At 72.0% G+C, this 57,671-nt stretch carries 47 protein-coding genes and 3 rRNA genes (2 of these 50 running past the window's edge); 30 read left to right on the top strand and 20 right to left on the bottom strand.

The window, feature by feature from the left end; translation table 11 throughout:
* Positions 1-25, bottom strand: the 5' portion of a protein-coding gene (locus tag OG286_RS07700) for a phosphotransferase (RefSeq protein ID WP_396324861.1). 1,190 nt of this gene lie to the left of the window's left edge; the window shows 25 of its 1,215 coding nt (coding positions 1-25); the start codon lies at positions 23-25; the stop codon falls past the left edge of the window.
* Between the two features lie 469 nt (positions 26-494).
* Between OG286_RS07700 and OG286_RS07695 the strand changes: the two genes are divergently transcribed.
* Positions 495-1,979, top strand: a complete 1,485-nt coding sequence (locus OG286_RS07695) for a hypothetical protein (RefSeq protein WP_396324862.1) — start codon at positions 495-497, stop codon at positions 1,977-1,979.
* A gap of 166 nt (positions 1,980-2,145) precedes the next feature.
* On the opposite strand, the gene OG286_RS07690 is transcribed toward OG286_RS07695, so the two are convergent.
* Positions 2,146-2,682 (bottom strand): hypothetical protein, encoded by a 537-nt coding sequence (locus tag OG286_RS07690; protein WP_396324863.1) that lies wholly within the window; start codon positions 2,680-2,682, stop codon positions 2,146-2,148.
* A gap of 287 nt (positions 2,683-2,969) precedes the next feature.
* On the opposite strand from OG286_RS07690, the gene OG286_RS07685 reads away from it, so the two are divergent.
* A complete protein-coding gene (locus tag OG286_RS07685) occupies positions 2,970-4,484 on the top strand; it encodes a HEAT repeat domain-containing protein (RefSeq protein ID WP_396324864.1) in 1,515 nt (504 codons plus the stop codon).
* Between the two features lie 299 nt (positions 4,485-4,783).
* Here OG286_RS07685 and OG286_RS07680 read toward each other — a convergent pair whose 3' ends face one another.
* Together OG286_RS07680 and OG286_RS07675 are read right to left on the bottom strand one after the other, a co-directional pair.
* Complete coding sequence (locus OG286_RS07680) at positions 4,784-5,626, bottom strand: undecaprenyl-diphosphate phosphatase (protein ID WP_396324897.1); 843 nt, start codon at positions 5,624-5,626, stop codon at positions 4,784-4,786.
* A gap of 250 nt (positions 5,627-5,876) precedes the next feature.
* Entirely contained in the window at positions 5,877-6,572 is a 696-nt protein-coding gene (locus tag OG286_RS07675) for a class I SAM-dependent methyltransferase (protein ID WP_396324865.1), read from the bottom strand.
* 134 nt (positions 6,573-6,706) lie between these two features.
* Between OG286_RS07675 and OG286_RS07670 the strand changes: the two genes are divergently transcribed.
* Positions 6,707-7,303 (top strand): DUF4396 domain-containing protein, encoded by a 597-nt coding sequence (locus OG286_RS07670; protein WP_396324866.1) that lies wholly within the window; start codon positions 6,707-6,709, stop codon positions 7,301-7,303.
* 96 nt (positions 7,304-7,399) lie between these two features.
* Here OG286_RS07670 and OG286_RS07665 read toward each other — a convergent pair whose 3' ends face one another.
* A complete protein-coding gene (locus OG286_RS07665) occupies positions 7,400-7,957 on the bottom strand; it encodes a PadR family transcriptional regulator (protein ID WP_396324867.1) in 558 nt (185 codons plus the stop codon).
* Between the two features lie 236 nt (positions 7,958-8,193).
* Here OG286_RS07665 and OG286_RS07660 point away from each other — a divergent pair, with 236 nt between their 5' ends.
* Positions 8,194-8,973, top strand: coding sequence for an alpha/beta fold hydrolase (locus OG286_RS07660; protein WP_396324868.1), 780 nt, complete (start codon positions 8,194-8,196; stop codon positions 8,971-8,973).
* 156 nt (positions 8,974-9,129) lie between these two features.
* A complete protein-coding gene (locus tag OG286_RS07655; protein ID WP_396324869.1) occupies positions 9,130-9,303 on the top strand; it encodes a hypothetical protein in 174 nt (57 codons plus the stop codon).
* 151 nt (positions 9,304-9,454) lie between these two features.
* On the opposite strand, the gene OG286_RS07650 is transcribed toward OG286_RS07655, so the two are convergent.
* From OG286_RS07650 to OG286_RS07630, 5 genes are all read right to left on the bottom strand, one after another.
* Positions 9,455-10,336: a biotin-dependent carboxyltransferase family protein gene (locus OG286_RS07650; protein WP_396324870.1), complete on the bottom strand. Its 882-nt coding sequence runs from the start codon at positions 10,334-10,336 to the stop codon at positions 9,455-9,457.
* Complete coding sequence (gene pxpB, locus OG286_RS07645) at positions 10,329-11,036, bottom strand: 5-oxoprolinase subunit PxpB (RefSeq protein ID WP_396324871.1); 708 nt, start codon at positions 11,034-11,036, stop codon at positions 10,329-10,331. Before pxpB ends, OG286_RS07650 begins: the two co-directional genes overlap by 8 nt.
* A 116-nt stretch (positions 11,037-11,152) precedes the next feature.
* Complete coding sequence (locus OG286_RS07640; protein ID WP_396324872.1) at positions 11,153-11,929, bottom strand: LamB/YcsF family protein; 777 nt, start codon at positions 11,927-11,929, stop codon at positions 11,153-11,155.
* 123 nt (positions 11,930-12,052) lie between these two features.
* The gene (locus OG286_RS07635) at positions 12,053-12,589 is read right to left on the bottom strand and encodes a hypothetical protein (protein WP_396324873.1); all 537 of its coding nucleotides are present in this window, start codon (positions 12,587-12,589) and stop codon (positions 12,053-12,055) included.
* A gap of 219 nt (positions 12,590-12,808) precedes the next feature.
* Positions 12,809-13,843, bottom strand: a complete 1,035-nt coding sequence (locus OG286_RS07630) for an IPT/TIG domain-containing protein (RefSeq protein ID WP_396324874.1) — start codon at positions 13,841-13,843, stop codon at positions 12,809-12,811.
* A gap of 163 nt (positions 13,844-14,006) precedes the next feature.
* Here OG286_RS07630 and OG286_RS07625 point away from each other — a divergent pair, with 163 nt between their 5' ends.
* Genes OG286_RS07625 through OG286_RS07605 form a run of 5 tightly spaced genes read left to right on the top strand, consistent with a single transcriptional unit; the run spans position 14,007 to position 21,993 of the window.
* Positions 14,007-15,557 carry a hypothetical protein gene (locus OG286_RS07625; RefSeq protein WP_396324898.1) on the top strand — a complete coding sequence of 517 codons (1,551 nt, stop codon included), beginning with the start codon at positions 14,007-14,009 and terminating at the stop codon, positions 15,555-15,557.
* Positions 15,554-15,694, top strand: a complete 141-nt coding sequence (locus OG286_RS07620) for a hypothetical protein (RefSeq protein WP_396324875.1) — start codon at positions 15,554-15,556, stop codon at positions 15,692-15,694. The genes OG286_RS07625 and OG286_RS07620 overlap by 4 nt, the downstream gene beginning before the upstream one ends.
* Entirely contained in the window at positions 15,691-16,566 is an 876-nt protein-coding gene (locus OG286_RS07615; RefSeq protein ID WP_396324876.1) for a hypothetical protein, read from the top strand. Before OG286_RS07620 ends, OG286_RS07615 begins: the two co-directional genes overlap by 4 nt.
* A 59-nt stretch (positions 16,567-16,625) precedes the next feature.
* Positions 16,626-21,185, top strand: a complete 4,560-nt coding sequence (locus OG286_RS07610; protein ID WP_405364914.1) for a hypothetical protein — start codon at positions 16,626-16,628, stop codon at positions 21,183-21,185.
* 46 nt (positions 21,186-21,231) lie between these two features.
* Positions 21,232-21,993, top strand: a complete 762-nt coding sequence (locus tag OG286_RS07605) for a metallophosphoesterase (protein ID WP_396324878.1) — start codon at positions 21,232-21,234, stop codon at positions 21,991-21,993.
* Between the two features lie 123 nt (positions 21,994-22,116).
* Here OG286_RS07605 and OG286_RS07600 read toward each other — a convergent pair whose 3' ends face one another.
* Both OG286_RS07600 and OG286_RS07595 read right to left on the bottom strand, forming a co-directional pair.
* Positions 22,117-22,569, bottom strand: coding sequence for a hypothetical protein (locus tag OG286_RS07600; protein ID WP_405364912.1), 453 nt, complete (start codon positions 22,567-22,569; stop codon positions 22,117-22,119).
* Between the two features lie 122 nt (positions 22,570-22,691).
* Positions 22,692-23,432: a FadR/GntR family transcriptional regulator gene (locus OG286_RS07595; RefSeq protein WP_396324880.1), complete on the bottom strand. Its 741-nt coding sequence runs from the start codon at positions 23,430-23,432 to the stop codon at positions 22,692-22,694.
* A gap of 217 nt (positions 23,433-23,649) precedes the next feature.
* On the opposite strand from OG286_RS07595, the gene OG286_RS07590 reads away from it, so the two are divergent.
* Positions 23,650-24,216, top strand: coding sequence for a gluconokinase (locus tag OG286_RS07590; protein ID WP_396324881.1), 567 nt, complete (start codon positions 23,650-23,652; stop codon positions 24,214-24,216).
* Positions 24,213-25,604, top strand: a complete 1,392-nt coding sequence (locus OG286_RS07585) for a GntP family permease (RefSeq protein WP_396324882.1) — start codon at positions 24,213-24,215, stop codon at positions 25,602-25,604. Before OG286_RS07590 ends, OG286_RS07585 begins: the two co-directional genes overlap by 4 nt.
* A 157-nt stretch (positions 25,605-25,761) precedes the next feature.
* Here the strand turns inward: OG286_RS07585 and OG286_RS07580 are convergent, their stop codons facing one another.
* The gene (locus tag OG286_RS07580) at positions 25,762-26,382 is read right to left on the bottom strand and encodes a TetR/AcrR family transcriptional regulator (protein WP_405362597.1); all 621 of its coding nucleotides are present in this window, start codon (positions 26,380-26,382) and stop codon (positions 25,762-25,764) included.
* Positions 26,383-26,464: 82 nt separating this feature from the next.
* Between OG286_RS07580 and OG286_RS07575 the strand changes: the two genes are divergently transcribed.
* Positions 26,465-27,685 carry an amidohydrolase family protein gene (locus OG286_RS07575; RefSeq protein ID WP_396324884.1) on the top strand — a complete coding sequence of 407 codons (1,221 nt, stop codon included), beginning with the start codon at positions 26,465-26,467 and terminating at the stop codon, positions 27,683-27,685.
* A gap of 188 nt (positions 27,686-27,873) precedes the next feature.
* On the opposite strand, the gene OG286_RS07570 is transcribed toward OG286_RS07575, so the two are convergent.
* The 5 genes from OG286_RS07570 to mmuM all read right to left on the bottom strand — a co-directional run bounded on the left by OG286_RS07570 (position 27,874) and on the right by mmuM (position 34,107).
* Positions 27,874-29,469, bottom strand: a complete 1,596-nt coding sequence (locus OG286_RS07570; protein WP_396324885.1) for an FAD-dependent oxidoreductase — start codon at positions 29,467-29,469, stop codon at positions 27,874-27,876.
* A 152-nt stretch (positions 29,470-29,621) separates the two neighbouring features.
* Positions 29,622-31,148 carry a glycerol kinase GlpK gene (gene glpK, locus OG286_RS07565; RefSeq protein ID WP_396324886.1) on the bottom strand — a complete coding sequence of 509 codons (1,527 nt, stop codon included), beginning with the start codon at positions 31,146-31,148 and terminating at the stop codon, positions 29,622-29,624.
* A gap of 107 nt (positions 31,149-31,255) precedes the next feature.
* The gene (locus OG286_RS07560; RefSeq protein ID WP_396324887.1) at positions 31,256-31,975 is read right to left on the bottom strand and encodes an MIP/aquaporin family protein; all 720 of its coding nucleotides are present in this window, start codon (positions 31,973-31,975) and stop codon (positions 31,256-31,258) included.
* Positions 31,976-32,300: 325 nt separating this feature from the next.
* Entirely contained in the window at positions 32,301-33,065 is a 765-nt protein-coding gene (locus OG286_RS07555; RefSeq protein WP_396324888.1) for an IclR family transcriptional regulator, read from the bottom strand.
* Positions 33,066-33,168: 103 nt separating this feature from the next.
* Entirely contained in the window at positions 33,169-34,107 is a 939-nt protein-coding gene (gene mmuM, locus OG286_RS07550) for a homocysteine S-methyltransferase (protein WP_405364910.1), read from the bottom strand.
* Positions 34,108-34,276: 169 nt separating this feature from the next.
* Here mmuM and OG286_RS07545 point away from each other — a divergent pair, with 169 nt between their 5' ends.
* The 3 genes from OG286_RS07545 (at position 34,277) to OG286_RS07535 (ending at position 38,106) form a co-directional block, all read left to right on the top strand.
* On the top strand, positions 34,277-35,248 hold the full coding sequence (locus OG286_RS07545) for an NUDIX hydrolase (protein WP_396324890.1): 972 nt from the start codon (positions 34,277-34,279) through the stop codon (positions 35,246-35,248).
* Between the two features lie 136 nt (positions 35,249-35,384).
* Entirely contained in the window at positions 35,385-35,933 is a 549-nt protein-coding gene (locus OG286_RS07540; protein WP_396324891.1) for an NUDIX domain-containing protein, read from the top strand.
* A 154-nt stretch (positions 35,934-36,087) separates the two neighbouring features.
* Positions 36,088-38,106, top strand: a complete 2,019-nt coding sequence (locus OG286_RS07535; RefSeq protein ID WP_396324892.1) for an acetoacetate--CoA ligase — start codon at positions 36,088-36,090, stop codon at positions 38,104-38,106.
* Positions 38,107-38,198: 92 nt separating this feature from the next.
* Here OG286_RS07535 and ptsP read toward each other — a convergent pair whose 3' ends face one another.
* Together ptsP and OG286_RS07525 are read right to left on the bottom strand one after the other, a co-directional pair.
* The gene (gene ptsP / locus OG286_RS07530) at positions 38,199-39,869 is read right to left on the bottom strand and encodes a phosphoenolpyruvate--protein phosphotransferase (protein WP_396324893.1); all 1,671 of its coding nucleotides are present in this window, start codon (positions 39,867-39,869) and stop codon (positions 38,199-38,201) included.
* A 293-nt stretch (positions 39,870-40,162) separates the two neighbouring features.
* The gene (locus tag OG286_RS07525) at positions 40,163-40,612 is read right to left on the bottom strand and encodes a PTS glucose transporter subunit IIA (protein WP_396324894.1); all 450 of its coding nucleotides are present in this window, start codon (positions 40,610-40,612) and stop codon (positions 40,163-40,165) included.
* A 672-nt stretch (positions 40,613-41,284) separates the two neighbouring features.
* On the opposite strand from OG286_RS07525, the gene OG286_RS07520 reads away from it, so the two are divergent.
* The 14 genes from OG286_RS07520 to OG286_RS07455 form a co-directional block, all read left to right on the top strand.
* Positions 41,285-42,808: ribosomal RNA gene (locus OG286_RS07520) — 16S ribosomal RNA — on the top strand.
* A 281-nt stretch (positions 42,809-43,089) separates the two neighbouring features.
* Positions 43,090-46,211 (top strand): 23S ribosomal RNA (locus OG286_RS07515).
* A gap of 85 nt (positions 46,212-46,296) precedes the next feature.
* Positions 46,297-46,413 (top strand): 5S ribosomal RNA (gene rrf, locus OG286_RS07510).
* Together the 16S, 23S and 5S rRNA genes form the textbook arrangement of a ribosomal RNA operon.
* A gap of 97 nt (positions 46,414-46,510) precedes the next feature.
* Positions 46,511-47,119 (top strand): CDP-diacylglycerol--glycerol-3-phosphate 3-phosphatidyltransferase, encoded by a 609-nt coding sequence (gene pgsA / locus OG286_RS07505; RefSeq protein WP_396322593.1) that lies wholly within the window; start codon positions 46,511-46,513, stop codon positions 47,117-47,119.
* Positions 47,120-47,242: 123 nt separating this feature from the next.
* Positions 47,243-49,738 carry a sugar phosphate nucleotidyltransferase gene (locus OG286_RS07500; RefSeq protein ID WP_396322592.1) on the top strand — a complete coding sequence of 832 codons (2,496 nt, stop codon included), beginning with the start codon at positions 47,243-47,245 and terminating at the stop codon, positions 49,736-49,738.
* A 211-nt stretch (positions 49,739-49,949) separates the two neighbouring features.
* Positions 49,950-51,047, top strand: a complete 1,098-nt coding sequence (locus tag OG286_RS07495) for a DUF881 domain-containing protein (RefSeq protein WP_405362603.1) — start codon at positions 49,950-49,952, stop codon at positions 51,045-51,047.
* Positions 51,044-51,376 (top strand): small basic family protein, encoded by a 333-nt coding sequence (locus tag OG286_RS07490; protein WP_030062488.1) that lies wholly within the window; start codon positions 51,044-51,046, stop codon positions 51,374-51,376. Before OG286_RS07495 ends, OG286_RS07490 begins: the two co-directional genes overlap by 4 nt.
* Positions 51,360-52,592, top strand: coding sequence for a DUF4573 domain-containing protein (locus OG286_RS07485; protein WP_405363864.1), 1,233 nt, complete (start codon positions 51,360-51,362; stop codon positions 52,590-52,592). The genes OG286_RS07490 and OG286_RS07485 overlap by 17 nt, the downstream gene beginning before the upstream one ends.
* 214 nt (positions 52,593-52,806) lie before the next feature.
* Entirely contained in the window at positions 52,807-53,691 is an 885-nt protein-coding gene (locus OG286_RS07480; protein ID WP_396322590.1) for an FHA domain-containing protein, read from the top strand.
* A 104-nt stretch (positions 53,692-53,795) separates the two neighbouring features.
* Positions 53,796-54,566: a MerR family transcriptional regulator gene (locus tag OG286_RS07475; protein WP_396322603.1), complete on the top strand. Its 771-nt coding sequence runs from the start codon at positions 53,796-53,798 to the stop codon at positions 54,564-54,566.
* Positions 54,567-54,640: 74 nt separating this feature from the next.
* Positions 54,641-55,117: a bifunctional nuclease family protein gene (locus tag OG286_RS07470; protein ID WP_360185161.1), complete on the top strand. Its 477-nt coding sequence runs from the start codon at positions 54,641-54,643 to the stop codon at positions 55,115-55,117.
* A 254-nt stretch (positions 55,118-55,371) separates the two neighbouring features.
* Positions 55,372-56,031: a MerR family transcriptional regulator gene (locus OG286_RS07465; RefSeq protein ID WP_396322589.1), complete on the top strand. Its 660-nt coding sequence runs from the start codon at positions 55,372-55,374 to the stop codon at positions 56,029-56,031.
* Between the two features lie 108 nt (positions 56,032-56,139).
* Complete coding sequence (locus tag OG286_RS07460; RefSeq protein ID WP_396322588.1) at positions 56,140-56,871, top strand: vancomycin high temperature exclusion protein; 732 nt, start codon at positions 56,140-56,142, stop codon at positions 56,869-56,871.
* Between the two features lie 101 nt (positions 56,872-56,972).
* Positions 56,973-57,671: the 5' end (the start) of a DNA polymerase IV gene (locus tag OG286_RS07455; protein WP_396322587.1), read on the top strand. Its footprint extends 699 nt past the window's final position; 699 of the gene's 1,398 nt are visible here — the first part of the coding sequence; it begins with the start codon at positions 56,973-56,975; the stop codon falls past the right edge of the window.

Raw genomic sequence — 57,671 nt, 5'->3', positions numbered from 1 at the left:
AGGGGGAGGTCGCTGAGGAGTACATGGGGTGAGGGTGGTCCCTTCCTGTCCGTCGGCGGGTACGCCCCGCGGTGCGGGGAGGGCCGGTGCCGCGTGCTTCCTGGCGTGACGGCGGCCCTGGTGCGGTGGGTGGAGCGCGGGCGCCGGGCACGGACGCGGGGGCCGAAGCCCCTTGCTGCGGCGGTGGTCCGGCCGCCCGCACCCTGGGGAATGCGGTCGGCCGGTACTGCCGTGGCCGTGCCCGGCGCCCCCGCGCCACCCGGCCGCGCCACCCCCTCGGGTGAGGACCGGGGACGCCCCCTGACACGGGCGGGGAGTCCCCGGTCCGGCCTGGGGCGCCGCCCGACCCGAGGGGCGAGGTGGCGCACCTCTACATCACACCCGGATGGCACTGGTTGGTAATGTGGCGGACCCTGGCGAAGCCTGGCGAATGCTCGCCTGGCACATGACGGAGCCTCTAGCCTCGAACCAGCCGAGGAACCTGGGGGCTTCACGTGAGCAGGGGACCCAACACCCGACTCGCCGATCTGTTCGTCCTGACCGGATGGTCGAAGGGCGAGCTGGCACGGCTGGTCAACCGGCGTGGTGCCGCGATGGGACAGCAGCAGCTGTCCACCGACACCTCACGGGTCCGGCGGTGGATCGAGCAGGGGGAGATCCCGCGCGATCCGGTGCCGAGGGTGCTGGCAACCGTGTTCACGGAGCGGCTCGGCCGTGTCGTCACCACTGAGGACCTCGGTCTGGAACGACACCGGCCCACCAGGACCGGAGCGGCGCAGCCCGCAGCACATCCATGGGAGCCGGATCGTACGGCCGCGGTCCTCACCGAGTTCACGGGAATGGACCTCATGCTGAACCGACGTGGATTGGTGGGCGCGGGTGCCGCGCTCACGGCCGGGGCGGTCGTCGCCGACTCCCTGAAAGGCTGGCTGGGCGGGGACGCGGTCGCGTACGCGGCCTCCGTGCCCGGCCCGCGACCGGTGGTCACCGGGCAGGGCGGTGGCCGTCCGGTGGTGGACGTGTACGACGCGGGCCCGGTCGGGCTCGACGAGGTGGAGGCGCTGGAGCGCTCGGTGCAGGTGTTCCGCGCCTGGGACGCCGCGCGCGGCGGAGGCCTCCAGCGCAAGGCGGTGGTGGGTCAGCTCAACGAGGTGGGCGGTCTGTTGACGAGCCGCCACAACCCTGCGGTGGAGCAGCGGTTGTGGCTGGTCGCCGCCAACCTGGCGGTGCTGGCGGGCTGGATGTCGCACGACGTCGGCCTGGAGCCGACCGCGCAGAAGTACTTCGTGATCGCCGCCGAGGCGGCCAAGGAGGCCGGCGACCGCCCGAGGGCCGGCGAGGCGATCTCGCGCGCCGCCCGTCAGATGGTCCACCTCGGCCGGGCCGACGACGCGCTCGACCTGATGTCGGCCGCGAAGGCCGGCGGCGGCCGGGCGCTGCCGAGAACGCGCGCGATGCTCAACACCGTGGAGGCCTGGGCGCACGCCTCGATCGGGCACTCCCAGGACACCTGGCGGCTGCTGGGCGAGGCCGAGGACCTCTTCGCCGAGGACGTCCCCGAGCCGCCGCCGTCCTGGATGCAGGTCTTCGACGAGGCCGAGCTGCGCGGCATGCAGGCGCTGGTGCTGCGCACCCTCGCGGAGCACGACCCGTCGGCGGCCCCGCAGGCCAGGAAGCAGGCCGAGCGGGTGATCAAGCTCCGCGAGGGCACCGGGCAGCTGCGCTCGGCGCTCTTCGACCGGATCACCCTCGCCTCGGTGCACTGGCTCACCGGCGAGCCGGACGCGGCGGAGCTCCAGGCCAAGATGGCGATGAACCTGATCGGCCAGAACTCGTCCCACCGCACCTGGGACCGGCTGCGCGAGATGTACCGGCTGACCGCCCGCTACCGGGGGGTGCCGGTGGTGGACGAGCTCCGTGCGGAGCTGGGGCGGGAGTTGCGGCAGGCGGACGCCAAGAACCGGCCGAAGCTCGCCTGAGCCCGGGGGTCGTCGACTTCGGTCCGACCGTGATCCGGTCTCGGCGCGGGGCAGGCCGGCACCGGCGGCGTTCGTGCGGGACCTCGCGTGCGCGAGCTCGTGCGCGACCTTGCGCAGGACCTCGCGTGGGACCTTGCGCGGAACCTCGTGCGCGACGGGAGGAGGCTCAGGCCCGGTCGGCCGGGCGGATCAGCAGGCGCAGCGCGGTGACGGTGCCGTCGGTGCCGAGCACGGGCTCGCCCGTGCACTCGATCGCGCCGTGTCCGCCGAAGGGGTGGCGTACCTGAAGGGTGCCGTAGGCGTGGCGTCCGTGCACCAGGGTTTCGGTCATCATGCGGCGCAGTTGTGGCCGGTCCGCCTCGTCGAGGCGGTCGGGCAGCCGGTCGAGGCTGAGCGGGCCGTGCCCGGGGTCGCACCCGAGCAGCCGGAACACCTCGGCGGACCACCGGACGTCGTCGGTGAGCAGATCCCACTCGGCCGAGCCGACTCCGGGGTCGGACGGCGCCTGCGCCGTGCCGTCCACTCTGCCGTCCACCGCGTCGTCGGCCGCCCCGGCTCCGGACCGGGTGCCCGTTCCGCTGCCGGCCCGGTGGCCCGTGGAACCGTCCGCTCCGCTCCGGCCGGCGCCGTCCGCCGGGCTGCCCGCCGGCCCGTCCGCCGCGGCGGTGCCCGGCGGACGGCCGGCGGTTCTGGGCATGCTCATGGCGGTTCCATCGGTCGGAGGAGGCGGCCTTGAGGGGCCTGTCCGGGTGGTGAAAAGACTGTTGCACAGCGGCCTGACCCCCGTGGGGGATTTGGGCAGATCCCCGGCAAAATTCCTCCGGCATATGCCAACCGGACAGTAGGGTCGGTCGCCCTGTGTGCGGCGGGGTGCCCGAGGCGGTAACCTTCGGTGATTCCGGCGCCCGGGCGCCCACCGCAGTACCGACCAGTGACCCCGGCGACGGAAATCCCGTTGCCACTACGACCGCCGCAACGGATGCTGACCTCATGTTCGAGCCAGTGATAGCACCCAGTGCCAGCCTCCTCGGCCTCCTTCAGCGAGGTCGCGGTGACGGGCAGCTCCATGCGCTGGCCGCCGACCGCACCGAAGCCATCGCCGCGCTGGAGGAGTGCGTCACCAGGGACCCGCGAGCCGACTGGCAGGTCGAGAACCGCTCCCTCTACTACGCACGCCTCTACATGGAGCTGGAGGCGCCCCTCGGCGGCATCGAGGACCACCTCCACGACCCGGAGGACCTCCTCGACGACGACGAGGGCCGCACGGGCCTCGCGCTCTCCGTCCTCGGCCACCTCGCCGCCTACGGCCGGCGCGACGCGCTGCTGATGCTGCGCGAGTACGCCGCCACCGGCACCAACTGGGCCTGGGCCCTGGACGAGCTGGCCCTGCGGGACGACGACCGCGGCCTTCTGCTGCTCGGCACCGCCGTGCTGGACCGCTTCCCGCCGGGCCCCGAGGGCGATGCCGAGCTTCGCGACTTCATCCGCGCCGCGTACGAGCCCCGGCCCTGGCGGCTCTGGGCGGCCTACCACCCGCGGGTCGCCGCGGCGAGCGAGCAGTCCCCCTTCGACCTCTGGCAACGCCAGCTGAACCGCAGCGGCGTCACCCCCGGCTGGTCCACCGCGGACGTGCTGGCCTGGGCCGACCAGGGCGAGCTGGGCGGCCTGAGCGCCGGCGCCTTCGCCGGCCAGCCCGACCGTCCCGAGCCCGCCCGCGACGCCGGTGACCCGGCCGGCCCCGACGCCGTGGACCGGCGCGCGGCCGCTGCCGCGCGCTGCCTGGCCGCGGTGGTGCGCCCCGAGGACCGCCCCGCGGTGCTGGAGGCGGCCCGCAGCGGCCTGCCCGGCGCCCGCCGGGCAGCCCTCCGGTACCTGGTCGACCGGCGCGATCCGGCCGCGGCCGGCCTGATCGAGGCCGCCGCCGCCGACGTGGACGACCGGATGGTGCGCGCCGCCCTGGAACTGCTCGGCCGGATGCGCGGCCCCGAGGTGCTGGCGCACGCCCGCCGCTGGGCCGACCCGGCCACCGGCGGCGCCGACAGCGCCCTCGGCGAGGCCGCCGTCCAGCTGCTCGCCGACGCCGGCGAGCCCTGCGACGCACCCCTGGTGGTCGCCGGGCTGCGTCGCTGGATCTCGGTGCGCGGCGTGACCGGCACCGGCACCGGCCTCGGGACGCTGGTCGACGGTGCGGGGCGGCTTGCCGCGGCCGAAGCCGTCCCCGTCCTGCGCCACATCTACGGCGAGGCCGCCTCGTCCGAACTGCGCGGCCGCGCCGCCCGGGCGCTCGCCGCGACCGACGTGCACTTCCCCGAGGGGCCGGCCGTCGAGTGCCTATGGGACTGCGAGGAGTCCACCCGGGAGCTCGCCGCGAGGCACGTCGCCACCACCGGCGACGCCCGCGTGCTGGAGCGCCTGCGCCGCCTCGCCGCCGACCCGGCCGAGGAGGCCGAGGTCCACGCCGCCGTGCGGGGCCGGCTGACCGCCGCCCGCGAGCGAAGCCGCTAGGCGCGGGGGGCTGTCTGACGAGCGCGGCCGTGAGCCGCTTCCGGGACGACGAAACGGGCCGGGGCACCTGGTGAGGTGTCCCGGCCCGCTGCTGTCGGTGGAGCGGTGGAACCGCGGTGGAACCGCGTTCTACTCGGGAAGGCCACTGCTCCGGAGAGGCACGGCTTCCGCAGCCGCTGCTCTCGGATCCGCTGCTTCGCGGACCGGAGGCTTCTGGAACGGCTGCTCCGGACCAGCTGCTTCTGGACCAGCTGCTTCTGGAACGGCTGCTTCTGGACCGGATGCCTCTGGGACGCCGCCTACTTCACGACGCCGGCGTCGGGCGCCAGGGTGCCGACGCTCACCAGCGCGATGATCAGAATGCCGAGCGCCACCCGGTACACCACGAACGGCATGAAGCTGTTGTGCGAGATGTACTTCAGGAACCAGGCGATCGCCGCGTATCCGACGACGAAGGCGATCAGGGTGGCCAGGACGGTCGGGCCCCAGGCCGGGGCCGGGCCCTCGCCGATCTTGAACAGCTCCAGCAGGCCGGAGGCGAGCACCGCCGGGATGGCCAGCAGGAACGAGTACCGGGCGGCCGCCTCGCGGCTGTAGCCGAGCAGCAGGCCAGCGCTGATGGTGCCACCCGAGCGCGAGACGCCGGGGATGAGCGCCAGCGCCTGCGCCATGCCGTAGACGGCGGCGTGCGGCAGGGTCAGGTCGGTGATCGGCTTGGCGTGCCGGACCGCTCGGGTGCGGTCGGCCACCGCCAGGATCAGGCCGAAGACGATCAGCGTGGTGCCGATGATCCGCAGGTCGCGGAGGTTGGTCTCGATGGTGTCCTGGAACAGCTTGCCCAGGATGCCGATCGGCAGAGTGCCGATGATCACGAACCAGCCCATCCGGGCGTCCTGGTGCGAGCGCAGCGCGGGCCGGAACAGCGAGAGCGTCCAGGTCTTCACGATCGAGGCGATGTCGCGCCGGAAGTAGATCAGCACGGCGGACTCGGTGCCGAGCTGGGTCACGGCGGTGAACGCCGCGCCCGGGTCGTCCCAGCCCAGCAGGGCCGAGAAGACCCGCAGGTGAGCGCTGGAGGAGATCGGCAGGAACTCGGTGAGCCCTTGGATCAGGCCGAGGACGGCTCCGTGGAACCATTCGATCACCGGACACCCGCCCGGGGTATCCGTCGCTCGATGCGCATCAGCGGTCCTTGTTGGTCGTCGGTGCGGGAGCATGCCCGACAGCATGCCCGGGGCACATGCCGGCGGCATGCGAACGGCCGGTCCCGCCCGACGCTCGGGGCGCGCGAGGGCCCGGCGCGCGCCTGATGGTACGCGGTGAAGGTGACGGGTTTCCGTTCACCCCTGCCCCGGTCCCGCTCCACCGGCGCGGCCGGTGTTCGAGCCCTGTTCAGGCGGTGTCCGGCCGTGCCCTGACCCAGGTCCGGTCGTCGGTCAGGTAGCGGTCCACGGTCAGGCCGGCGTCGGCCAGCGCCTGCTCGAACTCGGCGGTGCCGAGGGGGCGGGAGAGGAAGGTCTGGGTCCAGCGCGCGTCCGGGAACTCGTACTCGGCGACCACCGAGTTCGCCCCCTCGCCGACCGGCGTGGACGAGGCGATCCGGACCAGCCCGTCCCGGCCCAGCGGGCGTTCGCGCGGCACGTCGCGGTGCCAGTCCTCGCCCTCCCGCTGGATCAGGATGCAGCCGTCCGCGGCTACGTGCCGCCGGCAGGTGGCGAGCAGCCGGCGCCGGACCTCCGGGTCGCCCGCGTGCACCAGGAAGGAGGCCAGCATGACGACGTCGAAATGCTCGCCGAGGTCCAGCCCTTCGATCGGGCTGCGGACCGTCCGGGCCCCGCGCACCCGGGCCAGCATCTCGGCGGACTCGTCCACGGCCGTCACCGTGAAGCCCCGTTCGAGCAGCGGGTGCGTCACCCGGCCCACGCCGCAGCCCAGTTCGAGGATGCGCGCGCCGGCCGGTACCGCCTGTTCGATCACCTCCGGCTCGCCGTGCACCGGCAGCCGTGTGTACAGCTCGACGGCGCAGCCGTCCGGTGTGATCGCGCCCGGTCCCGTGCCGTCGTAGCCCCTGCGTCGCTCATCGGTCATCGTCCCATCGGAACACGGGCCCGCGGGGGTGGGGAAGAGGGCGTCGGAGAGATGGTTTGCGGCATACCCCCAGGGGGTATATGTTCATCACCGACGGAGCGAGGAACGAAGCGCCAGGGCAAGCGGAGGACGACATGGCACACCCCGCACAGCACGAGCAGCACGCCGGACACGGGTACCACGAGCAGCACGGCCACCCGGCCGGGCACGAGAGGCGCGACCTGCACGCCGGTCACGCCGGTCACGTGGGCCACGCCGGTCGCGCGGGTCACGGCGCCGGGCACGGTGGCGGGGCGAGCTGGCGGACCGCCGCGCAGGCGACCCTGCACTGCCTCACCGGCTGCGCCATCGGCGAGATCCTCGGCATGGTGCTCGGCACCGCCTTCGGCCTGCACAACGGCGCGACCGTGGTGCTCTCGGTGCTGCTGGCCTTCGCCTTCGGCTACGCCCTCACCATGCGCGGCGTGCTCAAGGCGGGCCTGGACGTCCGGGCCGCGGTGAAGGTGGCGCTGGCGGCCGACACCGTGTCGATCCTGGTCATGGAGCTGATCGACAACACCGTGATGGTCACCGTCCCGGGGGCGATGGACGCGGGCCTCGGCGACCTCCTGTTCTGGATCGCGCTGGCGGGCTCGCTCGCCCTCGCCTTCGCCCTGACCGTGCCGGTCAACAAGTGGATGATCGGGCGAGGCCGCGGCCATGCGGTCGTCCACGCCCACCACCAGCACTGAGCGCCCGTCCCGAAGGCGCCGGGGACTCGCCTGCGGCCCGCACCGACCCGCTCGACGGTCGGTGCGGGCCGCGGCGTTTTCGCGGTGCGTCGGGGGCTACTGCCCGGTGCGTCCGGGCTGCTGCCCGTTGCGCTCCAGCTCCACGAGGGTGTCGTGCAGCCAGGTCAGCTCGGCCTCGGTGGTGGCGCGGGCGATCAGCAGCATCCCGCGGCGGAACGGGTCCGTCGCCTCCTCGGCGCCCACCGGGTGTGCCCCGTCGTAGAAGAAGCTGGCCGGCTCGCTCAGGAAGGCCAGGCGGCGGCGGAGTACGGCGGCCTGGGCGGCCGGCTCGCCGTCGAGGTGGCGGAGGAAGGCCAGCACGGTGAACCAGCGGTTCTCGTCGCTGATGTCCAGCTCGTCCGGAGTGCGCAGCCGGTCGAGCAGTGCGGTCCGCCCGGCCTCGGTGAGGTGGAGGGTGTGGCGCGGGGCGGCCGCCGTCCCCGGCTCGGTCTCGCGCACCAGCAGGCCCCCGGACTCCAGTCGCTTGATCGCCGGGTAGAGCGTGCCGTCACTGATAGGCCGGACGTGCCCGGTGAGCGCTGCGAGGTGGTGGCGCAGCTCGTAGCCGTGCAGGGGCCGGTCGTGGAGGAACCCGAGGATCGCGAGCTTCAGCATGGGACCACTCTCTCAGAGGGTCGTTCCCGGGCTCGGAGGGTCGTTGTCGGGTTCAGGGGGTCGTTCCCGGGTTCACGGCGTCGGCCCGGGCGTCCGGAGAGTCGTTTCCGGGTCCGGGCGGTCGTCGGCCGGCGCCCGTTCGCTATATCGCTACCGCTATACCTCGATCGCGAGGTATGGTTCCTGTGGCTGGACAGCGAACGTTGCGATACCCCGACCCGAGGAGGAGAACGACCGTGCATCACGCAACCGTCACCCCGAACGGCGACCGGATCCGCTGGGTGGAGCTGCCGGGCGCCGAACCGGCCCGGCTCTACCTGCATGGTCTCGGCGCCAGCTCGCCCGTCTACTTCGCCGCAGCTGCGGCCCACCCGCTGATCGCCGGGCGCCGCTCGCTCCTGCTCGACCTGCTGGGCTTCGGCATCAGCGACCGGCCCGCCGATTTCTCCTACACGCTGGAGGCTCACGCCGACGCGGTGGCGGCGGCGCTGGACGCGGCCGGGCTGGCCGAGGTCGAGGTGGTCGGGCACAGCATGGGCGGCGCGGTGGCGATCGTGCTCGCCCACCGGCATCCACGGCTGGTGGCCAACCTCCTCCTGGTCGACTCCAACCTCGACCCGATCACGCCCACCCGCCGCCCGGGCAGCAGTGGGATCGCCACGTTCACCGAGGAGGAGTTCCTGGCCGGCGGCCGGGAGGAGGTCGGCCGGTGGGTCGGCCCGCTCTGGTGGTCCACCATGCGGCTGGCCGGCCCCGAGGCCCTCCACCGCAGTGCCGTGAACCTCGCCCGAGGCACCGTTCCGACCATGCGGGAGCTCTTGCTCGACCTGGACGTCCCGCGCACCTTCCTCCACCCGCAGGCCGACGGTGCACCGGAGGGCGCGGACCGGCTGCGCGAGGCGGGCGTGGAGGTGGTGGCCGTTCCGGACTGCGGGCACAACATCATGCTCGACAATCCGGAGGGCTTCGCCGACGCCGCCGCCGTGGCCCTGGCACGTCGCGCCGTGGTGGCATGACACGCTGATGAGGCAGGTCGTGTCATGGTGGCCTGCCCTGCCTCAGCGGCACGACGTGCCACCTCGGCGCGGTGCGCCGCACACTGGCCTGACAGGCGTCCGCCCGTACGACACGCGCCTGCCCCGTCCGCCCCGCCGCCCCAGGAGCCGCCCGCCATGCCGGCCACCTTCGAACCACCGGTCCGCGTCCCGGACGCGCTGACCGCCTCCCTCGCCGAGTGCCTCGGCGACCGGGGCCGCGACTGGGCCGCCTGTCTCCCCGCGCTCGCCGCCGAGCTGTTGGAGAGGTGGTCGCTGCGCCCGGAGGCCCTGGTGGGGCGGTCCCGCTGACTGCTGCGCCCCGACTGCTGCGCCCGACCCGGACTGCTACGCCCGACTGCTCCACCCCGACCGCGTCGCCCTGACGGGTCGTCGCCGGCCACGGGTGCGCGCAGCGCCGGGCCCTTCCTCGCGCGGCTCACCATGCTGCCGGGGGAACGCCCTACCGCCCCCGCAGCAGCACGAACCTGACCGGCGTCCCCGGGCGGGCCTGGGCGGCTGCCGCGAGGTCGGCGCGCGGGACGACGCCGAGGACGGGATAGCCGCCGGTGGTGGGGTGGTCGGCGAGGAAGACCACAGGCAGCCCGTCCGGGGGGATCTGGACGGCGCCCAGCACCATGCCCTCGCTCGGCAGTTCGCCGCCGTGCGCCCGGCTGACCGACGGGCCCGCCGTCCGCAGGGCGATCCGGTTGCTGGCCGGGGCCACCCGGTAGCGCTCGCGGGCCAGCCAGGCCACCGACTGCGGTTCGAACCAGTCGGCGCGCGGCCCGAGCCGCAGCCGCAGCACCAGTTCGGCCGGGGGCGCGGGCAGCGGCACGAGGCCGGGGGCAGGCCGGTACGGCGGGGGCGGCCCGACCGGCAGCCGGTCGCCGGCGGCCAGCGGGGCCGGGCCGAGGCCGGAGAGCAGATCGGCCGAGCGACTGCCGAGCACGGGCGGGACGGCGAGCCCGCCCGCCACCGCCAGGTAGCCGCGCACGCCGTGGGTGGCGGCACCGACCTCGATCAGCCCGCCGGCCGGCACGGCGACGGGCGCGCCCCACGCGGCGGGCCGCCCGTCCACCCGGACCGGGGAGGGCGCACCGGTGACGGCCACGACCACCGGCCGGTCCGCGCGCAGCGCGACCCCGCCGAGGGTGGTCTCCAGGGCGGCCGCGCCGGGCTCGTTGCCGACCAGCCGGTTGGCCGCACGCAGCGCCGGCTCGTCCAGCGCACCCGCCCGGGGCACACCGAGGTGGGCGACACCCCGGCGCCCGAGGTCCTGCACGGTGGTCAGCGGGCCGGGCCGGACGACCTCCAGCTCGGCCCCGGGCTCCCGCTCAGCCACGGTCACCCCGCGTCGCCGCCGCCCCGTCCTCCGTGCCTCCGTTCGCCGCGGCCCCGTCCGCCGTGGACCGTGCCGCCGTGAACCGGACCCGCACACCCGGTGCGAGCAGCGCGGCCGGTTCGCGGGCGGCGTCCCAGAGCGGCAGGCCGGTGCGGCCGAGGAGCTGCCAGCCACCGGGGGAGGAGCGCGGGTAGACGCCGGTGTAGGGGCCCGCCAGGGCGACCGAGCCGGCCGGGACGGCGCTGCGCGGGGTGGCACGCCGAGGCACCGCGTACTGCTCCGGCAGGCCGGTGAGGTAGCCGAAGCCGGGGGCGAAGCCGCAGAAGGCGACCACGTACTCGGGCTCGGTGTGGATCCGTACGGCCGCCTCGGGGGAGACCCCCCAGAGCGCGGCCACCTCGGCGAGGTCGGCGCCGTCGTACACGGTCGGCACCTCCAGCAGCGGGCCGGGCGTGGCGTCCGCCGCCGTCGGGCGGGCCGGCCGCAGCAGGGCGGTGAGTGCGGGGATGTCGGTGACGCCGTCCAGCAGGACGGTCCGGGCGGCGGGGACGATCTCCTCGACGGCGGGCAGCTCGCCTGCGGCCTGCCGCTCGCGCAGCCAGGCGTACAGGGCGCCCACCTCGGCCGTCCCGGCGACCTCGACCAGCAGCGCGTGCTCCCCGGCCGGCCGGAGCTCCGGCTCGCGGCCCCCCGCCGCCATGACGCCTGAGCCCTCGGCGCCCGGACCGACCGCCCCGGCGCCCGAGCCCGCCGCCCCGACACCCGGACCCGTTGGGCCCGCACCGTCCCCCCGGCCCTCGCCGCCCCCCGCCGCCGTCACGCGAAGGCCTCCACCCGCACGCCCGCCGAGGCGAGCGCGCCCCGGATGCGCCAGGCGAGCTGGGCGGCGCCGGGCGTGTCGCCGTGGACGCAGAGCGACCGCGCCTCGACCGCGATCGGCTCGCCGCCGACGGCCTCCACCGTGCCGTCCCGGGCGATGCCGACCGCGCGGGTGATCACCGTCTCGGGGTCGTGCACCACGGCGTCCGGCTCGCGGCGCGGTACCAGGGTGCCGGCCCAGGTGTACGCGCGGTCGGCGAACGCCTCGGTGACCACCGGGAGCCCGACGCCCTCGGCGACCGCCAGGAAGCGGGAGCCCGGCAGGCCGAGCACGGGCAGCGGGCCGTCGCAGACCGCCCCGGCCCGCAGGACGCCCGCGACCACCGCCTCGGCCTGCTCGGAGTCGCCCACCACCCGGTTGTAGAGGGCGCCGTGCGGTTTGACGTACGAGACCCGGGAGCCGGCCGCGCGGGCGAAGACCTGGAGGGCGCCGATCTGGTAGGCGATCTCGTCGGCCAGCTCTTCCGGCGGGACATCCATCGCGCGCCGGCCGAAGCCGGCGAGGTCGCGGTAGGAGACCTGGGCACCGATCCGGACGCCGCGCTCGGCGGCCAGCGCGCAGACCCGGCGCATGGTCGACGGATCCCCGGCGTGGAAGCCGCAGGCGACGTTGGCGCTGGTCACCACGGAGAGCAGTGCCTCGTCGTCGGTCAGCGTCCACCGCCCGAACCCCTCACCGAGGTCCGCATTGAGATCGATCACCGCATCGGTCACGCCCGTCCGCCTCCCACAGCTGTTGAGCCAGATGGTAGGGCCTGCGTGTGAAGCCCGGTGCCGTCCACCCGGGCAGCGGCCCGCCCACCGGCGGCCCGCTGCCCGGGCGTTCCCCCGGACGGATCACCCGGTGGCGGCGGTGCCGCGGGCAACGGCGTCGGCGGCCCGTTCCAGAGGCCGCAGTGCGCGCAGCACGATCAGCAGCGGGACGACGCCGACGACGCCGAACGACATGTCGATGAATCGCCAGTACAGCGGGATGCCCCGGAGCGGACCGCAGATCAGGGCCAACGGGATGATGCCCGCACAGGCGAGGACGGCCCAGCGGATCACCCAGATGTTGCGGACCGGGTCCTTGAGCGGCCCCCGGAAGGCGGCGGCGATCACCAGGTGTGCGAAGGCGAGCCAGTCGGTGCCGTAGGCGAGGAAGGCGTAGCGGGCGTTGGTCTCGGCGAGGCCGTCGCGGACCCGTTCGAGCCACTCGACCAGGGCCGGCAGGTGGTCGGTGACGGGGGCGGCCGGGCCGGTGGCGAATCCGGCCAGCCACCTGGTCTCGGTCTCCAGCGGGAAGGCGGTCAGGCCGCTCAGCACCAGGCAGACCACGAAGGTCCACAGCCACCGGCGTACCCGCCGCAGGATCGCCTCGGAATCAGTGCCCATCGTGCCAACCTCCATGCCGAAGGACAGGTGGGGCCTTGTCCCACCTGCGCAGCACGACTCTAGACCCACGAATTGAACGCGTTCAACTTTCGGCTGCGGGTGCGCCTGGGTCGAGCCCGTGGTCCGCCCCGGGGCACACCCGGCACCCGCCCGTGGTCCGCCCGGAAACGCCGGTGGCCGGACGCGAACCCCGCGCCCGGCCACTGCCTGCGAAACCCGCTACGCGGTGTACGTGAACCGGTCCGCCGCGCCGATCGCGCTCGTCCCGCCGGCCGTGGTCACGGTGACGTCGACCACGCCCGCCCCCGCCGGGGCGGTCGCCGAGCAGAGCGACACGCCGCAGGAGTAACGGGTGGCCGGGACACCGCCGAAGCGCACGGTGCCCTGGGCCAGGTTGCTGCCCTGGACGTAGATCTGGGTGCCGCCGGTGGCCGGGCCGGAGCCGGTGGTCAGGCCGGTGACCGCCGGGGCGGGCGGCGCCGGGGGAGCCGCGCCGGTGTAGTCGAACGGGGTGGGGGCGGCCGCGGAACCCCCCGGGGTGACCACGGTGACCGGCGTGCTGCCCGCGCCGCCGGGGGTGGTCACGGTGCAGGTGGTGCTGGTGCAGCCGCCGGCCGCGACCGAGTCGCCGAACAGCACGAAGCCGTTGTCGAGGTCGGTGCCGGTCAGCGTGACGGCGGTGCCGCCCGTGCCCGCGCCGGACGAGGTGTCGATACCGGTCACCGCGGGCGCCGCCTGGGTGGCCGGGGCCTGCGGGCCGCTGCCGAGCACATAGGTCGAGACGTTGTCGGACGGGTCCGCGTCGTTCCGGTTGGCGGCCGTCACCTTGATCGTCCCGGCGGGCCTGGTGCCGTGGGACTGCACGAAGACCTTCATGAACTCGCTGCGCCCCGGAGCCCGGTTGCCGGTGAAGTAGGCGTCCAGGCGGCGGGCGTCGGGCGAGATCGTCTCGGTGAAGGTGTAGTCCTGGAACGAGGTGATCGTCGCGCCGCTCGTGGTCAGACCGGGCGGCAGTTCGACGGTGAGGTGGGTGACGCCGGTGAGGTCGGTGGTGCCGGAGGACTTCCAGGTCACCGAGAAGTTGGTGTTGTCGACCGGGAAGATCGGGTAGTTCCCGGCCTGGGTGACACTGACGTTCGGGCCGGTGACCGCCGTCCGGGCGGGGGTCGCGGCGGCGGAGACAGCGGCGCCCGCGGCGAGGGCGGTCGCGGCCAGTGCGGCGGCCAGGCCGCCTCGAACCAGTCTGGTGATCATAGGACGCATGATGGCCGGGCCGGGCGCGCCGCGAAGCCGTTTTCTCGAAATCCAGTTCTAGCGGCGCGCGTTCGGCTCGGCCCCGGCCCGGCCCCGGCCCGCCCGTAAGGTCCGTTTCGGTCGAAGTCGGTGCCTGCCTCTAATCTTGTCCACCGTGACCGCCATCGCTGACCCGCCCACCGAGCACGGGCTCCGGCCGCCCGCCGGGCCCGCCACCGCCGCCGTGCGGCCCGCGCCCGGCCCCGCAGCCGACGAGGGCCTCGCCCGCCGGCTCAAGGCGCTGGCCTGCACCGCCCCGCTCCACGACCTGGACAACCGCAAGGGGATGCTGGCCGGCGAGTACGGCGGCTACGCGATGGCCGAGGTCGGCCTCGCCGCGATCGACCTGGTCACCCTGCACATGGACTTCGACACCGGGGCCGACCGCGACATAGTGCTCGCCCGGCTGCTGCCCCGCGTCGCCGCCCAGGCCACCGGCCGGCCCACCGCCGAGCACGAGCGGGTCGCCCGCTGGGTGCTGGAGTCGCTGATCAACGTCGGCAGCGTCGACCGCGGCTTCCGCGCCGTGTACGGCACCTTCGGAGCGGACGGCTCGTACGTCCGCCGCGACTACGACTTCAAGCTGATCGAGGAGGTGCCCGGCCCCGACGGCGGCGTCTACCTGCGCACCACCGACGAGGCGGTCAACGTCCTGGTCGGCGCACTCGACACCGACGTCACCTCGGCCCAGATCGCCGCCGAGGTCAAGCTGGAGGTGCTGATCCGCCGGGGCCGCCTGGCGGACGCCCAGCTCGCCGCCGAGCAGGCCCGCTACCGGACCGTCCAGTACGCCGAGACGCTTCGCCGCGCCCTCGACGCCACCCGGCGCAACGTGCGTGCCGTCGACTGGATGCAGGCCATCCCCGACCTCATCGACGAGGCGCTCGACCACATCGCCGACCGCTACCGGCACGAGAACGCGATTCTCACCAACATCCGCAAGGCCCGGGACGAGGCCGAGCCCCACACTCCCGAGGGGGCGGAGCACAAGCGCCGCGCCGCCGAGCTGCTCGACATCGTCAAGGACTGCATCCGCCGCCACACGAAACTGCAGACCCGTCTGCTGGAGGCCGGCCCGCTGTTCCGCGCCGAGCAGGACCGCCAGGCCTTCGCCACGCCCGGCGCCCGCAGCGGCATCGACCTCTACGGGCAGCTGCTCGCGCCCGTGCTGCGGCTGCCGGTGGAGCAGGCCGTCCGGCCCACCGGCGCCTTCTTCGCCCGCGGCACCGGCCTGCGCACGCCCGTCTCGGTCCGCGTCGCCGACCTGGTGGACCTGCTGCTCACCCCGCCGGTCGAGCGCGAGCACCTGGGCGCCGAGCTGCCCGACCCGGACCTCGTCGCCACCCCCGATGACAGCCGGTTCTCCGAGGCGCAGCTGGAGTCCGCGCTGGAGCTGCTCGACCTGCCCGCCGACGCCCCCCGCCGGCTGTCCGGCCTGCTCGCCGACGCCCGCAAGCAGGACCCTGAGCTTCCGTACCTGGTCGCCCTGCTGGCCGTCCACGCGGCCAGCCCGCCGGTCGGCACCGCCTACCGGCAGGGCGAGGAGCGGCTGCTCTTCGCGGTCGACGACGGCACCCGGCTGCACGACCCGGAGTTCGGCGGCGCCGACCTCATCGTCGGCAGCGCCCTGCTGGACGCGGCCGGCATGGCGGCCGACCGCAAGGACGCCAGTTGACGCACCGCCAGACCGTCGGGACCGTACAGGCCATCCGGGCCATCCGGACCGCCCGGACCGCTCGAACCGCCCGGACCACGCAGACCACGCAGACCACCCGCACCGGTGGCAACACCCCCGAGGAGCACCGCCCGTGACGACCCACCACGACACGTCCTGGGTGCCCGAGACCGAGCCGGCCGCCCCCGCCGCGATCACCCCGGCCGATGTCGCCGACGCGGCCCGGCTGGTCTCCTTCGGTCTCCAGGCCAAGCTGCTCCCCGCCCGTGACGCCGAGTACGCCGAGCTGGTCCGCCGCCACCGCGAGGACCCGCCGTTCGCCCGCCTCGCCGACGCGGTCGCCACCGGCATGGGCCTGGTCGTGCTGGAGGTCTCGCCGCGCGCCGGCATGGCCGTGGCCGCCGCCGAGGACTCCGTCTTCGCCGTCCGGATGGGCGACTACTCGCGCCGCGCCGCCTCCGAGTCCACCGACCGCTTCCTGCACGGTCTGGCCCACCTGGCCGTCGCCGCGATGGCCTTCCCCCGCCCCGAGGACCTCGCTGACGACGGCTACCTCGGCCGGATCACGGTCAACGGCGTCGACTCCTTCGTCCGCCAGGCCTGCCGCCGGCTGGAGGAGCAGGCCGAGGCCGACGGCGCCAACACCGACCCGCAGAGCGACGCCCCCGGCCTGGAGGCCGCCTGGCGGGTCTGGGCCCGGCGCACCGCCACCGGCGCCACCAAGGACGCCCGCCGGCTCTCCGGCTCGACCATCGGCATCGTCGCCAAGGCCGTGATGTTCCTGGTCGACTCGGGCTTCCTGCAGAAGACCTCGGACGACGCCGGCGGCACCTACCGCACCACCGCCCGCTACCAGCTCCAGGTGCGCGACCTGGCCGGCAGCGCCGCCATGGCCGAGCTGCTCGACCTCGGCGTCGTCCCCGTCTCCGACGGCACCGCCAGCCTGCTCCCGCCGGACACCGCCGACGAGCTGGTCGCCGACGCGGGCCTGCCGTTCCACTCCCTCTGACCGAACCTCCCCGCACCGCCCGTCTCCTCCCGCACCGCCCATCTGGAGAACCGCCGCACATGTACGAGCTCAACCGGGTCCGCCTCTACTCGATCGGGCCGGCCGGCGCCCGGTACGCCGACACGGTGCTCGACCTGCGCGGCGTCGGCGAGCCCGTCGCCGACCCGGCCCCGCAGCAGATCGGCCTCTTCGGCGAGGAGGCCGAGGGCCCGGTGCGCCGGCCCGCCCCGGCCGGCGTGCTGTTCCTGGAGAACGGCGGCGGCAAGTCCGTCCTGCTCAAGCTGATCTTCTCGGTGATGCTCCCCGGCCACCGCAACACCCTCGGCGGCGCCAGCTCCGGCGTGCTGCGCAAGTTCCTGCTCGCCGACGACTGCGGCCACGTCGCCCTGGAGTGGCAGCACACCGTCACCGGCGAGCTGATCGTGGTCGGCAAGGTCAGCGAGTGGCGCGGCCGCCAGGTCTCCTCCGACCCGCGCAAGTTCGCCGAGACCTGGTACTCCTTCCGACCCGGCCCCGGCCTCACCCTGGACTCGCTGCCCGTCGCCGAGCGGGTCAGCCTGGCCGGCGACCAGAAGGCCCGCGGCCGCCGCCGCACCATGAAGGGCTTCCGCGACGCCCTCACCGAGGCCGGCAAGGCCCACCCGCACCTCGACCTGGTCTTCGAGGACGGCCACGACCGCTGGACGGAGCACCTCGGCGACCTCGGCCTCGACCCCGAACTCTTCCGCTACCAGCGCGAGATGAACGCCGACGAGGGCGAGGCGGCGGGCCTCTTCGCGGTCAAGCACGACAGCGACTTCACCGACCTGCTGCTGCGCGCCGTCACCGACACCCGCGACACCGACGGCCTCGCCGACCTCGTGCACGGCTTCGCCGCCAAGCTCGGCCGCCGCGCCGAACTCACCGCCGAACGCGACTTCACCGCCGGCTCGCTCGACCTGCTGGAGCGGATCGCCGAGGCCACCACCGCCCGCGAGACCGTCCGCGAGGCCCACCGCACCGCCGAGCGCCGCACCCGCCGACTCGCCCACGCCCTCACCTCCCGGGCCGCCGCCGAACGCGACCGCGCCCAGGACCTCGCCATCGAGGTCGCCGCCGCGGCGAGCGCGGTCACCGCCGCCGAGGCCGACCGCACCCGGCACACCCTGATCACCGCCGAACTCACCCACCGGCACGCCACCCTGGGCCTGGCCGCCGCCACCACGGAGGCCGCCGCGCTGCGCCGCGAGCTGACCGAGGCCCGCACCCTGCACGCCGCCTGGCAGGCCGCCGAGGCCGTGCTGCGCCAGCGCGCCGCCGCCGACCGGGTGGCCCGGGTCGCCGCCGCCATCCGCGAGGCCGAGCTGGACGCCGCCCCCGCGCTGGCCGCCCGCGCCCGCGCCGCCACCGCCCTGGCCCGCGCCCTCGAAGCCGCCGCCGCGGCCGCCGAGGACCGCGCCGACACCGAGGAGCAGCGGGCGGGCGAGCTGCAGGCCGACGGCTCCAAGGCCCAGAGCGACGCCACCGAGGCCGCCACCGCCGCCCAGAAGGCCCGCAGCGAGGCCGACCACCTGCGCCAGCGCCTCGCCGAGGTCGAGCAGGAGACCGCCGCCGCCGTCGAGGCCGGCTTCATCGACGCCGACGGCGACGTCGACCCGGCCCGCGCGGCCCTGCACGCCGCCGACGTGGAGAAGGCCGCCGGCGCCGCGCTCGCCCAGGCCCGCACGGCCGCCGAGTCCGCCGCCGCCCGGCTGCGGGAGGCCGCCGCCGCCACCGGCCGCGCCGAACTCGCCGCCGAACGCGCCGGCGACGCCCGCAAGGCCGCCGCCCAGGCCCTCGCCACCGAGCAGCGCACCGCCGCCCTGCTCGCCACCGAGCCGCGCCTCGCCGACCTGCTCTCCCTGACCCCCTACCAGGACGGCGCGGAGGAGGAGGCCGGCTTCCTCACCCCGGCCGTGCTGGACCGCTCCGCCGAGGCGCTGCGCGAGCAGCTCGACGAGGCCATCGCCACCGCCGAACGCACCCTGTTCGACCTGCGCACCGCCGCCGCCGACGACTCCCGCATCCTCGCCGCGCTCGGCGACGGCGGCCTGCTGCCGCCCGGCCCGGACGTCCTCGCCACCGTCGAGTACCTTGCCGAGCACGGCATCCCCGCCCTGCCCGGCTGGCGCTACCTCGCCCAGTCCGTCGACCCGGCGGACCACGAGGCGATCCTCGCCGCCCGGCCCGAACTGGTCGATGGCGTGGTCATCACCGACACCGACTCGCTGGAGCGGGCCCGTGAGGCGCTCCAGGCCGCCGCCCTGCTGCCGCGCTCCACCGTGGCCGTCGGCGCCGCCGCCTCGCTGATCGCCCCGATCACCGACGAACCCGCGTTCTTTCTCGTGCCGCCGAACCCGGCCATGCACGACGAGTCCGCCGCCGACGACGAGCGCCGCGAACTGCGCACCCGCGCCACCGCCCGCGAGGAGCACATCCGCGAACTCGCCGCCCGGCTCGGCGGCGACCGCGCCCTCGCCGCCCGCCTCGCCTCCTGGCACGCCAGCTGCCCGCCCGGCACCCTTGCCGAGCTCGCCGCCACCGCCGAGGCCGCCCGCGAGCACGCCGAGCAGGCCGCCGCCGCCCTCGGCACCCTGCGCGCCGACCACGACGAGGCCGAGACCGACCACGCCGCAGCCGCCTTCGCCCACGAGGAGCACCGCGAGGCCGCCCAGCGCGCCCGCCGCCGCGCCGACGCCCTCTCCGGCCTCGCCTTCCGGCTGCGCGAACGCGCCGGCTGGACGCGCTCCCTGCGCGAACTCGCCGAGGACGCCACCGAGTGCGACCGCCGCCAGGCCCAGTGCGCCGAGCGCGCCCGCACCTGCGACGAGGACCGCCGGGCCGCCCAGCGCGCCGCCGACGACGCCCGCCGCACCGCACGGACCCTGCGCGCCGAACGCGCCGAGATCCCCGCCGCCGAGCAGGACGACGAGCCCGACACCGGCACCCCCGCCGCCCTGCCCGCCCTGCGCGAGGCCTACCGCGCCGCCTCCCAGCTCTACGAGAAGGTCGGCGTCGGCGCCGACCTGCGTGCCGAACAGGCCCGTGCCGAGGGCGACGAGGCCGCCGCCGCGACCGAACTCGACCGCCTCACCAACAAGGTCCGCACCCGCGCCGAGGAGCTGCTCGGCAGCCCCGACGGCGCCGACGGCCCCGCCCGCCAGGCCGCCGCCGCCCGCGCCGAGGAGCTGGTCGCCACCATCGAGGCCCGCTCCGCCGCTGCCAGCGAGCAGCTCGGCCGGCTGCGCGGCGAGGCCGAGCGCTCCGCCCCCGCCGACGGCGAGGCCCACACCGAGCTGCCCGAGGACCTCGTCCCCGCCGACCCCGAGCACGCCCAGGTCCTGCTGCGCACCGCCACCAGCCGGCTCGCCGAGCGCCGCGAGACGGTCGAGACCGCCCGCACCGCGCACGCCGACCTGCAGCGCACCTTCGACGCCGCCCAGGCCGCCGCCGCCGACTTCGACGAGCACGCCGGCCAGCTCCGCGACGGCCTGCGCGAGCACCAGGACGACGACGGCCGGCCGGCCGAGCCCTACCTCGGCGCACTCGCCGACGCCCGCACCGCCGCCGCCGAGGCCCGCCGAGCCCTGCGCACCGCCGCCGGCGAGCTCTCCTCCGCCGAACTCGCCGTCCGCGACGCCTCCGACGCGCTCGTCCGGCACGCCAACGCCGTCCGCTACGAGGCCGTCCGCACCCCCGCCCGCCAGCAGATCCGCGAACTGCCCGCCTCGGCCCTGCCCGACCACGCCGCCGCCTGGGCCACCGCTTTCGCCCCCCGGCTGCGCGTGCTCACCGACGAACTCGCCCAGCTGGAGCGCAACCGCGGCTCGATCGTCGACCGCCTGCGCGGCCTGGTGGAGTCCTCGCTCACCACCCTGCGCGCCGCCCAGCGGCTCTCCCGCCTGCCCGAGGGCCTGGGGGAGTGGTCCGGCCAGGAGTTCCTCCGGATCCGCTTCGAGGACCCGGACCACGCCACCCTGGTCGAACGCCTCGGAGAGGTCATCGACGAGGCCACCCGCGCCGCCGTCAAGAAGAACAGCGACCTGCGCCGCGACGGCATGTCCCTGCTGCTGCGCGGCGTCGCCGCCGCGATCGGCCCGCGCGGCGTCTCCGTCGAGATCCTCAAGCCGGACGCCGTGCTGCGCGCCGAGCGGGTCGGCGTCGGCCAGATGTCCGACGTCTTCTCCGGCGGCCAGCTGCTCACCGCCGCCATCGCGCTCTACTGCACGATGGCCGCGCTGCGCGCCAACGACCGCGGCCAGTCCCAGCTGCGGCACGCCGGCACGCTCTTCCTGGACAATCCGATCGGCCGCGCCAACGCCACCTACCTGCTGGAGCTCCAGCGGGCCGTGGCCGACGCCCTCGGTGTCCAGCTGATCTACACCACCGGCCTCTTCGACACCACCGCGCTGGCCGAGTTCCCGCTGGTCATCCGGTTGCGCAACGACGCGGACCTGCGGGCCGGGCTCAAGTACATCTCCGTGGAGGAGCACCTGCGCCCGGGCCTGCCGGCCGCGCCGGACCCGGACGGCCCGGCCATCCACGGCGAGATCACCGCCACCCGGATGTTCAAGCGCCCCGCGGAGGCCCCGATCGCGTGACAGGTTGTCAGGTGACGCCGTCCGGTGGTCGTACTAGCGTGTCCGCATGTTGACGATCGCTCACTTCAGTGACATCCACATCGGCCAGGACCAGGACGTCGACGCCGGCGCCCGCGCGTACCGGCGGGCCGAGCAGGTGATGGCCCACCTCAACGCCCTTCCCGGCCCGCTGGACGCCGTGCTGGTCACCGGCGACCTCGCCGACCACGGCCTGCCAGGGGAGTACGAGCGGGTCGCCAAGGTGCTGAGCTCCCGTCACCAGGTGTTCACCTGCCCCGGCAACCACGACCGGCGCGCGCCGTACCGCGAGGTGCTGCTCGGCGAGGTGCCCGCCGAGGGGCCGGTCAACCGGCGGCACGAGCTGCCCGGTGCCGACCTCCTGATGATCGACTCCTCCGTCCCCGGCCGCGACGACGGCCTCCTGGACGACGAGACGCTGGCCTGGCTGGACGCCCGGCTCGCCGACGGCCGCCCGGAGCTGCCCGCGCTGGTGGCCTTCCACCACCCGCCGGCCGACCTCCAGCTGTCGTACGTGGACCCGATCCGCCAGTTCGGCGAGGAGCGCCTCGCCGAGGTGCTCGCCCGCCACCCCCGCGTGGCCGCCCTGCTCTGCGGCCACGCCCACACCGGCGCGGCCACCACCTTCGCCGGGCTGCCCGTCCTGGTCGCGCCCGGCGTCGTCTCCACCGTCACGCTGGCCTGCGAGGGCGAGGCCGACGTCACCTTCGACCAGCCGCCGATGCTCGTCTTCCACGTTCTGGACGACACCGGCCGGCTCACGTCGCACTACCGGGCCGTCCCGGCCTGACCGTCTGCGAGAGCCGCGGCGGGCGCCGTCCTGTTCGGCCCGCGAACCGCTCCGCCACCCGTACCGGCCGCTGCGCGCCGTCCGCGAGCCGGGCGCCGCGTACGACCGGCCAGAGCCGTACGGCTACGCGGTGGGCACCCGCGGCTGACGCGGCGGGCCGCCCGGCGGCGGACCACCCGGTGCCGGACGCCCGCCCGGCGTGGCTCCGTAGGGCGTGCCCGCGCCCGGGCTGCCTCCGTAGGCCGTGCTGCCGTGGGCCGGTGGGCCGGCCGGGCGGGGGAGCGGCCGGGGGCCGGAGGGGGCCCGGCTCCCCGCCATCGGCGACGCCGAGTTCGAACCGCGCATCCGCTGCGCGGCGACCTGGCGCGAGATCAGGATCTCCAGCAGGCACCACGCCGAGCCGAAGACCCCGAGCCCCATCGCCATCAGCGCGGGCGTCATCAGCCAACTGCCCGCGTACGAGGCCAGCGTGGCGATCAAGAGGCCGACCAGGGTGAACGCCAGGCAGAGCACCGCCCGGACGGCGGCGACCCGTACCTCGTCGGGCAGACGGCGGCGACGGCGTGCGACGGACATCGGGCGACCCCCAGCGCGGTCGACGGTGGCAGGCGTGCGGGACGGGCGCACGAAACGCGCCCCCCGGGGAAGACTCTGCCCTGCCGTACCCGGACTATGCGCCCGAATTCACCGAACTGCTGTCAAATCGTGTGATCTGTACCGGAAAGCCCCGGCTCAGCCGCGGGTCGGTCCAGCTGCTGGTTGAGCTCCTCCAGAGCGCCCGCCACGATCGTCCGCATCGCCTGCTCCGCATGCCCGGCATCCCCCGCGCAGATCGCCTCCGCGACCTCGCGGTGCAGCCGGATCGCGTACGACTCCGGCTGATGGGGCATCAGATCGTACTCGGTCCGGCCGGTCAGCACCGCCCCGACGGTCTCCCCGAGGTGGGCGAACATCTCGTTCCCGGACGCCCGCAGCACGGTGGCGTGGAAGGCGATGTCGTGCCGGAGGAAGGTCTCCAGATCGGCGGCGCGCGCCGTCATCGTCAACTCAACCGCCAGTGCGCTGAGTCGGCGCCGGTCGTCGTCGCTGGCGTGCTGTGCGGCCAGGGCAGCCGCGGCCGGCTCCACCGCGACCCGCAGTGAGCCGAGCGAACGCAGCTGCGCCGGCCGGTCGCTGCCCGCCAGCCGCCAGCGGATCACCAGCGGATCGAAGACGTCCCAGTCGGACTTCGGCTGGACGGTGATGCCGACCCGGCGCCGGGACGCCACCAGGCGCATCCCCTCCAGGATCCGCACCGCCTCGCGGACCACCGTCCGCGACACCCCGAACCGCTCCTCCAGCTCCTCGCTGCGCAGCACCGCGCCCTCGGGAATCTCCCCGGACGCGATGGCCGGTCCGAGCTCGGCAAGCAGTCGGCCGGGCAGCCCCTGGATCTCCATCCGCCCAGCCTAGACGTCACCCGCCGCCGCGTGCCGCGCGGCCCTCGTCCCCGCCGCCCGATGCCCGCCGCCCGATGCCCGCCGCCCGCGGAGCCCGTCGCCGTCGGAGTCCCTTCCATCCCCCGTCATCAAAAGTATGACGATTTGGTTTCCACTACTTGAATACGTCATATCTTTGGAGCGATAGTGGCGGCCTGGCAACGAAGGAGCACCACCCATGGCTCTCAGCGTCGAGAACCACGACACCCTCGCGCCCACCACCCCCGGCCCCCTCACGGTCGTGGTGATGGGCGTCTCCGGTGTCGGCAAGACCACCCTGGCCCGCCTCCTGGCCGTCCGCCTCCGCCTCCCCTACGCCGAGGCGGACGACTTCCACCCGCCCGCCAACATCGCCAAGATGTCGGCCGGCATCCCGCTGGACGACGAGGACCGCGCCCCCTGGCTGCGCGCCCTCGGCGGCTGGCTCGGGGAGCGGACCGAGGCCGGCACCGGCGGCGTGGTCACGTGCTCGGCGCTGAAGCACCGCTACCGCGACACCCTGCGCGCGGCCTGCCCGGGCGCCTTCTTCCTGCACCTCAGCGGCGGTCACGAGCTGGTCGAGGACCGGCTCGCCCACCGCAGCGGCCACTTCATGCCGCCGTCGCTGCTCGACTCGCAGTACGCCGCCCTGGAACCCCTCGGGGCGGACGAGCGCGGCGCCGTCCTGGACGTCGGCCCGTCCCCAGAAGAACTCGTCGAGATGGCCGTGGCTCTGCTGCGGCCCGTCAATGGAGACCTCGCGTGACCCCCACCCTCGTGCTCGCGGCCGCCCCACCGGCCCTGCCGCACACCGGCAGCGACTCCCAGCTGCTGATCGCGGTGCTGCTCAGCATCGGCGCCATCGTGCTGCTGATCACCAGACTGAAGCTGCACCCGTTTCTCGCCCTGACCCTCGGTTCGGGCCTGCTGGCCGCCGTCGCGGGCGCTCCGTTCGACAAGCTGCTGTCCAGCTTCTCGACGGGCTTCGGCGCCACGGTCGCCGGCGTCGGCCTGCTGATCGGCCTGGGCGCGATGCTCGGCAAGCTGCTCGCCGACTCCGGCGGGGCGAACATCATCGCGGACACCGTGCTGTCCCGCTCGGGTCCCAGGATGCTTCCGTGGGCGATGGCGCTGATCGCGGCCGTCCTCGGCCTGCCGCTGTTCTTCGAGGTCGGCGTCGTCCTGCTGATCCCGATCGTGCTGCTGGTCGCCCGCCGGGGCAACGTCCCGCTGATGCGGATCGGGATACCCGCGCTGGCCGGCCTCTCGGTGCTGCACGGGCTCGTCCCGCCGCACCCGGGCCCGCTGGTGGCCGTCGACGCGCTGAAGGCCGACCTCGGAGTCACCCTGGCGCTCGGCCTGCTGATCGCCGTCCCGACCCTGATCATCGCCGGGCCGCTGTTCGCCCGCGTCGCCGAGAGGTGGGTCGGCCCGCTGGAGATCCCGCAGGCCACCGCCCCGGCGGAGACGGAGAAGCCCGAGCGGACCCCGTCCTTCAGCGCGGTGCTGGCGACCATCCTGCTGCCGGTCGTGCTGATGCTCGGCAAGGCGCTGGCCGACGTCGTGATCGACGACCCGAAGGCGATGGTCCAGCGGGTGTTCGACTTCGTCGGCTCCCCGCTGATCGCCCTGCTGGCCGCGACCCTGCTGGGCATGCTGACCCTCGGCCGGGCCGCGGGCTTCTCCAAGCAGCGGATCTCCGACACCGTCGGCAGGTCGCTCGGCCCGATCGCCGGCATCGTCTTCATCGTCGGTGCGGGCGGCGGCTTCAAGCAGACCCTGATCGACGTCGGCGTGGGCAACGCGGTCAGCGAGTGGTCGGGCAAGTGGCACATCTCGGCGCTGCTGCTCGGCTGGCTGATCGCCGTCCTGATCCGGCTGGCGACCGGATCGGCCACCGTCGCCACCATCACCGCCGCGGGCATCGTGGCCCCGCTGGCCGCCGACATGTCGTCGACCCACGCGGCCCTGCTGGTGCTGGCGATCGGCGCCGGGTCGCTGTTCTTCTCGCACGTCAACGACGCCGGCTTCTGGCTGGTGAAGGAGTACTTCGGGATGAGCGTCGGCCAGACCGTGAAGTCCTGGTCGATGATGGAGACGGTGATCTCGGTGGTCGCCATCGCCCTGATCATGCCGCTCAGCCTGATCATCTGACGCCGGCTCCACCACGCCGGCTCCACCGCACCGAGCTGTCGACCGCGCCGGCTCCACGGCACCGAGCTCTCCACCGCGCGAGCGCGACCGCACGCCGAAGGGCGGCACCCGTACGCAACGGGTGCCGCCCTTCGGCGTGTTCGCCGCCGCGGAGGGCTCAGTCGAGCAGCCCGCCCAGCACCGCCGCCGACGCCGCCAGCAGCTCCTCCGCCGCCGGGCCGCCGGCCGCCGTCCGGGCCAGCAGGCCCTCCCGGGCGGCCAGGATCACCGCGGCGGCCTGCCCAGCCGTCGTGCCCGGCGGCACCAGCCCGGGCAGCGCCCGCTCCAGTACGGCCGCCAGCGCCGCGGACACCGCCCGGTCGTGCTCCGCGACCCGCTCGGCCAGCCCGGGTGTCCGGGCGGCCAGCAGCCGGAACTCCAGGAAGAGCAGGATCCAGCCGGTCTCGGCCGGCTCGACCCGCAGCAGTGCCTCGACCAGCCGCCGTGCCCGTTCCTGCGGCGCCAGCGCCCCGGCGGCCGCCGCCAGCCGCTCCAGCTCGTCGATCCGGCCCGCCGCCTGCTCGTCGAAGAGGGCCAGCAGCAGGTCCTCCTTGCCCGCGAAGTTCGAGTAGAAGGCGCCGCGGGTGTAGCCGGCGGCGGCGCAGATGTCCTCGATGCTCGTCCGCCCGTACCCGGCGGAGAGGAACAGTTCACCGGCGGCCGCGAGGATCCGCGCCCGGGTGTGGACGCGCCGCCGCGGGGGTCTGGGGGCATCGGGTTCGACCGTGGGTGGGTTCACAGGATCACGATACATGGTGTATTCAATACAGGTCGTATTGAAATCTTCGCCCCGAACTCTGCCCGCCAGGAGAACCGCCGTCATGAGCCGACTGCTGATCACCCATGCCCACCTGCTCCACCCCGAGACCGGGACCCGTACCGACACCGGCTGGATCGAGATCGCCGACGGCCGGATCGCCGCCACCGGCACCGGCCGCCCGCCCGTGCCCGGCAACGGCGTCCGGGTGATCGACGCCCAGGGCGCCACCGCACTGCCCGGCCTGATCGACGCCCACGTCCACCTGCTGGTCACCACCCTCGACCTGGGGTCGGTCGCGAACTGGACCCCGGGCTACCTCACCGTGCGGGCCCTGGCCGAGGCCGGGCGGATGCTGCGCCGCGGCTTCACCACCGTCCGGGACGTCGGCGGCGCCGACCACGGCATGGCCCGCGCGCTGGACGAGGGCCTGGCGCTCGGCCCCCGGCTGGTCCACGGCGGCAAGGCGCTCTCCCAGACCGGCGGCCACGGTGACCTGCGCCCGCTCGGCGAGGACACGCTGCCCTGCTGCGAGTCCCGCCCGAACTTCGCCCGGATCGCCGACGGTGTGGACGCCGTCCGCGCCGCCGCCCGCGACGAGTTCCGCAAGGGCGCCGCCCACCTCAAGGTGCTGCTCTCCGGTGGTGTCGCCTCGCCGCACGACGAGATAGCCGCCGTCCAGTACAGCGAGGAGGAGATCCGCGCCGCCGTCGAGGAGGCGGAGAACCACAACCGCTACGTCACCGTGCACGCCTACCACCCGCGCGCCGTCGACCGGGCGCTGCGGGCCGGCGTGCGCTGCGTCGAGCACGGCAACCTGATCGACGACGAGACGCTCGCGCTGCTGGTGGAGAAGGACGCCTTCCTGGTGCCGACCCTGATCGCGTACGAGCAGACGGCGAAGCTCGGAGCCCGGTCCGGCCTGCCCGAGTCCTCGCAGCGCAAGCTGGCCGAGGTGCGCGACGCCGGGCTGGCGGCGCTGGAGCGCGCCCACCGCGCGGGCGCCAACCTGGTCTACGGCAGCGACCTGCTCGGGCCGCTGCACCCGGCGCAGCTGGAGGAGTTCCGGCTCCGCGCCGAGGTGCAGCCGGCCGCCGACGTGATCCGTTCGGCCACCAGCACGGCGGCGCGGCTGCTCGGGATGGAGGGGCAGATCGGCACCCTCGCGCCGGGCGCGCACGCCGACCTGCTGCTCGTCGACGGCGATCCGCTGGCCGACCTCGGGGTGCTGACGGCCCCGGAGCGCCACCTGAAGCACGTGGTCAAGGCCGGCGCGGTGGTCTGACCCCCGGCACCGGCCACCGAACACCGGACCGCACCCCTGGCACCGGCAACCGAACGCCGAACACCGACTGCGCTCCCGGACCGCCGGCACGACGGAGGGCGGGCGCCCCCAGCCCTGGGGTGCCCGCCCTCCGAGTCGGTCGCAGAGCCCTGCGCTGCTATGCGCGGCCCTGCGTCACCTGGTCCCGCCTACTTCGTGCCGCGCTTCGCGAGGAAGGCCTCGACCTCGTCGCGGATCTCCGGGGTGTCCAGGCCGCGCACGGTCATGGTGGTGCGGCGGCGCAGCACGTCGTCCGCGGTGTACGCCCACTCGCTGTCGGCGGCGTAGGCGACCTGCGCCCAGACGTCCGGCCCGTCCTCGTGGATCGGCCGGCCCAGCTCCGGGTTCTCGTCGATCATGCGGGCGATCTCGAAGGAGAGCGTGCCGTAGTGGCTGGCCAGGTGCTTGGCGACCAGCGGCTCCATCCGGTTGCCGGGCTCGCGGTCGATCAGCAGACGGTGCGCGACGGCGTTCGGCGCGCCCACGCCGGGCAGCGGCACGGTCGGGGCGATCGGCGACATGTCCTCGCCGAGGCTGGTGCCGGGCACGTGGGCGAGCTTCTCCAGCACGGTGCGGCCGATGTGCCGGTAGGTGGTCCACTTGCCGCCGGCGACGGACAGCATGCCGCCCCGGCCTTCGGTGACGACGGTCTCGCGCTTGGCGGCGGCGGTGTCGCCGGGGCCGCCGGGCAGCACCCGCAGGCCGGCGAACGCGTAGGTGATCAGGTCGCGGTCGATGTGCTCGTCGCGGATGGCGTGTGCGGCCTCGCCCATGATCTGGTCGATGTCCGCCTCGGTGGCCCGGACGTCCTGCGGGTCGCCGGTGTACTCCTCGTCGGTGGTGCCGAGCAGGACGTGGTCCTCCCACGGGATGGCGAAGGAGACGCGGTACTTGTCGATCGGGATGGTCAGGGCCGCACGCCACGGGGAGCGCCGCTTGACGACGACGTGCGCGCCCTTCGACAGCCGGATGGACGGGGCCGCGCCGGCGTCCTCCATCTTGCGCAGGTGGTCGACCCAGGGGCCGGTGGCGTTGAGCACCAGGCGGGCGTCGACGCCGAACTCGGTGCCGTCCAGGCGGTCCTTCAGGTCGGCGCCGGTGACCCGGCCGCCGGTGAAGCGCAGGCCGGTCACCTCGGCGTGGTTGAGCACCACGGCGCCGGCGTCGACGGCGGCGCGCACCGTCATCACGGCGACGCGCGAGTCGTTCATCTGGTGGTCGCCGTAGACGGCCACCGAGCGCAGGCCCTCGGTGCGCAGCGCGGGCACCTGCTGGGCGGCGTGCGCGGCGGTGGAGACCCGGCCCATGCCGTCGCGGAAGGCGGAGAGCGCCGAGTAGAGGAAGACGCCGGCACCGAGCTTGGGCGCGCTGTGCGGGCCGCCCTTGTAGACCGGCACGAAGAAGGTCAGCGGGTTGACCAGGTGCGGGGCGACGTCGGTGGCGAGCGCGCGGCGCTCCTTGTGGTTCTCGGCGACCAGCTTGACGGCGCCGGTCTGCAGGTAGCGCAGACCGCCGTGGACCAGCTTGGAGGAGGCGCTGGAGGTGGCACCGGCGAAGTCGCCGGCGTCGACCATGGCGACCTTGAGGCCCGCCTGGGAGGCGGTCCAGGCGACGGCCGTGCCGAGAATGCCGCCGCCGATCACCAGCAGGTCGTAGGTGGCCTTGCCCAGCAGCTCGCGGGTCTCGGCGCGGGAGGCGGTGCGGCCGGCGGTGCGCTCGGCGCCCAGGGTCGGGATGGTAGCCATGGTGTGTGTACGGCGGCGCGGGTCGGGCGGCGCCGTTACTCCTCTCGGTGTGCGGTGCGGCCCCTGCTGAGAGGCCGGTCGGCCCGGTGCGGCGGGCCGGTGAAACGGGGGCAAGCCGGCCGGGGCCGCGGGGCCCCGACCGGCTTGGCGGGTCAGCTCTGCTCGTCCTCCTCCACCCAGCCCATGGTGCGCTCGACGGCCTTGAGCCACTTCTTGTACTCGCGCTCCCGGGTGGCCTCGTCCATGCGCGGGGTCCACTCGGCGGCGCGGTGCCAGTTGGCCCGCAGGGTGTCCAGGTCGCTCCAGAACCCGACGGCCAGGCCGGCCGCGTAGGCGGCGCCCAGCGCGGTGGTCTCGGCCACGTACGGGCGCTCGACCGGTGCGTCGAGCACGTCGGCGATGTTCTGCATGAGCAGGTTGTTGCTGGTCATGCCGCCGTCGACCTTCAGGGCGGTCAGCTTGACCTTGGAGTCCTTCTCCATGGCGTCGACGACCTCGCGCGTCTGCCAGGCGGTGGCCTCCAGCACGGCCCGGGCCAGGTGGCCCTTGGTGACGTACCGGGTGAGGCCGGCGATCACACCGCGGGCGTCGGAGCGCCAGTACGGGGCGAACAGGCCGGAGAAGGCCGGGACGAAGTAGGCGCCGCCGTTGTCCTCGACGGTGTTGGCGAGGGTTTCGATCTCGGCGGCGGTGGAGATGATGCCGAGCTGGTCACGCAGCCACTGGACCAGCGAGCCGGTGACGGCGATCGACCCCTCCAGGGCGTAGACCGGCTTCTGGTCGCCGATCCGGTAGCCGACGGTGGTCAGCAGGCCGTGGTAGGAGTTGACGATGTCCTCGCCGGTGTTCAGCAGCAGGAAGGTGCCGGTGCCGTACGTGGACTTGGCCTCGCCCTTGTCGAAGCAGGTCTGGCCGAACAGCGCGGCCTGCTGGTCGCCCAGCGCGGAGGCGACGGGCACGCCCTCGAGGTCGCCGACGGCGTGGCCGTAGACCTCGGCGGAGGAGCGGATCTCCGGCAGGACGGCCAGCGGCACGCCCATGGACTCGGCGATCTTCTCGTCCCAGGCCAGGGTCTGCAGGTTCATCAGCATGGTGCGGCTGGCGTTGGTGACGTCGGTGACGTGCTTGCCGCCGTTGGCACCGCCGGTGAGGTTCCAGATCACCCAGGTGTCCATGGTGCCGAACAGGATGTCGCCGGCCTCGGCACGCGCACGCAGGCCCTCGACGTTGTCCAGCAGCCAGCGGATCTTCGGGCCTGCGAAGTAGCTGGCCAGCGGGAGGCCGGTCTCGCGGCGGAAGCGGTCCTGGCCGACGTTGCGGCCCAGCTCGCGGCAGAGCGCCTCGGTGCGGGTGTCCTGCCAGACCAGCGCGTTGTGCACCGGCTCGCCGGTGTGCCTGTCCCACAGGACGGTGGTCTCGCGCTGGTTGGTGATGCCGATCGCGCGGATGTCGTCCCTGGTCAGGCCTGCCTTCTCCAGCGCGCCGCGGACGACCGACTGGACGCGGGTCCAGATCTCGGCGGCGTCGTGCTCGACGTAGCCGGGCTGGGGGAAGATCTGCCGGTGCTCCTGCTGGTCGACGGCGACGATCCGTCCGTCCGCACCGAAGATGATGCAGCGGCTGGAGGTCGTGCCCTGGTCGATCGCGGCGATGTAGTTGCCCGTGCCAGTGGAGGTCATGAGGGTCCTCGGCTCAAGAATGGGGGTTCGGGTGGTGGGTCTGACTGTCCGGTCAGTCCCCGTGCTCGGGTGGCGCGAAGCCTGGCGGCGGATATCCGGCCGTGGCTTTAGAAGATGGCGTTGTACAGGCCACCGGCCAGCAGACCGCCGACGACCGGGCCGGCCACCGGGATCCAGGCGTAGGACCAGTCCGAGGTGCCCTTGTTGGGGATCGGCAGCAGCGCGTGCACGATGCGCGGGCCGAGGTCACGGACCGGGTTGATTGCGTAGCCGGTCGGGCCGCCGAGCGAGAGGCCGATGCCGACGACGGTGAAGGCGACGATCAGGATGCCGAGGCCCGAGTCGGCGAGGCCCGTGTTGACGCCCTGGGTGAGGATGCCGAAGCAGAGCACGAAGGTGCCGATGATCTCGGTGAGCAGGTTCTGGACGGGGTTCCGGATCTCGGGACCGGTCGCGAAGATGCCCAGGGTCGGCTCCTTGTTCTCCTGGAACTGGCCGAGGTAGGTGGCCCAGACGAGAACGGCGCCGATCATCGCGCCGAGCAGCTGCGAGCCGAGGTAGACGGGGACGTCGCTCCATTCGCCGGACTTGACGGCGAGGGCCAGGGTCACGGCCGGGTTGAGGTGCGCGCCGGACTTGGGGGCCGACATGTAGGCGGCGATCATCACGGCGAAGCCCCAGCCGAAGGTGATCGCCAGCCAGCCGGCGTTGATGGCCTTCGACTTCTTGAGAGTCACAGCGGCACAGACGCCGCCGCCGAGAAGTATCAGGGCGGCGGTGCCGAGGGTTTCGCCGACGAAGATGTCGCCGGTGGAGAACGCGGACACAAAGACTCCCTTGTCCATATGGCCCGGAGGTGCGGGGGGTGGGGGCAGGTGGCCGAGCGATCACTGTGCGGGTGAGCGCTTTGTGGGAGAGGTTCGCTCGGCCATCGTTCGACAATGTCGACCGTCATGCGGAAGCTTCCTCCCCGGGCCGCCTTCACGTCAAGGCCGGGTTACGCAGCTGTGACCCTTCACTCCTGGTGACCGATCGGTTAGCGCCACATGCGGACAAAACGCTAAGGCGCGGACAGGCGTCGCGCCTGTCCGCGCCTCAGCGTGAACGTCGGATCTCCGGCACCGACCCGCCGGACCGCCCCCTACGGCGGCGTCAGAACCGCCCGGCCCCCAGGTCCCGCGAGATCGCCCGGGCGGCGCTGCGCACGGAAGCGACCAGCGAGGGCTTGACGAAGCCGTCCTCGCAGACCCGTTCCACCGCGCCGCTGATGCAGACCGCGCCCACCGGGTTGCGCCGCCGGTCCTGGATCAGCGCGCCGATCGAGGCCACGCCGTCCCAGGTCTCCTCGACGGAGTCCGCCCAGCCGCGCTCGCGGATCAGCGCCGCCTCCGCATCCACGTCGGCCGCCTCGGTCAGGGTCCGCGGGGTGTACCCCTCGAACGGCCCGTCGCCCAGCTCGCCGCGGGCCACCGGGTCGTACGCCAGCAGCACCTTGCCCAGCGCGGTGGAGTGCAGCGGCTGCATCGAGCCGACCTCCAGCACTTGCCGGGTGTCGTCCGGCCGGAAGACGTGGTGCACGATCAGGACGCCCTGCTGGTGGAGCACCCCGAGATAGACGGTCTCGCCGGACGCCCTGGCCAGGTCGTCCGCCCAGACCAGGGCCCGGGCGCGCAGCTCGTGGACGTCCAGGTAGCTCTGGCCCAGCCGCAACAGCTCCGCGCCCAACTGGTACTTGCCGCTCTCCGGGTCCTGCTCCACGAACCCCTCCTGCTGGAGGGTCCGCAGGATGCCGTGCGCGGTGCCCTTGGCCAGGTCCAGCGCCGTCGCGACCTCGGACAGGCCCAGGCGGCGCTCGCCGCCGGCCAGCAGGCGCATGATCGCGGCGGCCCGGGAGAGCGACTGGATCGGGCCGGGCATTCGGTACCTCCGGGCTGACAGGCGGTCGACAATGTCGACCGCAGTGGTAACGGGATGAGTCTGCCAGGCCGCCCCCGTCCGTGCACCTTCCCCCTCGGTAATCTCAGCGCCGGCCGCGCGTCACCTCGGCGGCCAGTGCGGAGATCTCGGACGGGCCGACCCGGCAGCAGCCGCCCACCAGCCGGGCGCCGGCGGCCAGCCAGCCGCCCACCCGGTCGGCACGGAACGTCGGACCGCCGCGCCAGTCCCGGGCCCCGGCGTCCCAGGACTCACCACTGTTCGGGTAGACCACCGCCGGCTTGCCGGTCACCCGTGCGGCCAGCGCCACCGCCCGGTCCGCGTCCTGCGGTGTGCAGCAGTTCACCCCCACCGCCACCACCTCGTCGGCCTCCGCGGCCAGGGCGAACGCCTCCGCCAGAGGCTGCCCGGCCCTGGTCCGCCCGCCCGCCACGCTGTACGACAGCCAGGCCGGCACCCCCAGCCCGCGCACCGCGCACAGCAGCGCCCGCGCCTCGTCCGCGTCCGGCACCGTCTCCAGCGCCAGCACGTCCGGCCCGGCCGCCGCCAGCACCTCCAGCCGCGGCCGGTGGAACGCCTCCAGCTCGCCCACCGTCAGCCCGTACCGCCCCCGGTACTCCGACCCGTCCGCCAGTACCGCCCCGTACGGGCCCACCGACGCCGCCACCCAGAGCGGCCGGCCCGCCCCCTCCGGCAGTTCCGCCGCCCGCCGTGCCGCCTCCCGCGCCAGCTCCACGCTGCGCGCCAGCAGCCCCGCCGCCTCCGCCCGGCCCAGCCCGCGCCGCGCGAAACCCTCGAAACTCGCCTGGTAGCTCGCGGTGATCGCGACCTCCGCCCCCGCCGCGAAGTACGCCCGGTGCGCGGCCACCACGGCCTCCGGAGCGTCCGCCAGCAGCCGCGCCGACCACAGCGCGTCCGACAGGTCGTGCCCGGCCGCCGCCAACTGGTTCGACATCCCGCCGTCCAGCACCAGCGGACCGGCGGCCACCGCCGCGGCGAAGTCCGGCGGGGGAGTGGCGGGCATGACGGCCTCCAAGACCTGTTCTCGGGCAAAGCTCCTGGCCACAGCCTAGAAGACGGCCCGTACGGGCCTCCCGGAAATCCGTTTGCCGCAGAGTCAACGGGTCGCTACGTTGTGCTCATCCCGAGAACGACGACGCCGTACCGGGCGCCACACCGGAAAGGAGCCGGCCATGGCCGTGGAGCAGCCCCCCGTCACCGCCGGCATGGACGAGCGCGCGTGGCTCGCCGCCTACGACCCACGCGCCTACACCCCGGTGGCCGTCACCGTCGACGTCGTCGCACTGACGCTGCGCCACGGCAGCCTCCACGTCCTGCTGGTCGAGCGCGCGGGCCCGCCGTACCAGGGCTCCTGGGCGCTGCCCGGCGGCTTCCTGCGGGCCGGCGAGGAGGGCCTCGACGAGGCCGCCGCCCGCGAGCTCGCCGAGGAGACCGGCCTGCACGGCAGCTCCGACGCCGAAGCCGCCCTCAGCCGCATCCACCTCGAACAGCTCGGTACCTACGGCGCCCCCGACCGGGACCCACGCATGCACGTCGTCTCGGTCGCCTACCTGGCCTTCGCCCCCGACCTGCCGGATCCTCAGGCCGGCTCGGACGCGGCGACGGCCGCCTGGCACCCCGTCACCGCCCTCGACCTCCGGCCGCCCACCGGCCGGTCACCAGCCGCCGGCGGGCCCGTCGACACCCACGGGGGTGGCGTCGACGGGCCCGCCGGCCCCTCCGCCGAGGCCGCGCAGCCCCACACCGCGCAGCCCCACACCGCGCAGCCCCACACCGAGGAGCCCGACGACGGCCGGCCCGCCCCCATCGCGCTGGCCTTCGACCACGCCCGCATCCTCGCCGACGGCCTGGACCGGGCCCGCGCCAAGATCGAGTACAGCCCGCTGGCCACCGCCTTTCTCCGGCACGACTTCACCATCCCCGAGCTGCGCGCCGTCTACGAGGCCGTCTGGGACGAGAAGCTCCACCCCGGCAACTTCCACCGCAAGGTCCTCTCCGTCCCCGGTTTCGTCGAGAGCACCGGCACCACCACCGAGCGCGGCGGCGCCCGCGGCGGCCCCCGCGCCCGCAACTACTGCGCCGGCGACGCCCAACTCCTCCACCCGGCCCTCCTCCGCCCCACCCGCGAGGACGAGATCCGCTGACCGGCGCCACCGGTCCCGTTCCCTGTGCCCTCCGACAGGCCCCAGTACCGGCCCGCCGGCGCACACCGCCCGGGACGATCCGACCAAGATCGGCGGAGCGCTGCCGCCGGCCACCCGGCGGCACTACCATCCGGCCATGACCACTCAAGAGGTGAGCAGGACGAGCAACCGGCCCAACTCCCACTGCCACTGGTGCGGCACGCCCTACCCGCCCGGCACCGAGGCCTGGCCCCGCACTTGCTCGGGCTGCTCCGAGATCAGCTACCGCAACCCGCTGCCCGTCGTCGTCACCCTCCTCCCGGTCACCCAGGAGAGCGCCGAGCCCAGCCTCGTCGTCATCCGCCGCACCATCGAGCCCGGCTACGGCGAACTCGCCCTGCCCGGCGGCTACATCGACTACGGCGAGAGCTGGCAGCAGGCCTGCGTCCGCGAACTCCGCGAGGAGACCGGCATCCTGGCCGACGCCGCCGATGTCACGCTGGTCGCCACCGACTCCGACACCAACGGCGGCTTCCTCTGCCTCTTCGGCCTGCTCCCCGCCCGCCCGCTGGCCGAACTCCCTCCCTCCAAGCCCACCGACGAGACCGACGGCTGGCAGCTCGCCACCCCGGAGACCCCACTCGTCTTCGCCTTCCACACCCGGGTCTCCCGAGCCTGGTTCAACGGCGAGTTCCCGCCGCGCTGACCGGCCACCGGCACCGGGCTGACCAGGCCCGCACCCCCGGGGCAGACCCTGGCGCACCGGGCGATCACATGGCAGGGTCTGCACCGACAGCCCCAACCGGACGGGCCCTGCCACAAGCACCCCCGTCCCATCCACCGGCCGGGAGACCACCACCGTGAGCACCCCACCCCAGGACCAGCCGCTCTGGCGCCCCACCCCCGCTCGCGCCGCCGCCACCACGCTCGTGGCCTTCCAGGCCTGGGCCGCCGAACACCACGGCGCCCCGGCCGCACCGCTCGCCCCCGCCGGCGACGACCAGCAGGCCGCCCGGCGCTACGCCGACCTGCACGCCTGGTCCACCGAAGACCTCGACCGCTTCTGGACCGCCGTCACCCAGTGGTTCGACGTCCGCTTCACCCAGGCCCCCGACGCCATCCTCGCCGACCCGGCCATGCCCGGTGCCCGCTGGTTCCCCGGCGCCCGCCTCAACTACGCCGAGCACGCCCTGCGCGCCGCCGAGGACCGGGCCAACGCCGACAAGCCGGCCATCCTCCACCTCGACGAGACCACCGACCACCCGGTCGCGCTCACCTGGGGCGAGCTCCGCCGCCAGGTCGGCTCCCTCGCCGCCGCCCTGCGCGCCCGCGGCATCGGCCCCGGCGACCGCGTCAGCGCCTACCTGCCCAACATCCCCCAGGCCGCCGTCGCCCTCCTCGCCACCGCCGCCGTCGGCGCCGTCTGGACCAGCTGTGCCCCCGACTTCGGTGCCCGAAGCGTCCTAGACCGCCTCCAGCAGATCGAACCCGCCGTCCTCTTCGCCGTCGACGGCTACCACTACGGCGGCAAGGACCACGACCGCACCGAGGTCGTCGCCGAACTCCGCCGAGAGCTCCCCACCCTGCACACCGTCGTCCACATCCCCCTGCTCGGCGGCCCCGCCCCCGAGGGCGCCCTGCACTGGGACGCCCTGGTGGCCGACGAGGTCGAGCCGGTCTTCGAACCCCTCCCCTTCGAGCACCCGCTCTGGGTCCTCTACTCCTCCGGCACCACCGGCCTGCCCAAGGCCATCGTCCAGAGCCAGGGCGGCATCCTGCTGGAACACCTCAAGCAGGCAGGCCTCCACCTCGACCTCGGCCCCGACGACCGCTTCCTCTGGTACACCTCCACCGGCTGGATGATGTGGAACTTCCTCCTCGCCGGCCTCCTCACCGGGTCAACGATCGTCACCTACGACGGCAGCCCCGGCCACCCCGACACCGGCGCCCTCTGGTCGGTCGCCGCCCGCACCGGTGCCACCGTCCTCGGCACCTCCGCGGCCTACGTCATCGCCAGCCGCAAGGCCGACCTCCACCCCGGCCGCGACCTCGACCTCTCCGCCGTCCGCTGCATCGGCACCACGGGCTCCCCGCTCCCGCCCGACGGCTTCCGCTGGATCTACGACGAGGTGAAGGACGACGTCTGGCTCGCCTCCGTCAGCGGCGGCACCGACGTCTGCTCCTGCTTCGTCGGCGGCGTCCCCACCCTCCCCGTCCACCTCGGCGAGATCCAGGCCCCCTGCCTCGGCGCCGCCGTCGAGTCCTGGGACGTCCAGGGCCGCCCGCTCACCGACGCCGTCGGCGAACTCGTCGTCACCAAGCCGATCCCGTCCATGCCCACCGGCTTCTGGAACGACCCCGACGGCGCCCGGTACCACGACAGCTACTTCGACATGTACCCCGGAGTCTGGCGCCACGGCGACTGGATCACCGTCACCTCGCGCGGCACAGTCGTCATCCACGGCCGGTCCGACTCCACTCTCAACCGCCAGGGCGTCCGGATGGGCTCCTCCGACATCTACGAGGTCGTCGAACGCCTGCCCGAGATCGCCGAATCCCTGGTCATCGGCCTGGAGGAGCCCGACGGCGGGTATTGGATGCCGCTCTTCGTCGTCCTCACCCCCGGCGCCACCCTCGACGACGACCTGACCGGCCGCATCCGCAGCTCGCTGCGCACCGAACTCTCCCCGCGCCACGTCCCCGACGAGGTCATCGCCGTCCGCGGCCTCCCGCACACCCTCACCGGCAAGCGCATCGAGGTCCCGGTGAAGCGCCTGCTCTCCGGCACCCCGCTGGAGCAGGCCGTCAACCCCGGATCCGTCGACAACCTCGACCACCTGCGCTTCTTCGAGCAGCTCCGCCGCGACCGCCAGGCCTGATCCGGGCACGACGAAGGGGCGCCCCCAGACGGCGGGGGCGCCCCTTCGAGATCTCCGGCTGCCGCCGCTCGTGCGGCGGGCGACTCGTGCTGCTACTCGCCGGACAGCACCTGCTGCGCCGCGGCCCGTGCCCCCTCGGCACTGTCCGCGGCCCGCGCCGCCTCGGCCGCCCGGCGGCACTGCGCCAGCGTGTACTTGGCCAGCGCGGTCCGCACGTACGGGATCGACGCCGCGCCCATGGAGAGGCTGGTGACACCGAGACCGGTCAGGACGACGGCCAGCAGCGGGTCGGAGGCGGCCTCGCCGCAGACACCGCAGCTCTTGCCGGTGATCTGCGCGGCCTCGGCCGAGAACGCGACCAGGTCCAGCAGCGCGGGCTGCCAAGGGTCCTGCAGCCGGGCCAGCGCACCCACCTGGCGGTCGGCGGCGAAGGTGTACTGGGCGAGGTCGTTGGTCCCCAGCGAGAGGAACTCCACCTCCTGGAGGATCGACCGCGCCCGCAGCGCCGCCGACGGAATCTCCACCATCGCGCCGTACTTGGCGCTCAGCCCGGCCTCACGACACGCGTCCGCGAAGTCCTTGGCGTCCTTGCGGTCGGCCACCATCGGGGCCATCACCTCAAGGTGCACCGGCAGGCCCTCGGCGGCCTTGGCCAGCGCGCGCAGCTGGGTCTGCATGACCTCGGGGTGCTCCATCAGCGTGCGCAGACCGCGCACACCGAGCGCCGGGTTCGGCTCGTCCGCCGGGGTCAGGAAGTCCAGCGGCTTGTCCGCGCCCGCGTCCAGGGCCCGGACGACGACCCGGCCCTCCGGGAACGCCTCCAGCACCTTGCGGTACGCCTCGACCTGCTTCTCCTCACTGGGCGCCTTCGCCGAGTCGTCCAGGAAGAGGAACTCGGTCCGGAACAGCCCGACGCCCTCGGCCCCGGCCTCCAGCGCGGCCGGCAGGTCGGCCGGGCCGCCCACGTTGGCCAGCAGCGGCACCCGGTGCCCGTCCGAGGTCTGCCCCGGACCGGAGGACGCGGCAAGCGCGGCCTTGCGCTCGGCGGCGATCCGGCGCAGCTCGTCCTGCTTCTCCTGAGACGGCTCCACCAGCACGTCGCCCGAGCTGCCGTCCACCGCGACGACGGTGCCCTCGGGGACATCGGTCGCCCCCGGCAGCGCCACCACGGCCGGCACGCCCATGGCCCGGGCCAGGATGGCGCTGTGGCTGGTCGGCCCGCCCTCCTCGGTCACGAAGCCGAGCACCAGCGTCGGGTCCAGCAGCGCCGTGTCGGCCGGCGCCAGGTCCCGGGCGAACAGAACGTAGGGCTCGTCGCTGTCCGGCACACCCGGCATCGGCACGCCCAGCAGCCGCGCCACGATGCGGTTGCGGACGTCGTCCAGGTCGGCGACGCGGCCGGCCAGGTAGTCCCCGGCCGACGCCAGCAGCGCACGGTAGGCGGCGAAGGCGTCGTAGATGCCGCGCTCGGCGCTGCTGCCAACGGCGATCCGGCGCGCGACGTCGGCCATCAGCTCCGGGTCCTGCGCCATCAGCGCCTGAGCCTCCAGCACGGCCTGGGCCTCGCCGCCGGCCAGGTTGCCGCGAGCGGTGAGGTCCGCGGCCACCGCCTCGACGGCCGCCTGGGCGCGGGCCTGCTCTCGGGGGGCGTCCTCGGTCGGGATCTGGGTGGCCGGCGGCTCCAGCACCGCCGTCCCCATGTGCCGTACCTGGCCGATCGCGACCCCGTGGCTCACACCCACGCCGCGTAGCGTCTTCTCCATAAGACCTTCTTCCGAGTGAACCACCGGCCTCCAGCCGGCAGGAGAAATCGACGTCTTGGGACCGAGGCCACGAACGGCGCCATACACCAGGGCCCTGCTCCCGGGCAGCGGTCAGGGCTTGGCCGTCATGAGGCTCGACACAGCCACGTGAGAAGCCCCCTGCAAGCAAAGAAGGGGGAGGAGTCACAGTGACTGTCTCCGTTGGCGCGCGAGACACCAGTAGTGCGGCCTGGTTGGCCGCAGTAGGCTGGGCGGCCCCGTCCAGCACGGGGTCCCGGTTCGGGTGACGGAGGTCAGCTCCAGCTGAACAGGGCGTCGCCCACGGCGACCTCCCCGTCCTCGCGGAGTCCGCCGAGCGAGTCGGCCGCAGCCTCCAGTGCGACGATCGGCGAGATCGGAGACTTCCCGGCGGCCTCGACGGCGGCCGGGTCCCACTTGATGACGGCCTGGCCGCGGGTCACCGTGTCGCCCTTGTTGACGAGCAGCTCGAAGCCCTCGCCGTTCAGCTGGACGGTGTCGATCCCGAGGTGCGTCAGCACACCGTGCCCATCCGCGTCCACCACGACGAACGCGTGCGGGTGCATGGAGACGACGACACCGTCCACCGGGGCCACGACCTCGGTCGGCTGGCGAACCGGGTCGATCGCGGTGCCGGGGCCGACCATGGCGCCCGAGAAGACCGGATCGGGCACGCCGGCGAGCCCGACGACACGGCCGGTCAGCGGCGACGTCACAGTGGTCATGGTTGAGCCTCCCAAGTGCGCAGTACAGCGAGCGGCCGCGAGCTGCGGCAGGACATCGGGTGAAGCCTAAATCATGTCAACTTCGGACATATGCTGACATTCCCGGGCGAAGAACCACGCCCCGTCCACCCAACTCGGCCGACATCTCAGCGACCGACAGTGGTCTAGTCCTCTTCACCGATGCGCCGCACTCTACAGGCATCTTGGCGGATCGGGACCATTGCTGTATATGCTCGCGAGAGCAACAAATCATGCCTCCGACCGGGTGATGCCGGGTGCGGCCCGGTTCGCGATCCAGCGCGGGACCCGCTATGGTTGGTCGAGTCGCCGCAAGTCGACGGTTAACAGCAGATTTCAGATGCGAAAAGCGCCGGAAAACGGAGCGGAAATCATCTGGTAAGCTGGAAACACGAAAGAACGAAGCGCCCGGAGGGCCCGCTGGAAGGCGGTCCGAAGGAAGTGTCCGTTCCTTGAGAACTCAACAGCGTGCCAAAAGTCAACGCCAGATATGTTGACATCCCCGGCTTCGGTCTTCTGATCGGGGTTGGAGATTCCTTTATGAAGTAAACACTAGCGAGGACGCAGTGCGCGGGATCACCCTATTCCGGTGGTTGCCGTGCCGCTCGACGCGAGTGCGGCTCGCGCTCTTAATTGAGCACTGACGAGCAGACATTCACGGAGAGTTTGATCCTGGCTCAGGACGAACGCTGGCGGCGTGCTTAACACATGCAAGTCGAACGGTGAAGCCCTTCGGGGTGGATCAGTGGCGAACGGGTGAGTAACACGTGGGCAATCTGCCCTGCACTCTGGGACAAGCCCTGGAAACGGGGTCTAATACCGGATATGACCTGGGACCGCATGGTTCTGGGTGTAAAGCTCCGGCGGTGCAGGATGAGCCCGCGGCCTATCAGCTTGTTGGTGGGGTAATGGCCTACCAAGGCGACGACGGGTAGCCGGCCTGAGAGGGCGACCGGCCACACTGGGACTGAGACACGGCCCAGACTCCTACGGGAGGCAGCAGTGGGGAATATTGCACAATGGGCGAAAGCCTGATGCAGCGACGCCGCGTGAGGGATGACGGCCTTCGGGTTGTAAACCTCTTTCAGCAGGGAAGAAGCGCAAGTGACGGTACCTGCAGAAGAAGCACCGGCTAACTACGTGCCAGCAGCCGCGGTAATACGTAGGGTGCGAGCGTTGTCCGGAATTATTGGGCGTAAAGAGCTCGTAGGCGGCCTGTCGCGTCGGATGTGAAAGCCCGGGGCTTAACCCCGGGTCTGCATTCGATACGGGCAGGCTAGAGTGTGGTAGGGGAGATCGGAATTCCTGGTGTAGCGGTGAAATGCGCAGATATCAGGAGGAACACCGGTGGCGAAGGCGGATCTCTGGGCCATTACTGACGCTGAGGAGCGAAAGCGTGGGGAGCGAACAGGATTAGATACCCTGGTAGTCCACGCCGTAAACGTTGGGAACTAGGTGTTGGCGACATTCCACGTCGTCGGTGCCGCAGCTAACGCATTAAGTTCCCCGCCTGGGGAGTACGGCCGCAAGGCTAAAACTCAAAGGAATTGACGGGGGCCCGCACAAGCAGCGGAGCATGTGGCTTAATTCGACGCAACGCGAAGAACCTTACCAAGGCTTGACATATACCGGAAACGGCTAGAGATAGTCGCCCCCTTGTGGTCGGTATACAGGTGGTGCATGGTTGTCGTCAGCTCGTGTCGTGAGATGTTGGGTTAAGTCCCGCAACGAGCGCAACCCTTGTTCTGTGTTGCCAGCATGCCTTTCGGGGTGATGGGGACTCACAGGAGACTGCCGGGGTCAACTCGGAGGAAGGTGGGGACGACGTCAAATCATCATGCCCCTTATGTCTTGGGCTGCACACGTGCTACAATGGTCGGTACAAAGGGCTGCGATGCCGCGAGGCGGAGCGAATCCCAAAAAGCCGGCCTCAGTTCGGATTGGGGTCTGCAACTCGACCCCATGAAGTTGGAGTTGCTAGTAATCGCAGATCAGCATGCTGCGGTGAATACGTTCCCGGGCCTTGTACACACCGCCCGTCACGTCACGAAAGTCGGTAACACCCGAAGCCGGTGGCCTAACCCGTAAGGGGAGGAGCCGTCGAAGGTGGGACCAGCGATTGGGACGAAGTCGTAACAAGGTAGCCGTACCGGAAGGTGCGGCTGGATCACCTCCTTTCTAAGGAGCAATATGCCGCTTGCAGGCGAATGTTCTGCACGGTTGCTCATGGGTGGAACGTTGACTATTCGGCACGAGTGAAGAGCACCTGCTAGTACTGCCTCCGGGCGTGGAAGACGGGCTTGCGATTGACTTGTGTCGGGCACGTTGTTGGGTCCTGAGGGAACGGCCGTATGGCTGTTGCTTCAGAGATGCCGGTCCCACTGAAGAGATCCGTTCGGGTCTTGGGGGTGGGTGACTGGTCGTTGTTTGAGAACTGCACAGTGGACGCGAGCATCTGTGGCCAAGTTTTTAAGGGCGCACGGTGGATGCCTTGGCACCAGGAACCGATGAAGGACGTGGGAGGCCACGATAGTCCCCGGGGAGCCGTCAACCAGGCTTTGATCCGGGGGTTTCCGAATGGGGAAACCCGGCAGTCGTCATGGGCTGTCACCCATACCTGAACACATAGGGTATGTGGAGGGAACGCGGGGAAGTGAAACATCTCAGTACCCGCAGGAAGAGAAAACAACCGTGATTCCGGGAGTAGTGGCGAGCGAAACCGGATGAGGCTAAACCCAGGTGGTGTGAGACCCGGCAGGGGTTGCCACTTGGGGGTCGTGGGATTTTTCTTGACCGGTCTGCCGGCCGGTCGGCGAGTCAGAAACCGTATGGATAGTCGAAGGACATGCGAAAGGTCCGGCGTAGAGGGTAAGACCCCCGTAGACGAAATCTGTGCGGCTCGTTTGAGAAACTCCCAAGTAGCACGGGGCCCGAGAAATCCCGTGTGAATCTGGCGGGACCACCCGCTAAGCCTAAATATTCCCTGGTGACCGATAGCGGATAGTACCGTGAGGGAATGGTGAAAAGTACCGCGGGAGCGGAGTGAAATAGTACCTGAAACCGTGTGCCTACAAGCCGTGGGAGCGTCGGGCATGCAGCTTGCTGTGTGTCTCGTGACTGCGTGCCTTTTGAAGAATGAGCCTGCGAGTTTGCGGTGTGTAGCGAGGTTAACCCGTGTGGGGTAGCCGTAGCGAAAGCGAGTCCGAATAGGGCGTTTGAGTTGCACGCCCAAGACCCGAAGCGGAGTGATCTAGCCATGGGCAGGTTGAAGCGGAGGTAAGACTTCGTGGAGGACCGAACCCACCAGGGTTGAAAACCTGGGGGATGACCTGTGGTTAGGGGTGAAAGGCCAATCAAACTCCGTGATAGCTGGTTCTCCCCGAAATGCATTTAGGTGCAGCGTCACGTGTTTCTTGCCGGAGGTAGAGCACTGGATAGGCGATGGGCCTCACCGGGTTACTGACCTTAGCCAAACTCCGAATGCCGGTAAGTGAGAGCGTGGCAGTGAGACTGTGGGGGATAAGCTCCATGGTCGAGAGGGAAACAGCCCAGAACACCGACTAAGGTCCCTAAGCGTGTGCTAAGTGGGAAAGGATGTGGAGTCGCAGAGACAACCAGGAGGTTGGCTTAGAAGCAGCCACCCTTGAAAGAGTGCGTAATAGCTCACTGGTCAAGTGATTCCGCGCCGACAATGTAGCGGGGCTCAAGCACATCACCGAAGTCGTGTCATTGCAGCAATACCCCCAACGGGGGCTGTGATGGGTAGGGGAGCGTCGTGTGCCGGGTGAAGCGGCGGTGGAAACCAGTCGTGGACGGTACACGAGTGAGAATGCAGGCATGAGTAGCGATACAAGAGTGAGAAACTCTTGCGCCGATTGACCAAGGGTTCCTGGGTCAAGCTGATCTGCCCAGGGTAAGTCGGGACCTAAGGCGAGGCCGACAGGCGTAGTCGATGGACAACGGGTTGATATTCCCGTACCCGCTTTGAAGCGCCAACGCTGAACCTCTTGATGCTAAGCCCGTGAAGCCGGCCCGGAGTCTTCGGACAATGGGACGTGGTGGAGCCGGTGACCCAATGGGGTAGTAGGTGAGCGATGGGGTGACGCAGGAAGGTAGTCCAGCCCGGGCGGTGGTTGTCCCGGGGTAAGGGTGTAGGACGAACGGTAGGCAAATCCGCCGTTCACATAGTCTGAGACCTGATGCCGAGCCGATTGTGGTGAAGTGGATGATCCTATGCTGTCGAGAAAAGCCTCTAGCGAGTTTCATGGCGGCCCGTACCCCAAACCGACTCAGGTGGTCAGGTAGAGAATACCGAGGCGTTCGGGTGAACTATGGTTAAGGAACTCGGCAAAATGCCCCCGTAACTTCGGGAGAAGGGGGGCCATTCCTGGTGACGGCACTTGCTGCCAGAGCTGGGGGTGGCCGCAGAGACCAGCGAGAAGCGACTGTTTACTAAAAACACAGGTCCGTGCGAAGCCGTAAGGCGATGTATACGGACTGACGCCTGCCCGGTGCTGGAACGTTAAGGGGACCGGTTAGCTCCATTTCGGTGGGGCGAAGCTGAGAACTTAAGCGCCAGTAAACGGCGGTGGTAACTATAACCATCCTAAGGTAGCGAAATTCCTTGTCGGGTAAGTTCCGACCTGCACGAATGGCGTAACGACTTCTCGACTGTCTCAACCATAGGCCCGGTGAAATTGCATTACGAGTAAAGATGCTCGTTTCGCGCAGCAGGACGGAAAGACCCCGGGACCTTTACTATAGCTTGATATTGGTGTTCGGTTCGGCTTGTGTAGGATAGGTGGGAGACTTTGAAGCAGCAACGCCAGTTGTTGTGGAGTCGTCGTTGAAATACCACTCTGGTCGTGCTGGATGTCTAACCTGGGTCCGTGATCCGGATCAGGGACAGTGTCTGGTGGGTAGTTTAACTGGGGCGGTTGCCTCCTAAAGGGTAACGGAGGCGCCCAAAGGTTCCCTCAGCCTGGTTGGCAATCAGGTGTTGAGTGTAAGTGCACAAGGGAGCTTGACTGTGAGACTGACGGGTCGAGCAGGTACGAAAGTAGGGACTAGTGATCCGGCGGTGGCTTGTGGAAGCGCCGTCGCTCAACGGATAAAAGGTACCCCGGGGATAACAGGCTGATCTTCCCCAAGAGTCCATATCGACGGGATGGTTTGGCACCTCGATGTCGGCTCGTCGCATCCTGGGGCTGGAGTAGGTCCCAAGGGTTGGGCTGTTCGCCCATTAAAGCGGTACGCGAGCTGGGTTTAGAACGTCGTGAGACAGTTCGGTCCCTATCCGCTGTGCGCGTAGGAGTGTTGAGAAGGGCTGTCCCTAGTACGAGAGGACCGGGACGGACGAACCTCTGGTGTGCCAGTTGTCCTGCCAAGGGCATGGCTGGTTGGCTACGTTCGGGAGGGATAACCGCTGAAAGCATCTAAGCGGGAAGCCTGCTTCGAGATGAGCACTCCCACCTCCTTGAGAGGGTAAGGCTCCCAGTAGACGACTGGGTTGATAGGCCGGATATGGAAGCCCTGTGAGGGGTGGAGTTGACCGGTACTAATAGGCCGAGGGCTTGTCCTCAGTTGCTCGCGTCCACTGTGTTGTTCTGAAACAACGACCCCCATGCCTGGTCACGGTATGGGTGCGGCCGACAGTTTCATAGTGTTTCGGTGGTCATAGCGTGAGGGAAACGCCCGGTTACATTCCGAACCCGGAAGCTAAGCCTCACAGCGCCGATGGTACTGCAGGGGGGACCCTGTGGGAGAGTAGGACGCCGCCGAACAATTCTTCGAGAGAAGCCCCCGCCGGGGAACCGGACGGGGGCTTTTCTGTTGTAAGGTCAACGTGCAAAGTCGTCACACGGTACAGGAGGCCCCCGGGTGGAGGTCCAGGAGACGCGGGTCCAGACCGATCGCGTCCTCACCATCCCCAACCTGCTGAGCATGGGCCGGCTGGTCGGTGTTCCGCTGTTCCTCTGGCTGATTCTCTGGCCGGTGTTCGGCGGGCCGAACAATGACGGCTGGGCGTTGCTGATCCTGATGCTGAGTGGCATCAGTGACTACCTGGACGGAAAGCTGGCCCGCAGGTGGGGGCAGATCAGCCGGGTCGGCCAGCTGCTCGACCCGCTGGCGGACCGTCTCTATGTGCTGTCCACGCTGGTCGGTCTGACCTGGCGTGAGATCCTGCCGTGGTGGCTCACGGCGATCCTGCTGGCCCGTGAACTGTTTATCGCGGCGCTGCTTCCCATTCTCAACCGGCACGGCTACGGGCCGTTGCAGGTGAGTTTCCTGGGGAAGGCCGCGACGTTCAATCTGATGTACGCCTTTCCGCTTCTGCTGCTCGGCACCGTCGCACGGCCGGCCGAGGTCGTCAGCTGGGCCTTCATCTGGTGGGGGACCACGCTCTACTGGTGGGCCGCCATTCTTTACGCGGTGCAGGCGCGACAGATCGTCCGGGGCGTCTCGGCCTCCTCGGCGTCCACAGTCTGAGACGCGATCTGAGAGAAGTCCCACGGCGACACGGTGCGTCGGACGATATCTTCCGGGTAGAGAACCTCTGGAACGGTTTGATGGACCTGCAGGTCCACCACCGCGAAGGAGGACGCACCCGTAATGAAAGCCGTTGTAATGGCAGGGGGCGAAGGCACCCGACTCCGCCCGATGACCTCCAGCATGCCGAAGCCGCTGCTTCCCGTGGCCAACCGCCCGATCATGGAGCACGTGCTGCGGCTGCTGAAGCGGCACGGCCTCTCCGACACCGTCGTCACCGTGCAGTTCCTGGCCTCGCTGGTCAAGAACTACTTCGGTGACGGCGAAGAGTTGGGTATGCATCTGACATATGCGAACGAGGAGACGCCGCTAGGCACTGCGGGGAGTGTCAAGAACGCCGAGGACGCGCTCAAGGACGACTCCTTTCTGGTGATCTCCGGCGACGCGCTGACCGACTTCAACCTCTCGGAATTGATCGAGTTTCACCGTAGTAAGAACGCCCTGGTCACCGTCTGTCTCACCCGAGTGCCGAATCCCCTGGAGTTCGGCATCACGATCACCGACGACGAGGGGCGCGTCGAGCGCTTCCTGGAGAAGCCGACCTGGGGGCAGGTCTTCTCCGACACGGTGAACACCGGGATCTACGTCATGGAACCCGAGGTCTTCGACTACGTGGCGGCGGGGGAGTCCGTCGACTGGTCGAGCGACGTGTTCCCGCAGTTGCTCAAGGAGGGCAAGCGGGTCTACGGGTACGTGGCCGAGGGCTACTGGGAGGACGTGGGCACCCACGAGAGCTATGGCAAGGCCCAGGCGGACGTCCTGGAGGGCAAGGTCGACGTCGAGCTCGACGGGTTCGAGATCTCTCCGGGCGTCTGGGTGGCCGAAGGGGCCGAGGTGGACCCGGAGGCGGTGCTCCGCGGGCCGCTGTACATCGGGGACTACGCCAAGGTCGAGGCCGGCGTGGAGATCCGCGAGCACACCGTGCTCGGCAGCAATGTCGTCGTGAAGCGCGGCGCCTTCCTGCACAGGGCGGTCATCCACGACAACGTCTACGTCGGGCCGCAGAGCAATCTGCGGGGGTGCGTGGTCGGGAAGAACACCGATGTGATGCGGGCCGCGCGGATCGAGGACGGAGCGGTGATCGGGGACGAGTGCCTGATCGGCGAGGAGTCGATCATCGCGGCCAACGTCCGGGTCTACCCGTTCAAGACCATCGAGGCCGGCGCGGTCGTCAACACTTCGGTGATCTGGGAGTCCCGCGGCCAGGAGCACCTCTTCGGGCTGCGCGGCGTCTCGGGCATCCTCAACGTCGAGATCACGCCCGAGCTGGCCGTGCGGCTGGCGGGCGCGTACGCGACCACGTTGAAGAAGGGGGCGACCGTCACCATCGCGCGTGACCACTCGCGTGGTGCGCGTGCGCTCAAGCGGGCGATGATCTCGGCGCTCCAGACCAGCGCGATCGACGTCCGCGACCTCGAGAACGTGCCGATGCCGGTGGCCCGGCAGCACACCGCGCGGGGGAGCGCCGGCGGGATCTTCCTGCGGACCACGCCCGGGGTGCCGGACTCGCTGGACATCCTCTTCTTCGACGAGCGCGGCGCCGACCTCTCGCAGGCCGGGCAGCGCAAGCTGGACCGCGTCTACGCGCGCCAGGAGTACCGGCGCGCTTTCCCGGGAGAGATCGGCGACCTGACCTTCCCGTCCAGCGTGTTCGACTCCTACGCGGGAAACCTGCTGCGGACGATCGACACCACGGGTGTCCGCGAGGCCGGGCTGAAGGTGGTCGTGGACACCGCGCACGGCAGTGCCGGGCTCGTTCTGCCGAGCATCCTCGGCCGGCTCGGGGTGGAGGCGCTCACCGTCTCCAGCGGCCTGGACGAGTCACGGCCGACCGAGGACGCCGAGGAGCGCCGGGCGGGGCTGGCCAGGCTGGGCGAGCTGGTGGCGTCCTCCCGGGCGGCCTTCGGAGTGCGCTTCGACCCGGTGGGTGAGCGGGTGGCCTTCGTGGACGAGCTGGGCCGGGTGATCGACGACGACCGGGCGCTGCTGGTGCTGCTCGACCTGGTCGCGGCGGAGCGCCGCAGCGGGCAGGTCGCACTGCCGGTGACCACCACGCGGATCGCCGAGCAGGTGGCGGCGTACCACGGCACCCAGGTCATCTGGACCACGACCACGCCGGACGACCTGGCCAAGGCGGCCGCCACCGAGGGCACGGTGTTCGGCGGGGACGGGCGCGGAGGCTTCGTCGTCCCCGAGTTCAGCGGTGTGCTGGACGGTGCGGCGGCGTTCGTCCGGCTGGTCGGGCTGGTGGCCCGGACCCAGCTCACGCTGAGCCAGATCGACGCGCGCATCCCGCAGGCGCATATCCGGCGTCGGGACATCGCGACGCCGTGGGCGGCGAAGGGCATGGTCATGCGCTCGGTGGTGGAGGCGGCCGGCAACCGGCGGCTCGACACCACGGACGGCGTCCGGGTGGTCGAGGCGGACGGCCGGTGGACGCTGGTGCTGCCGGACCCGGCCGAGGCGGTCACCCACCTCTGGGCGGAGGGCCCGGACGACGAGGCGACCGAGGCGTTGCTGGACGAGTGGGCGGCGGTGGTCGACGGCGCCGGCCGGTGACCGCCGGGTGATCCCCGGCCGACTCCGGGAGGGCGGGGCGGGGCGGCGAGTGCCGCCCCGCGCCGCTCGTCCGCCCATCGGCGGATCTGCCTGACCTCCGATTGCCCGGTTGTCCGTTTTGGAGGCCTTGATGGTGATCCGTCGCTTCTGGTGACTGCGCAGGTCAGGGGGAGTGCACAGGCCCCTCCGTCGACGTGGGACGATGGTCCGCATGCCAGCGACGCCGACGCCGAGTGCCAGCAACGGACGGTTCAACCGTCCGGACGCCTCGATGTCCTTGCTGACCAACGTGATGGACCACGGTCTGGACGAGGGCTACGCCGAGGCGGCCGCGGCGCGGGGCGGTGACCGCGACAGCCGGATACCCGGCACGGTCCGGGGCCTGCTGACGCTGGGCGCCGGGCTGGCCCTGGTCGGGGCGGTGGTGACGGTCGGCGCGGTGAACGCGCACAAGGCGGAGCCGACGCTCGCCAAGGAACGCGACGCGCTGATCCACCGGATCAACGACAGCAACGGGTCGGCGGACCGCCTGCAGAAGCAGGTGCAGGACCTGCGGCGGAAGGTCGACAGTACGCAGCAGCAGGCGCTGGCCCCGGGGGACGGCGACCCGGCCGCCCTGGCGGGCGCGGTGGGCCTGGCCGAGGTCACCGGCCCGGGGGTCAAGCTCGTCCTGGAGGACGCGGCCGGTACCGGCGCCGGCGGGAACGTCGATCCGCGCGCCGGGCAGGGGTTCTCCAACAGCGGCCGGCTGCGCGACCGGGACCTCCAGCTGGTGGTGAACGGGCTCTGGGAGTCCGGCGCCGAGGGCATCTCGATCAACGGGCAGCGGCTCACCGCACTCTCGGCGATCCGCGCCGCGGGCGAGGCGGTGCTGGTGGACAACCGGCCGCTCGTCCCGCCGTACAGCGTGCAGGCGCTCGGCGACGGCACCAAGCTGGTCGGCGCCTTCGAGAACAACATGGCGGGCCAGTACCTACGTCTGCTGCAGGAGAAGTACGGCATCAAGTCGACGCTGTCCGCGCAGAAGAAGCTGACGCTGCCCGCGGCGGTGGGCGTCACCCTGCGGACTGCCCAGCCCGCCACGCCGGAGCCCTCGCCCTCGGCGAGCCCGTCCGCCACTGCCCCGAGCGCCGCGGCGTCCGGCGGGTCGCCGAGCCCCTCCGCGAGCACGTCGCCGTCGGCCACGCCGACCCCGCAGAGCTCCGGGAAGCGCACGCCGAGCGGCTCCGCCAAGACCACCACAGCCCACTCGCCCATGGCGACCACGAGCGGGTCGTCCACCGCAGGGACAGGAGCAGCCAGACCGTGATTGCCGTACTTGGTCTCGTGATCGGGGTGGTCGTCGGACTCTTCGTCCAGCCCGAGGTGCCGGACGCCGTAGTGCCGTACCTTCCGATCGCGGTGGTCGCGGCGCTCGACGCCGTGTTCGGCGGTGTCCGGGCGATGCTGGACGGGATCTTCAACGACAAGGTGTTCATCGTCTCCTTCCTCTCCAACGTGGTGGTCGCGGCGCTGATCGTCTTCCTCGGGGACCAGCTGGGGGTCGGATCGCAGCTGTCCACCGGTGTGGTCGTCGTCCTGGGTATCCGCATCTTCTCCAACGCCGCTGCGATCAGGCGCCATGTCTTCCGCGCCTGAGCCGGGCCGCGGTGAGGCGGCGGAGGAGAAGACCGGGGACGGAGCGGCGGGAGAAGGCGTGCGCGAGAACGGCAGCGCGGAGCGGGAGGCGGCTTCGGGGACGGAGAAGCCGCTGCGGAAGCCTGCGGAGGCTGCCGGGCCCGTCGAGGCCGTGACGCCTGTCGAGCCCGTCGAGGCGGTGCAGCCTTCCGAGCCGGTGGGGGCGGTGCAGCCTTCCGAGCCGGTGGGGGCGGTGGAGGCTGCCGAGCCGGTGGAGGCCGTGGCGCCTGTCGAACCGGTGAAGCCGGTGGAGCCGTTGAAGGAGAAGGAGAAGGCGGAACCGGTCGAGGCGGCGCGTCCGCAGGCCGGGGAGGTCAGGAAGACCGAGGGGGGCGAGCGGAAGCCGGACGGGGAGCAGCAGAAGCCTCAGGCTGAGGTGGAGGAACCGGAGGTCGCGGCGGCGCCCGCCGAGGCCGCCGAGCCGGCGCCCGCCCCGCAGGACGCCGACCGCGGTGCGGGCCGGCGCCGGCTGAAGGCGGCGCTCTGGCCGCCGCGGCTGTCGCGGGGCCAGCTGGTCGTGGCGCTGCTGCTGTTCTCGCTCGGCCTGGCGCTGGCGATCCAGGTCCGCTCGACCAACGACCACCACAGCCAGCTGCGCGGCGCACGTCAGGAGGATCTTGTCCGGATCCTCGACGAACTGGACGGCCGTCAGCAGCGTCTCCAACAGGAGAAGGCGGAGCTGGAGCAGTCCCTGGCCAAGTTGGAGAACAGTTCCAACCAGGCCAAGGAAGCCCAGGAACAGACCAGGAAGAAGGTGACGGAACTCGGTGTGCTCGCGGGAACCGTCAAAGCCACTGGTCCGGGCATCGTACTCACTGTCGATGATCCCCAAGGGCAGGTGAAGGCGGATATGCTGCTGGACACCCTGCAGGAACTCCGAGCGGCGGGGGCGGAGGCGATTCAGATCAACGATGTGCGCGTGGTGGTCAACACCTACTTCACGGACCTGTCCGGTGGCGGTGTGCAGATCGACGGCAAGAAGGTCTCGCAGCCCTATCGCTTCACCGTCGTGGGGAACCCGCAGGACCTCACACCCGCGCTGAACATCCCGGGAGGTGTGGTCCGTACCCTGGAGAGTCATCAGGCCCGGGCGACCATCTCCCAGCAGCAGAAGGTGGTCGTCGACGCCCTCGTCGATCTGAAGACGCCGCAGTACGCCAAGCCGGCTCCGAAGTGACGGGGCACCGGCCGAACGGCCCCTCACCTGCGGGCGGCCCCCGGTGCGGGGGGTCGTCGCCGCGTGGGCGAGACTGGTCCACACCAGCACATACCGGAGCACCACACGTCGGAGTACCACTCCAGCCGGCCCGGTCCGAGACCGGGCCCGCAGCCTGTCCGAGGTTCTCACCCTGCCCCGCGGGCGGGTCTGTCACACGCAAGGGGATTCGCCCGTGAGTTTCTTCTCGAAGTTGTTCGGTCGTAACAAGGGCCGTGACGCGGCCGCCGTCGAGGCACCCACCGCGCGTCACCGCCGGGCCGACGAAGAGCCCGCCGTGCCGGGCATGCGCCCTGCCCCCGAGGGGGTGGAGTACGCGGAGCGGCCTCTGTTCCGGGACGGCGCCAACCAGCAGTTCGCGGGGAATCCGGCGGGCTACGGCGCGTCGGTTGACCCCTCCGGCGCGCCGCGCATAGGTTTCCCGTCAGGACCCTCAACCTCTGGTGGAGGGTTTGCCCCGGATCCGTACGCCGGGCACAACCCGTCGGGTGTGCCGCGCCAGGAGGCTGTGAACATGGCTGGCCCCACTCCGTGCCCCAGGTGCGGCAACCAGAACCCGGCCGCGGCCCGCTTCTGTTCCAACTGCGGTACGGCGCTGCGCGGCGGTGCGTTGCCCGAGGGGGCGGCGGAGACCACGTCGACCATCTCGATCTCCGGCCTGGAGTCCTACGACCCCAACACCACGACCGGTACCGGCGCCACGCCGGCCCTGTCGGCCGAGGTGCTGGCGGCGATCGACGCGCTGCCGCCGGGCACGGCCCTGCTGATCGTCCAGCGCGGCCCCAACTCGGGCAGCCGGTTCCTGCTGGACTCGGACAAGACCACGGCCGGCCGTCACCCGCAGGGCGAGATCTTCCTGGACGACGTCACCGTCTCGCGCAAGCACGTGGAGTTCCGCCGGACGCCCGGCGGCGGGTTCACCGTGGCCGACGTGGGCAGCCTCAACGGCACGTACGTCAACCGGGAGCGGATCGACGAGGTGCCGCTGAACAACGGCGACGAGGTGCAGATCGGGAAGTACCGGCTGGTGTTCTTCGCCAGCCACCACCGGGGGTACTGAAACCAACGTCGGCAGGAGCCCGAGTGAGTACGAATACCCCTTCATCTCTCGGGGCGGCCACCCCCGCGTCGTCCGGTCCGCAGACGGACCAGGGCACGCGGGGAGTGGTCGCGGCCCCCAGGCAGCCGGTCCGCCCGGACCGGCCCGCCGGGGGCGGCCGACGGCGCGGCGGCGACGAGCTGCTGAGCATCGGCGCGGTGCTGGCCTTCCTGCGGGACGACTTCCCCGAAGTCACCATCTCGAAGATCAGGTTCCTGGAGGCGGAGGGCCTGGTCGAGCCGCAGCGCACGCCCTCGGGGTACCGCAAGTTCAGCCCGGCCGACGTCGAGCGGCTGGCCTACGTGCTGCGGATGCAGCGTGACCACTATCTTCCGTTGCGGGTGATCCGCGAGCACCTGGACGCCATCGAGCGCGGTGAGAGCCCGCCCGCGCTGCCCGCCGCCGACGCCCGGCCCGGGCCGCTGGAGGAGGCGGACCGCGAGCTGGTGGCCGGCGCCGAGAGCCCGGCCGGGGTCCGGCTGGGCCGGGCCGAGCTGCTGGCGGCCGCCGAGGCCGGCGAGCGGCAGCTGGCCGAGTGGGAGTCCTACGGGCTGGTCGCGGCGGGGCCGGACGGCGGCTACGACGGCGAGGCGCTGCAGGTCGCCCGGCTCGTGGCGGAGCTGGGCCGGTACGGGCTGGAGCCGCGCCACCTGCGCGCCATGAAGGCGGCCGCCGACCGCGAGATCGCGCTCGTCGAGCAGGTGGTGGCGCCGCTGCGGCGGCACCGGAACCCGCAGACCAGGGCGCATGCCGAGGCCACCGCCAGGGAGCTCGCCACGCTCTCCGTCCGGCTGCACGCGGCCATGGTCCAGGCCGGTCTGCGGACCCGTGCCTGACCGGCCGACCCCGCTGACCAGCGCGGTCGGCTCTGCGCTTTCATATCCGGGTCAAGGGCCATAGGGTTGCCTGTGTGAATGAGCTCGACGTCGTGGGTGTCCGGGTGGAGATGCCTTCCAACCAGCCGATCGTGCTGCTCCGGGAGGTCGGGGGCGACCGTTACCTGCCGATCTGGATCGGCCCCGGCGAGGCGACCGCGATCGCCTTCGCCCAGCAGGGCATGACTCCGGTGCGCCCGCTGACGCACGACCTCTTCAAGGACGTCCTGGAGGCGCTCGGGCAGCAGCTCACCGAGGTGCGGATCACCGACCTGCGGGAGGGCGTCTTCTACGCCGAGCTGGTGTTCGCCGGCGGGGTCGAGGTGAGCGCCCGGCCGTCCGACGCGATAGCGCTGGCGCTGCGCACCGGTACGCCGATCTACGGGAGCGAGGAGGTGCTCGCCGAGGCGGGCATCGCGATCCCGGACGAGCAGGAGGACGAGGTCGAGAAGTTCCGCGAGTTCCTCGACCAGGTCTCGCCCGAGGACTTCGGCGGCGGCACGCCGCAGTAGCCGGCCGCCTGCGGCGTGTCGCCCGGGGGCCGTGTGTGGCGTTGTGCCGTGTACGTTCGGCCGTTTTGCCAAAAGGCGTCTACCTACCCACACTAGGGGCACGAAAAACCACTCTCCTGAGTGACGTGGTTTGTCCCGCCCGGCGTGGCGATCGTTGACGGGCCATAGGGGACTGCCTACCGTCAGGGGTGGCTGCCCGGGTGTCTGTCGCCCGCAGTCTGGGTTGCCCGCAGCATGAGTGGACGGAGGTAGGCATGACCGGCACCGGCGATGAAGCGGCCGTGGGAGGCCTGTGCGCCGTGCACATGCCGCGCACCGCCCGCAGCGTGACCGACCTGTCCCGGACGGAGCTGCCCCGGCTGGGCCGGTTCCCGGCCGTACAGCCCGGTCAGCCCGCCATCGAGCGGCTCGCGCCCACCTCGGAGCTGATCGGCTACCGCGGCCCGACGGCCTGTGCGGCGGCCGGGATCACCTACCGCCAGCTGGACTACTGGGCCCGGACGGGGCTGCTGGAGCCCAGTGTCCGCTCGGTCTACCCGGCGAGCAGCCACCGGCTGTACAGCTTCCGCGACATCCTGCTGCTGAAGATCGTGAAGCGGCTGCTGGACGCCGGCGTCTCGCTCCAGAACATCCGGGTGGCGGTCGCCCATCTGCAGTCGCCCGATGTCGCCGGCCTGGCAGGGCTGACGCTGATGTGCGACGGTGCCACGGTGTACGAGTGCACCACGCCGCAGCAGGTGGTCGACCTGCTGAAGGGCGGTCAGGGCGTCTTCGGCATCGCCGTCGGCGCGGTCTGGAAGGAACTGGAGCTGGCTCTCGGGCGGCTGCACGCCGAGCGGACCGACACCGGTGAGACGGTGGTCGGGCACGACCCGGGCGACGAGCTGGCGCAGCGCCGCAACCGCGCGGTCTGACAAGCGTACTGACGAGGCTGCGGGCCCGGACGGGGAACCGTCCGGGCCCGCGGCCTCGTCGTGCCTGGTGAACCGATCAAGCCTGGTGAGCGACTCAAGGGGGAGCACGTGCGGTTCGGCTCCGGAATACCCGGCCTGCTGCGGCGGCGGGCACGGCGGCTCGGCGTCCGGCTGGGACGGCGGCGCACGCAGCGCCGGATCTTCCAACTCGTCACCGCGGTCTGCGCGCTGGCGCTGGCGCCGAGTGCCTGGCTGTGGATCTCGGCGGACGACCGGGTTGGTACGGTGGCGAGCGCGCCGAAGGCACCGGTGGCGGTGGTGTTCGGCGCGGGCCTGTCCGAGGGCAAGCCGTCGCCGTACCTGGCGCACCGGCTGGACGCGGCGGTCGACCTGTACCGGGAGCAGAAGGTCCAGGCGGTCCTGGTCACCGGCGACAACGGGCGGGACAGCTACGACGAGACCGACGCCATGCGGCAGTACCTGATCGAGCACGGGGTGCCGCAGGTACGGGTGGTGGGCGACTACGCGGGCTTCGACACCTGGGACTCCTGCACCCGGGCTCACCGGATCTTCGGGGTGGACCGGGCGGTGCTGGTCAGCCAGGACTTCCATGTCCGGCGGGCGCTGGCGCTCTGTGAGGCGGCCGGCATCGACGCGTACGCGGTCGGGGTGCCGGAGGTGCACGACGCCACCTGGCTGTACGGCGGGCTGCGGGAGATCCCGGGGGCGGGCAAGGCCGCGCTGAACGCCTGGCTGCGGCCGGACCCGCTGTTCCTCGGGCCCAAGGAGGAGGGCATCCCGCGGGCGCTGGCCGACGCGGGGGCGGCGCAGCCGCGGTAGGCCCTGTCGGGGGAGGGACTTCACCGGGGCGGGACCTCGCCGGGGGTGGGGAGGCGGCCGGGTTCGGCCGGACTGTCGTACCCGTGCGGCATGATCGGCAGGTGCGGTCACTGCCGAGCATCATCCACCTCGACATGGACGCCTTCTTCGCCGCGGTGGAGCAGGCGGCCAAACCGAGTCTGCGCGGAAAGCCGGTGATCGTCGGTGGTCTGGGCGGGCGCGGGGTGGTCTCCACGGCCTCGTACGAGGCGCGGAAGTTCGGCGTGCACTCGGCGATGCCGATGGCGCAGGCGCGCCGGCTCTGCCCGAACGCGGCGTTCCTGTCCGGGCGCTTCGAGGCCTACCGGCAGGTGAGCGAGCTGGTGATGGGCCTGCTGCGGGAGCTGTCGCCGCTGGTCCAGCCGCTCAGCCTGGACGAGGCGTTCGTCGACCTGGAGGCCGGTCCGTACGGTCCGGCGCTGGCGGCGGCCGACCACGGGACCGGGGAGCGGCTGGTGCTGGCCCTCGCGGAGGACCTGCGGGCCGACATCCACCGGCGGACCGGGCTGACCGCCTCGGTCGGGGCGGCCGGGTCCAAGCTGATGGCCAAGATCGCCTCCGAGCAGGCCAAGCCGGACGGGCTGGTGCTGGTCGAGCCCGGCCAGGAGCGCGCGGTGCTCGGGCCGATGCCGGTGCGCGCGCTGCCCGGCATCGGCCCGGCCACCGAACAGGTGTTGCGGCGGGCCGGGCTGAACACGGTGGCCGACCTCGCCGAGGCGGGGGAGGCGGAGCTGGTGCAGCTGCTGGGGAAGGCGCACGGC

It is taken from the genome of Kitasatospora sp. NBC_00039, assembly GCF_045160625.1.
Classification (GTDB): Bacteria; Actinomycetota; Actinomycetes; order Streptomycetales; family Streptomycetaceae; genus Kitasatospora.
The sequence above is the reverse complement of the archived record's forward strand: the minus strand, read 5'-3'. Positions and strand labels throughout refer to the sequence as shown.

What these genes read in the sequence shown, in the direction of transcription:
- OG286_RS07690 (WP_396324863.1), bottom strand. Translation starts at nt 2,682, where the DNA reads ATGAGCATGCCCAGAACCGCCGGCCGTCCGCCGGGCACCGCCGCGGCG.
- OG286_RS07685 (WP_396324864.1), top strand. Translation starts at nt 2,970, where the DNA reads ATGTTCGAGCCAGTGATAGCACCCAGTGCCAGCCTCCTCGGCCTCCTT.
- OG286_RS07675 (WP_396324865.1), bottom strand. Translation starts at nt 6,572, where the DNA reads ATGACCGATGAGCGACGCAGGGGCTACGACGGCACGGGACCGGGCGCG.
- OG286_RS07670 (WP_396324866.1), top strand. Translation starts at nt 6,707, where the DNA reads ATGGCACACCCCGCACAGCACGAGCAGCACGCCGGACACGGGTACCAC.
- OG286_RS07665 (WP_396324867.1), bottom strand. Translation starts at nt 7,957, where the DNA reads ATGCTGAAGCTCGCGATCCTCGGGTTCCTCCACGACCGGCCCCTGCAC.
- OG286_RS07655 (WP_396324869.1), top strand. Translation starts at nt 9,130, where the DNA reads ATGCCGGCCACCTTCGAACCACCGGTCCGCGTCCCGGACGCGCTGACC.
- pxpB (WP_396324871.1), bottom strand. Translation starts at nt 11,036, where the DNA reads ATGGCGGCGGGGGGCCGCGAGCCGGAGCTCCGGCCGGCCGGGGAGCAC.
- OG286_RS07635 (WP_396324873.1), bottom strand. Translation starts at nt 12,589, where the DNA reads ATGGGCACTGATTCCGAGGCGATCCTGCGGCGGGTACGCCGGTGGCTG.
- OG286_RS07630 (WP_396324874.1), bottom strand. Translation starts at nt 13,843, where the DNA reads ATGATCACCAGACTGGTTCGAGGCGGCCTGGCCGCCGCACTGGCCGCG.
- OG286_RS07610 (WP_405364914.1), top strand. Translation starts at nt 16,626, where the DNA reads ATGTACGAGCTCAACCGGGTCCGCCTCTACTCGATCGGGCCGGCCGGC.
- OG286_RS07605 (WP_396324878.1), top strand. Translation starts at nt 21,232, where the DNA reads ATGTTGACGATCGCTCACTTCAGTGACATCCACATCGGCCAGGACCAG.
- OG286_RS07600 (WP_405364912.1), bottom strand. Translation starts at nt 22,569, where the DNA reads ATGTCCGTCGCACGCCGTCGCCGCCGTCTGCCCGACGAGGTACGGGTC.
- OG286_RS07595 (WP_396324880.1), bottom strand. Translation starts at nt 23,432, where the DNA reads ATGGAGATCCAGGGGCTGCCCGGCCGACTGCTTGCCGAGCTCGGACCG.
- OG286_RS07590 (WP_396324881.1), top strand. Translation starts at nt 23,650, where the DNA reads ATGGCTCTCAGCGTCGAGAACCACGACACCCTCGCGCCCACCACCCCC.
- OG286_RS07575 (WP_396324884.1), top strand. Translation starts at nt 26,465, where the DNA reads ATGAGCCGACTGCTGATCACCCATGCCCACCTGCTCCACCCCGAGACC.
- OG286_RS07570 (WP_396324885.1), bottom strand. Translation starts at nt 29,469, where the DNA reads ATGGCTACCATCCCGACCCTGGGCGCCGAGCGCACCGCCGGCCGCACC.
- glpK (WP_396324886.1), bottom strand. Translation starts at nt 31,148, where the DNA reads ATGACCTCCACTGGCACGGGCAACTACATCGCCGCGATCGACCAGGGC.
- OG286_RS07555 (WP_396324888.1), bottom strand. Translation starts at nt 33,065, where the DNA reads ATGCCCGGCCCGATCCAGTCGCTCTCCCGGGCCGCCGCGATCATGCGC.
- mmuM (WP_405364910.1), bottom strand. Translation starts at nt 34,107, where the DNA reads ATGCCCGCCACTCCCCCGCCGGACTTCGCCGCGGCGGTGGCCGCCGGT.
- OG286_RS07545 (WP_396324890.1), top strand. Translation starts at nt 34,277, where the DNA reads ATGGCCGTGGAGCAGCCCCCCGTCACCGCCGGCATGGACGAGCGCGCG.
- OG286_RS07540 (WP_396324891.1), top strand. Translation starts at nt 35,385, where the DNA reads ATGACCACTCAAGAGGTGAGCAGGACGAGCAACCGGCCCAACTCCCAC.
- ptsP (WP_396324893.1), bottom strand. Translation starts at nt 39,869, where the DNA reads ATGGAGAAGACGCTACGCGGCGTGGGTGTGAGCCACGGGGTCGCGATC.
- OG286_RS07525 (WP_396324894.1), bottom strand. Translation starts at nt 40,612, where the DNA reads ATGACCACTGTGACGTCGCCGCTGACCGGCCGTGTCGTCGGGCTCGCC.
- OG286_RS07500 (WP_396322592.1), top strand. Translation starts at nt 47,243, where the DNA reads ATGAAAGCCGTTGTAATGGCAGGGGGCGAAGGCACCCGACTCCGCCCG.
- OG286_RS07495 (WP_405362603.1), top strand. Translation starts at nt 49,950, where the DNA reads ATGCCAGCGACGCCGACGCCGAGTGCCAGCAACGGACGGTTCAACCGT.
- OG286_RS07485 (WP_405363864.1), top strand. Translation starts at nt 51,360, where the DNA reads ATGTCTTCCGCGCCTGAGCCGGGCCGCGGTGAGGCGGCGGAGGAGAAG.
- OG286_RS07465 (WP_396322589.1), top strand. Translation starts at nt 55,372, where the DNA reads ATGACCGGCACCGGCGATGAAGCGGCCGTGGGAGGCCTGTGCGCCGTG.